This window comes from Exiguobacterium sp. s101 (genome assembly GCF_018617835.1).
Taxonomy (GTDB): domain Bacteria; phylum Bacillota; class Bacilli; order Exiguobacteriales; family Exiguobacteriaceae; genus Exiguobacterium; species Exiguobacterium marinum.
The window spans coordinates 1-56,389 of the sequence record NZ_JACSKX010000015.1; the positions used below are offsets into that span (position 1 = coordinate 1).

Here is a 56,389-nt window from a genome sequence, read left to right on the forward strand (position 1 = left end):
TTGGACTTTCAATGCCTTTGAATATTTGGTCATAAAAAACACCCCATAAAAGTTGGATTTTTCATGTCCAACTTTTATGGGGCAGTTCACGAAGGCACAATCTTTTTTAATACTCTTCGTATTCACTTGGATCTTGGTCATCGATGCGACCATCCGGTTTCGTCAACGCATTGAGCGTCTCCATCTCTTCCTCAGTCAATTCGAAGTTGAAGACGTCGAGATTCTCTTTTTGGTGCAACTCGCTAGACGAGCGGGCGAGCGGGATGACACCAAGCTGCACGTGCCAACGCAAGATGACTTGAGACACGCTCTTTCCTTTTTGTTTGGCGAGCTCGGTGATCTTCTCGTCATGAATGACCGTGCGGGCGCGACTGAGCGGGCTCCACGCTTCTGTGATGATGCCGCGTTCTTTATCGGCTTTCCGCTGTTCGACTTGCGAGAAGTACGGGTGCAACTCGATTTGGTTGATGACCGGTGTTTCTCCCGTCTCTTCAATCAAACGGTCAAGATGTTCCGGCATAAAGTTCGATACCCCAATAGAGCGGATCCATCCATTTTTCTTCGCTTGAATCAAGGCACGCCATGCCTCGACGTATTTATCCTGCTTCGGATTTGGCCAATGCAAGAGGAACAAATCCCAATAGTCGAGATTTGCTCGGTAAAGGGACTCCCGAATCATCTCGAGTGCCTGGTCATAGTCATAATATTGCGCGCGCAATTTAGATGTTAAGAAAAGCTGTTCGCGCGGAATGCCGGATTGACGAACCGCTTCACCGACCGTGCCTTCATTGTCATAACGAATTGCCGAATCGATTAGTCGATATCCGTTCCGGATGGCGCATGTGATGGCGTCGACCCCTGCCTCACCTTTCAAATAAACCGTCCCGAGTCCAATGGCTGGAATCTCATGGCTGTCATGTAACTTGATTGTTGGAATACCCATCAAATGCCTCCCCATTCAAAATCCGTTCTCTAGTCCCGTATTCCACTTTCCTGGGAAATGAAACGTTTGAATGTGAGATCAACGCCGAAATGCTTTGTAGAAACCTTCACCTAAATCAATGATACACACGATGATGATGGTGAGCAATACACTCCAGACGGCCCAGCGACTAATCGTTTCGATGTCGATATTGATTTGATCGGCAATCAACGAAATGGCATCGGATGAAATCAAATCAGGTTGCAGTAAAATGAGCGCCGTGACGACAATCCACATCACATTGAAGAGGGCGTTCCACAAGGCGAGCGGCTTCGTCCAGTGTCGAACCATCCATTTATAAATAGCGATGGCGATCCCAAAGACGGCCAAGGCGATGACAAACGGGAGGAATCGATCCAAGACAGACGGATTCAACAACGGATAGGATTTACCATTCATGACGACTCGAATCATCTGCTCGGCGTTGACGTACAATACGACCATCAAAACGGTGGCGACAAAGTCAAACAAGATGGAACCAAAAGAAATCGAGGTCGAACGTGGTTTCACTTTCTTGAGTTGTTCAGGTTTCCAACTAGAGAAGGGGACTTCACCTTCAGGCACAGTGCGTTCGATGATGAAGAACGTAAGCGTGATCCAAAATAACGTCTGGACGACAACGTTGAAGATGGCCGCCCCGATTTGAAGGAATCCTTGAATCAAGAATGGAAGCCAAGACGTGTCGTCGGTCGAGTTGTTCAGATAACCGATGATGGAGAGGATTGTGATGACCGTGACGGCAATCGGTAAGACGATTTTGATGACGTTCACGTATTGTGTGAAAAGGGCCGGGCCAATCAGGTGGAGCGGTCGGTTCGCATAGCGAGCGGCGAGAATATGAGGATCGCCGAGTTGGCGCAATGCTTCAAATAAAGCCGCTTCAGACGGGTCATTCCCAGTCATGTCATCAATGATCGATTCCAATTCGAGTGCGACGTCTTGCCGCATCGACTCAGGAATTCGAGAGGTGACTTCATCAATATACACATCACGAAGATTCATGATCATTTCCTCCTTCAATCAAACGGGTCAACGTTTTCGACATGTTCATCCATTCCACGTACAACTCATTCAAAATATCCAATCCGTCCGGGCTGAGCACATAGTACTTTCGTGGTCGACTCTCCGTTGTGTCCCAGGAGCTCGTGACGAGTCCTTGTTTTTCAAGTCGACGCAAGAGGGGGTAGAGCGTACTCTGGTCAATGTTGATGTCGGCATCAAGTAGCGCTTGAACGAGAGAATAGCCGTATTGAGGTGTCTTCAACTGGCTGAGCACCGCAATCGTCAACGTGCCGCGTCGCAACTCTGTCGCTAATGAGGCTTTTATATCGGACATTTTTTCGCCTCCTTCATTCGTTTATCTTTATACTGTATATCATACACTATAAGTTATCATACATCAATATGAATAAAAGATGTTGAATTATTTCCTTATTTTAGGATAATGAAAGGGAGGTGATGTGGATGAAGTGGTGGTGGATGCTTGGAGGTGTGGTGATCGCCAGTTTATTGACGATCAATGCGCAATGGTATGGGAATGCGGCGACGTTCGGGGTACCGATTGGCTGGATGATCACGCTATTAGTCATGACCCAATTTCGAAAGCCGACATCGATTCGATGGGCTGTGTCGTTTGGAGTGATCAGCGTAAGTATAGGAATCGTGTTATCCGTACCGAGTTATTCGGTAGCGGAAGCAGAAGAAACGTTGGGCAAAACGTACAATGACGTGACGTATATGGAAAACGTTCCGACGACCGGGGGAGAATGGAATCCATTTAAACCTCGAGTAGGATATCGGTTTAAAGCAGGAAGCGGAGAATCGATTTTATTCATCCCGGACTCGGGGAAAACGTTTGAACTGTAAAAAAAGACTCGCCCTCTAGGATGAGAGCGAGTCTTTGTGTTAGTTGCGAATCATATAGTCGAAGGCGCCGAGTGCGGCTGTCGCACCAGAACCCATCGAGATGATGATTTGTTTGTAGGCGCTGTTCGTGCAGTCTCCTGCCGCGAACACACCTGGGATGTTCGTCGCGCCATGACGGTCGACAACGATTTCCCCGAAGTTGTTGCGTTCGACCGAGTCGAGCCAGTCCGTGTTCGGGACGAGACCGATTTGGACGAAGACGCCTTCAAGTTCGACATGATGTGACTCGTTCGTCTCACGATACACATACGAGATGCCGTTCACTTTGTCCGTGCCCGTAATTTCTGTCGTCTGAGCGTTCGTGATGACAGTCACGTTCGGGAGGCTGTGGAGACGGTCTTGAAGCACTTGGTCGGCCTTGAGTTCAGGAGCGAACTCGAGGACCGTCACGTGCTTGACGATCCCGGCGAGGTCGATAGCCGCTTCAATCCCAGAGTTACCGCCACCGATGACCGCGACACGTTTCCCTTCGAAGAGAGGTCCGTCACAGTGCGGGCAGTAAGCGACCCCTTTGTTTTTGAACTCCGCCTCACCTGGGACGTTGACGTTACGCCAGCGTGCACCGGTTGAGAGGATGACGCTCTTACTCTTCAAGACAGCACCGTTCTCGAGTTCGATCTCGACGAGGTCATTTTTCTCAAGACGCTTCGCGCGTTGGAGGTTCATGACGTCGATGCCATACTCTTTGACGTGCTCTTCAAGACTTGCGACAAGCTTTGGACCTTCTGTATAAGCGGTACCGATGAAGTTCTCAATACCCATCGTGTCCATCACTTGGCCACCGAAGCGCTCTGCGATGATCCCGGTACGGATTCCTTTACGAGCCGCGTATACGGCAGCACTCGCACCCGCTGGACCGCCACCGACGACGAGGACGTCGTATGGGTCTTTATCCGAGAATGCAGAGGCGTCCGGGCCTGTACCGAGTTTCGCCAAGATCTCTTCGAGTGACATCCGACCGTTACCGAACGATTCTCCGTTCAAGAAGACCGTCGGGACAGCCATGATTTCTTTCGCTTCCACTTCATCCTTGAACGCGGCTCCATCGATCATCGTGTGAGTGATGTTCGGGTTGAGGACGCTCATGACGTTTAGCGCTTGCACGACGTCAGGACAGTTGTGGCAGCTGAGGCTGATGTATGACTCGAAGTGATACGTGCCTTCGATGTTTTGGATCTGTTTGATCGTGTCCGCATCGACTTTCGGTGCGCGCCCGCTCACTTGGAGGAGGGCGAGGACGAGTGATGTGAACTCATGTCCGAGTGGAATCCCCGCAAAGACGATTCCTGTCTCTTCAGACGGACGATTCACGCTGAAGCTCGGTGTACGCTCGAGTGTCGCGCGTTCGACCGAGATGCGTGATGACATGCTGGCGAGTTCGTTGACGAGCTCGAGCATCTCGTTTGAGACGTTGTCTTCCCCAGCGCTCACACGGAGGACGACATCGCCCTCCATGAGCTGGAGATATTGGTCGAGCTGTTGTTTAATCGCTGCTTCTAACATGTAATCGCTCCTTACAATTTACCGACGAGGTCAAGGCTTGGGCGGAGTGTTTCAGAACCCTCTTCCCATTTCGCTGGGCAGACTTCGCCTGGATTGTTGCGTACGTATTGTGCTGCTTTGACTTTGTTGACGAGCGTGCTCGCGTCACGGCCAATGCCGCCAGCGTTGATCTCGACAGTTTGGATGACACCGTCTGGGTCGATGATGAACGTACCACGGTCTGCGAGGCCGTCTTCTTCGTTCAAGACGTCGAAGTTGCGTGAGATGACGTGTGATGGGTCACCGATCATGATGTACTCGATTTTTCCGATTTTCTCAGATGTTTCGTGCCAAGCTTTATGTGTGAAGTGTGTGTCTGTAGAGACAGAGTAAACTTCTACACCGAGGTTTTTGAGTGTAGCGTACTCGTTTTGAAGGTCTTCAAGTTCAGTTGGGCAGACGAATGTAAAGTCAGCTGGGTAGAAGCAGACAACGCTCCATTTACCTTTAAGGTCGTTCTCAGTAACTTCGAGGAATTCACCTGTTTGGAATGCTTGTGCTTTGAATGGTAGTACTTCTTTGCCGATTAATGACATGGGTTATGTCCTCCTTGTTTTTTACTCTAGCGTTTCTATCTCGACTAGAATAATTATAATGTAATACTAACTTCATATAACGAGCTGGAATTGTCAAGGCGTTTGCATGCTTTGAAAGTATGAGGCTTATCAACGAATTATCTGCATTTGTCTTAATGAAAGGGAAGAAAACGATTACAATAGAATTGTTTTTTTGTTTTTATATATTTATTTTTAAAAAATAAATCATCGATAAAATAAATTTTTAGTATTAAAATGTATTTCATATTCTCGAAATAGAGACATGGATTATCAATTGCCATTGAAAACGTCCCTAATATGTTTGATTAAGGACGATCGATATTTTCAATAAGTTTAGCGATAATTTTCATCTCTAATTGTTTATTATATTGACTACGATCTTTTCCTTTATGCAAACGCATATGACAATTAGGACAAACAGCAGCTCCTAAACCAGGACGCAATATAATTTGATCAGAGTCTGAATGTAACGAATGTAACTCTAAGTATGGACCATCTTCTGTTTCAAAAGGAGATTGTGAACCACAAGCTTCACAGTGATTGTTTGCACGAGCAAAAATACTATAATAGACAGCTGCTGACTGTTCGCGAATTTGTTGCTTTCGGGTAGTTGTGCTTAACCCATTTACTTTTTGTAAATTTTGTTGTGCGATGAGATGAAGTTCATCTAATGTCTTGTATTTCATGTTCTCAAAAAAGTGACGGGCCCCTTCAAAAACTGAGTGTATAGGTTCAAATGTGAAAACGATAATTTCACGTTGTTGATAATTTTTGTCACTCCCAAATTGAATGTCATACCCAATTAGAATCATCTGATCAACAAAGCGATACATAGAGTTTCCTATTTCTTCAAATAAATACACATCTTTATTGCTTTCAATATGTCTTAAAAGAGCTTTATTACCAGAAGTGAATGTCTGATCACCGACTTGTCCTTCCCCATTGTAATAATACAACCCCTCTTTTTCATCCCATCGATTAGCATAATCAAAGCTACTATGTTTCATATCAAAAATAAAAATTATATCGTGCTTTGCTGATGGACTGATTCCCCTTTGTCGATTACCCCCGTATTGATCGTGAATTGAAGAACGTCTATACACTTTATTTTTTTCGAATAGCATAAAGCACCTCATTCCCAAAATTTTCATTTGTTTAAAGTGTATCATGCTTTTTTGCTAAAAACGAAAAAGACAGAGGTCCCCCTCTGTCTTCACCGTTACTCCGCCATCAACGCACACACCGCATTCGAATACGCCACCGGATCTTCAATCGGTAATCCTTCAATGAGGAGGGCTTGTTGATACAAGAGGTCTGTATACTGTTTCGCTTTCGCTTCATCTTCTTTATATACACGTTGGAGTGTCTGGAAGATGGCATGGTCGGCGTTCACTTCGAGCACTTTCTCCGCTTTCATACCCCCGCCGTTTGGCATCGCGTTCAAAATTTTCTCCATCTCGATTGAGACGTCGCCGGCGACCGTCAGACAGACCGGATGTGACTTGAGGCGTGTCGAGGCACGAACTTCTTTGACGCGGTCCCCGAGTTCTTGTTTCATGAAGGTGAACAAGTCTTGGTTGTCTTCGTTGAGCGACTGCGCTTCCGCGTCATCGAGACCGAGGTCACCGCTCGCAATCGATTTGAACTCTTTATCGTCATATGACTGAAGCATCTTGATCGCGAATTCGTCAATCTCTTCTGTGAAGTAGAGGATCTCGTATCCTTCTTCCTTCAAGCGCTCCGCTTGTGGCAAGAGATCGATGCGATGGATCGATTCGCCTGTCGCATAATAGATGTATTTCTGATCCTTTTTCATCCGTTCGACGTACTCTTTGAGCGAGACGAGTTTCTTCTCGTGAGAAGAATGGAAAAGAATCAAGTCTTTCAATTCGTCTTTCGCTGCGCCAAACTGGTCATACACGCCGAACTTCAATTGGCGACCGAACGATTCATAGAACTTCTCATAGTCCTCACGCTCATTTTGGAGCATCTTCTCGAGCATCCCTTTGATTTTTGACTTCACGTTTTTGGCGATCACGCGAAGCTGGCGGTCCTGTTGCAACATTTCACGGGAAATGTTGAGTGAGAGGTCTTCTGAGTCGACCATTCCTTTGACGAAGCCGAAGTAGTCCGGCAAGAGATCCGGTGACTTCTCCATGATCAACACGCCGTTCGAGTAGAGCTCGAGTCCTTTCTCAAATTCTTTCGTGTAATAGTCGAACGGGACCGTTGACGGGATATAGAGGATCGACTGATACCGGATCGTGCCGTCGACGTTCAAGTGGAGGTGCTTGAGCGGCTCATCAAAGCCGTAGCGTTTCTCATGATAGAACGCCTTGTAATCCTCATCGGTCAACTCGCTCTTACGCTTCCGCCAAATCGGTACCATGCTGTTGACGGTCTCTTCTTCCTTATAGTCCTCGTACTCTTCTGAGTCCTCTTTTTGACGATGTTTCGTCACATCGAGTTTGATTGGGTAACGGATGAAATCCGAATGTTTCTTGATGAGCGAACGGATCTCATACTCTTCAAGGAATGACGAGTACGCGTCATCTTCAGTGTCTGCTTTCAAGTGGAGCGTGATTTCTGTACCGATGTCCGCCTTGTCTGTCGACTCGATTGAATAGCCGTCTGTGCCTTCTGACTCCCATACGTAGCCTTGATCACTGTCAATCGAGCGAGTCCGTACGGTCACACGGTCAGCGACCATGAACGCAGAATAGAATCCGACTCCGAACTGGCCGATGAGGCTATGGTCTTCTTCCATCTTCGTCGCTTGCTTCATGGCGAGTGAGCCACTCTTGGCGATAATTCCAAGATTCGATTCGAGCTCTTCTTCTGTCATCCCAATCCCTGTATCGCGAATCGTGATCGTCCGCGCCTCTTTGTCGAGTTCGATTTTGACGAAGTAATCGTCTTTGTTGAACTCGATACTTTCGTCGGAGAGGGCACGGTAATACATCTTGTCGATGGCGTCACTCGCATTCGAGATGAGCTCGCGCAAGAAAATGTCCTTATGTGTATAAATTGAGTGGACCATCAACTCTAAAATTCGTTTCGATTCCGTTTGAAACTGTTTCTTTGTCATGATCGTTCTCCTTTTGATGTCTTTATTTTGGCACTCTATAATTAAGAGTGCTAACACTCTTAATTATCCTAATTTTTAGGAAGATGTCAACCGAGATTGAAGAAAAGATTGACGAGGACGTAGGTTTCGCATATAGTTGAGTACATGCGATGAGCTGGTCTATGTAAGACGGCGGACATTCCCTTGAGGAGCACGTTGTGGAGCGTGGTCCGTCGCGGTAGACTTTCGAGAGCACCTCTAGTGAGAGGTGCTCATTTTTATGTATACAATTAGCCTCCCTTCAAGCGAAGGGAGGCTTTTCTTATGCCCGAATGGATGCGAGTAACATCTCTTTCAACGCACGCAATTGTACGGCCGTCTCGATATCATCTTCTAAATAACTGATATGTGACTTCAACATGATGTTGTTTCCGAACGTCCCGAACGTATTGATGATTGTGACGACGGTCACCTTCACATCGATATCCGAGCGGAATGATCCGTCTCGTTTCCCGTCTTCAATCAAGGGTTCGAGCGTCTGCATGATTTGTCGCTGCACGTCAATATAAGTCTCGATCCCAGGAAGGGGCGTGGCGACGAACGATGCATAGCTTTCAAACGCCTCTCGGAAACGGGCGTGGTTCGCCCGTTCCAACTGCATCTCAAAAAAGTGGTTCAAGATGGCTTCGAGCCTTTCATAGGCGTTTCCCTTCTCATGCATAAATTGTTCAAATCGCTCGAGTGTCGGTTGTAGATTCTTGACTGCCGCTGCGACAATCAATTGGTCTTTCTTCGGGAAGTAGCGAAATAGCGTCGCCACCCCAATTCCTGCCGCATCCGCGATATCCTGCATTTGAACTTTCTCAAAGCCGTTCTCTAAAAATAAGCGTTCTGCCTCTTTGATAATCAGTTGAATCCGTTCTTCTTTGTTTTGTTGTCGTTTACTCAATTCCATCACCTCATTGTCTGTCCTTAGTATATCGTCTTCGAGCAGTTTCGTTGAGATTAATGTCACATCCAATTATGATTATGATAGTTAGACTATCATAATTTAAAGAATGGAGCTGGGACAATGCGTTTACAGGGGAAAGTAGCGGTCATCACAGGGGCAGGAAGCGGTATGGGAGAGTCGACGGCACGTCTATTCGCCAAAGAAGGAGCGACGGTCGTCGCGACAGATATCAATGAACAAGGTGTAAACAGCGTGGTCGAATCGATTCGTGCACAAGGCGGTGAAGCCATCGCGGTGAAGCATGACGTGACATCGCGTTCGAGCTGGGAAGATGTATTCGCAGAAGTGGAAGCGACGTGTGGCAAATTAGATATCCTCGTCAATAATGCCGGAATCGCACTTGCGAAACCGTTCTTGGAACAGACAGAAGAGGACTGGGCACGGACGTATCGCATCAACATCGATGGCGTCATGTTAGGGACACAATATGCGATTCCGCTCATGACCGAGAATGAGGGAGGATCAATCGTCAACATCTCCTCGATCTCTGCATTAACCGGTATGGCGGGTGCCGGAGCATACACGGCCTCAAAAGGTGCTGTCCGTTCTCTTACGAAAGCAGCAGCAGTCGATTACGGGAAACAAAACATTCGCGTCAACTCGGTACACCCAGGGTATATCGTGACGCCGATGAGTGCGCCACATATGGAGCACCCGGATTATAAACAGCACTTCCTGAATCAAATCGCATTGCCAAATCTCGGACAAGCGGATGAAGTGGCGGCAGCCGTTCTATTCCTCGCGTCAGACGAGGCGAATCATATTAGCGGAATCGAACTTCCGGTAGACGGTGGAGTGACAGCGAAATAAAAAACAAGCCTAGACGCGCGTCTAGGCTTATTTTAGTACCATTCTTTCGGTTCGTAATTTAATTCGCGGAACAACTGCTCCCGTTCTTTTTTCGAAAGGTCGCGCCATTGTCCAGGTGGGAGTTTCCCGAGCGTGATGTTCATGACACGCACACGTTGGAGGCGGAACACTTCGTAGCCGAGCGCCTCACACATCCGACGGATTTGGCGGTTGAGTCCTTGCGTTAGCGTGATGTTGAAGTCGAACTTTGAAAGCGGACGGACTTTACACGGTAGCGTCTTCTGTCCGAGGATTTTGACGCCAGCTTCCATCTGCTCGACGAACTCCGGTGTGATCGGCTTATCGACCGAGACGATGTATTCTTTCTCATGCTCGCCTTCTGCCCGGAGAATCTCGTTGACGATATCGCCGTCATTCGTCATGAGGATGAGACCTTCCGAGTCTTTATCAAGACGACCGATGTTGAAGATGCGGAGCGGGTGGTTGACCATGTCGACCAAGTTCCCTTTTACTTTTTTCTCTGTCGTACTCGTGATCCCGACCGGCTTATGGACGGCGATGTAGACGTTGTTTCGGGCAACCCGTGCGACAGAACCGTTGACGAGGACTTCATCGCCCGGTTTGACCTGGTCGCCGATTTTTGCTTTTTTCCCGTTGATGGTGACGCGTCCCTCTTCGACGAGACGGTCGGCTTGGCGACGGGACGCCTTGCCTGATTCACTGATGAATTTATTGATGCGCATGTGTACACGTCCTTTATTTGGCTTCGTCCTCTCACTATAACGCATTTTATAAACTCTCGAAAGCGGGAAACGAACGGGAGAGGAGGGATGACATGGAGGTACTACGACTGTTACAAGATGCGATCCGATTTCAACAGGCACTGTGCGATACAACGTTCGGGAAAGAATTGATTCCAGAGGCATCACCTGTCCTTTGGTACGGTCGACCTGGTCCGAATCAATGGCTGACAATCGGGACGAATCCGTCCCGCGGCGAGTTTTTACATCGTGACGGGACGCCGAGAATGGGGCAAGCCCAAAAGTTCTATTGGCGGGACACACTCTCGTTTGAAGATTACCTCGGAAATGAAGAGGCGCTGCAACAAACGCTCGAACGGACATCGGTCTATTTCGAGTCGGGTCGCGCGACGACGAGCTGGTTCGGGAAACCAGGTGGCGCCAAACTCGAGGCGCTCCTCAACGAGATGGGGCGGTCGTTTTATGACGACCCTAACGCTGTCATCCACGTCGATTTTTTTAAATTTGCGACGTATGAACAGATGGGGAAGATGAGGACGGGGCGCGACTGGATGGAGCATCCGACCTCAATCGAATTGTTGGAGCGGACGATTGCGTATATTAAACCGAGCCGTATCATCGTGCTCGGGCGAGACAACTGTCGTGCCTTGAAGGAGTTTTCAACAATAGGAAGTCTGTCTACGTATCCTGCCGTCACTTATGAAATCGGACGTCATGAATCAGGTATCCCGATGATTGGCCTCCATATGAAGCCGTCAGAAGTGTTCGTCGGGCTCGGGAATGGGTATGACTCAAACGGGCTACATTACGGGTCATACGCCAAGCGCGAGCATCTTTTAAAAATCGGTCAAGCGATTGAAACGATTACGGACGAGTGGTTGGTGGATGGACGCGCGTGATGCTTCCCCAAAAGTTGAATTCGTTGAAGTCGATATAGCGCACGTCTTTCGACCGGTTGTCGAGCACGGCCAACAAGACGACGTCGGGAAATCCCCGTTTTTCAAACTGTAAATAGCCGACCCCCGTGACGGAATGATTCTTATAGAAGCCGTTCGCCATATTTAATACGAACGGTCGACCCGCTTTCAGTTCCCGCTCGAACGTCGACCACTTCCATAGATAGCGGGAACTGCCTCGACCGTCATACCCGTATCGTTTCCATAATTTCGTGATGATGGTGGCGATTTGAGTCGGTGGCGTCCCTTTCTCATCTTTGAAATGGTGCCTGAAGGCAATCTCGCGCATATCCTCCTGAATCTGCGTTACATCGTCTGGAATATTAGTGAATCCGTGATTTCGATAAAAGCGGAAGATGGCGGTGATCGATGTCAACGTACAGTTGTTCTTTCCGTTCTCGAATTGTCGTTGGAGCAAGACGGGCACGCTTTCGATCTGTACAGAGCGCTTTAATGTCCAGCGTCCATGGTAACGATCGTTCACATAAGCTTCCGGGTCGATGATCCCGGCATAACCGTTGTTTGCGACCTCGAGTTGTCCTGCGAATGGGTGCTCCATCTAGATTTCCCTCCTTTTCTTTTAGTATACAAAGGACGCCCCATCTCATAAAAGAGAAAGGGCGTCGTTTTCGTTAAAACACAAGATGTGCAATTCCGACGATGATTGGAAGTGTGATGAATGTACGTAACAAGAAAATCAACACGAGATCGAAGAACGAGATTGGGAGTTTCGAACCAAGCAACAAGCCCCCGACTTCAGACATATAGATGAGCTGGGTGACGGACAACGTGGCGATGACGAAACGCGTCATTTCACTCTCGATTTCACTTCCGAGTACGGCCGGCAAGAACATGTCCGCAAAACCGACGACCATCGTCTGTGCGGCCGCTGCCGCTTCCGGCACTTGTAGGAACATTAAAATCGGCTCGAACGGCTTTCCGATAATTGTGAAGAACGGTGTATATTCGGCGATGACGACAGCGATTGTCCCGACAGCCATGACGACCGGAAGGACACCAATCCACATATCGAGTACGTTTTTAAAACCATCTTTTAATGTTTCCAAGAAACTCTTACTTGATTGTGACTTCTTCAAAGCTTGGGTCAGCGCCCATTTACCGAGCGACATGTTCGCCGGAACATCTTCTTCCGGTTGAAGCTCGGTTTCCTCATAAGCAGTATCCGCTTTTTTAGATAACGGATAAATTCGCGGCATGATGAGGGCTGCGACTAGACCTGATAAAATGATGGCACCGTAGTACGGCAGGAAGTATTGATCGAGTCTCATATACTGCAGGACGACGATTGTGAAAGTGATGGAGACGACGGAGAATGTCGTCGCAATAATGGATGCCTCTCGTTTCGTATAATAACCTTCTTCATACTGTTTTGTCGTAAGTAGAATCCCGATCGTTGCATCTCCGACCCATGACGCGAGCGAGTCGAGGGAAGCGCGTCCTGGCAAGCGGAACAACGGACGCATGATTTTCATCAGGAATGTGCCGACGAACTCGAGAAGTCCGAAGTTCAATAGGAGCGGTAACAACATACCCGCAAAAAAGAATGTCGCAAACAAGATTGGAATCAAATCAAAGAGTAGCAAGCCACCCGTAAATTCCGACGTGATCATCTCTGGTCCGACCGCGAGTAGCGTCATGACACCGGCGATGAAACCGATGATGCGCATGACGAACCAAAACGGTGTCACGCTAAACAGTGCGTTGATTGATGGTCGTTCCACTATAAAGGCAGGACGTGCCGTAAATAATAACAACGAGCCAAGGATTGAGATTCCCATCATGATGACGGCGAGTGCCGGTACGATGCCGCCAATCCAATCAATCAATAGATTGGATAAGAAGGCGATTGGAATCGTGAAACCTTCCTCAGATGAGATTGGTACGATAAAAAACATAATGCCGATGAGCGATGGAATCAAAAACTTAAAAAAGTCTCGACTCAAAAATTTCTTTCCGTCTGGTGTTGATGAACCATTCATGATGCATTCCTCATTTCCCCGAAATGTTTTTGCTGTCTATCTATCCCCATTACACATCAAGCCACGATTAAAACCTCTTTCTTTATCAGTATAAAAAATATGAGTAGGTACTATCAACCAAATGCGTGAATTTTCTAAAAATATTGAATGTTGACTAGGCAAAACATTCGTATTCTATAGAGCCATTTAGTATGATGACGGCGAGTCCAAAAAATCAAGATATTTAGAAACTTCATTATAGAGATAGGAGAATGCATGATGAGATTGAGTGTGTTAGATCAGGCGCCGGTCACGTCGGGTCATACGGGAGAACATGCGCTGAAAAGTGCGGTCGAGCTTGCACAAGTCGCAGAAGAGTTAGGATATTACCGCATGTGGATGGCGGAGCACCATGGAGGCATGTCGTTCGCTAGTTCGGCTCCTGAGGTCATCACAGCCTATCTGGCAGCCAAAACAAACAAGATTCGTCTCGGTTCAGGTGGCATCATGATGATGCACTATTCGCCACTCAAGATGGCGGAGGTGTTCAAGACGCTCAGTGCACTTGCGCCTGAGCGAATCGACTTTGGTGTCGGACGTGCACCTGGAGGTGACTCGAACGCGATTTATGCGATGTCACAGGGACAAAAGCCGATGATGGATGGGCTTTATGAAAAATTAGATACGACGCTTCAATTGATTAAAGACGAGGCACCTGAAGAACGTTGGTATAAGAATACGCCGGCTGCGCCGACAGGCATCACCCTTCCAGAGGCTTGGTTACTCGGTTCGAGTGGGAACAGTGCCATTCAAGCTGGACGGATGGGGCTTGGCTATTCGTTCGCTCAATTTTTCAATGGCCAATTGAGCGCCGAGACGCTCGATACGTATCGTCATCACTTCACACCGTCTGACTTTATGGAAAAACCGGATATCAGTGTCACGTATTTGGTGACGACGGCGGAAACGGAAGAAGAGGCTGAGTATTTGGCTCGACCTTCTGATTTGTCTCGTCTCTTCTTGATGCGAGGGCAGTTGCGACAGCTATTGAGTCCGGAAGCGGCCCATGATTATCCGCTCACGGAAGTCGATAAAATTCATATCGCCAACAACCGGGCGATTCACCTCGTGGGGACGCCGAAACAAATCGCGGAACAGTTGCGCGATGAGTCGGAACGTTACGGCTTCGATGAAGCGATGATCTGTAGTATTCAGCATAAGCAAGAGGACCGATTAAACGTCTATCGCCTATTGGCAAACGAATTGCTTTAATCCGACAGACACCTTCTCAAGACAGGGAAGGTGTTTTTTTGTACGGACGAAAAACGTTTTCCCATTTTTTCAAAGGTTTTCTCCATACTTAGCACGAAACCAACTACACTATAAGAAAAAGGAACGGGTGGAGGGATACGATGCAACGGATGAAAGGGGACCCACATTATCTGTTCGAGTTGTTCACACGTTTGTATCGAATGGTATTTCTAATGGAAGTGTCAGATGAGGGCTATCGTTACGTTCACGTGAGCAATCAGGCAAAACTTGCTTCTTCACTCCCGGATGATGTGGAAGGGCATTATTTACATGAAATGTATCAATCAGAGGTGGCCAATGAGCTGATTGAGCATTATGATTCGGTCGTTGAGACAGGCGACCCGGTCTATTTCATGTCGAAGATGAATATCGAATCCAATACGGCCCGATTTGCGTCGTCTATGCTTGTACCAATCGAGGATGAGGCGGAGACGGTTCGTTATATACTTAGCTTGACGACCGATTTATCGGAAGAGGCGGAAATTAAACTACTTCGAAGTATCGAGCACATGGACTATTTGACGGGAATGCCGAATTTGATGAAAGTGAAATTGGAGCTCGATCAATTGTTCGAGCAACAGAGTTCAGAAGAAACGAGCGTCATACGTCTGCACATCAATCGTTTCAAGATGATGATGTCACTTCAAGGGGTAGAACGATCGAATCAGTTGATTAAAGATATCACACGTCAATTGGCGAACACACTTCCAAAAGGGTCCATCATCGGTCGGGTGGACAGCGAGGACTTCATCGCGGTTCTGCCATATGTGCCGATTAAAATCGCTTATATGTATGCTGAACATTTGCTTGATGTGATTGCGAGTCATTCCTACCAAGTTGCGGAGGCAGAATTCCCATTATCGAGTTGTATCGGAATCGGAGCGGGGACGACAGACGCCGACCGTATCATTATGAACGCTTCGACTGCTTTACTCGAGGCGCGGCAGACTGGGAGTCAGACGATTCGTTTATATGAGCACGATGAGTACGTACAACGCTATATCGATGAAATCATGATTGAGACGGAACTCGTGAAAGCACTCAAACAAGACGAACTGTACATGGTGTATCAGCCGAAAGTATCGATGGATGGAGCAATTCATTTTGAGGCGCTCATTCGTTGGGAAAGTCCGGTGCTCGGTATTGTTTCTCCTGAAATGTTCATACGGGTTGCGGAGCAGTCGCTACTGATTGAGGACGTGACACAGTTTGTCCTGAATCGGGTGTGCCAAGAGGTGTCAACACATCCCGAGCAATTTGAAGGGCGCCGTGTGGCCGTGAACGTGTCGCCGAACTTGTTTCATGAGAACCATATGAATGAACTCGTTTCCATCATTGCATCGTACGGTCTTCCACCTGAACAGTTTGAGTTTGAAGTGACAGAGCACACGTTAATGCATGAACCAGTCGCTACGATCAAAATAGTCGAATCGTTAAAACAGCAAGGCTTTCGACTGATGATTGATGATTTCGGAGTCAGTTACTCCTCTTTAAATTATTTGAAGCTATTCGAAATTGATGGAATCAAGATTGATCGATCGTTCGTTGCTCAACTCGATCAAGAGAGTGGACTAAAAGAATATGAAATCGTCAAACTGATTGTGTCGCTGGCAAAAAAATTAGACCTAGAGGTGACGGCAGAAGGGGTCGAGACGGAAGAACAATATCGTATTTTACGTCAACTCGGCTGTGATGAGATTCAAGGTTATTTCTTTAGTCGCCCGATGCCGCTCGGAGACTTGGATGAAGCGCTCGATATCTTATATTCCCATCAAGCGATGTTGTCGAAAATCGAACAGCCGTCACAGTTACTTCAACCTTCTCTAGACGATCGTGAAATAAAACGCTTAAAAGCGATTCTGAGATTGGAGATTTTAAATACACCTCAAGAGGAACGTTATGACCGAATCTCACGTTTGGCCGCACAAACTTTACAGATGCCGGTCGCCTTCATCTCCATCATGACGACGGATCAACAGTGGCTCAAATCATGTGTCGGGATTGAACTCGAATCTGCGCATCTTAAACGAGAATGGACGTTATGCAATCGGGTTATCACATCCGAGCGTCCGGTCGTCATTGAAGATGTCGTGTCAGAAGCGATTGAGAGCGATAGTCCGTGGCTCGAGCGTATTGGGTTTTATGCAGGTGTACCCCTTCGTACAAAACAAGGTCATGTCATCGGTACGCTTTGTGTAGTCGACGAGCAGGCGAGAACGTTCACGGAAGCAAATCTACAAACACTTGAATCGTTTGCGCATTGGGTCATGACAGAAATTGAGCATACAGAAGTTTTAAGGCGACAAATCAATTGTCAGCAAGTTGTAGAAGCATTGTATGAAGCGACGGCATTACGCCTGCCATTTCAAGACCAATTGGAGCGGGTTCAAGAGATTCTATTGGAATGGGTCGGTTATTCACATGCGGTCATCTTCTCGATTGAGACTTTCAACCGACTCTTGGTAGAGAATGGGGTATCCCGTTTGACGTGGGGAGAAGAAGAACTTCAATCCCTCCATCAACTGACGACAGTCGGTTCACAAACGCTACAAGAAGGCGAACTTATTGTAGACGGCATCGAATTCACCACGCTCATCAGTTTTCCTCTGACACATAATCATCAAGTGTTTGGCTGGATTGTTTTATTGGCGGAGCAAGGGAATTTAAATGATCAATTTGACGAGAATACCCTTCAGGAATTGACCGACACGATACGATTGCTCGCGAGATGGATGGAGAGTGGGATTCGAAAAGAACGGAAACAACGCGAGATGGTTCATATCGCGAAACAGGATCAATTGACGAAACTATGTAACCGTCACACCCTCACGACTGATTTATACAAGCAACTGCAGCGCTCGCAACCGATTACATTACTATTAATTGATTTAGACGATTTTAAACGAATCAATGATCAATTCGGTCATTTGATCGGGGATGAAATGTTAATTGAGATGGCTCAACGATTACATGAGTTTGTACAGCGTGTTGGTGGTCAGGTGTATCGATTTTCTGATAATGCATTCATTGTGATTCAGGATGGCCCTCCCCGCAGGTTAAAAGATATAAATGAAGTTATTTCCCAGGGAATAACTGCGTCGAATGGAGAAGTGATTCATCTTACGGCGAGTGTCGGGGTCGCCATGGTGCAAAGTAGTGACACGATCGACGCGATTCTTCATCAAGTCGATTTGGCCATGCACATTGCAAAAAACAATGGGGGCAATCAATGGTTCCGGTACGATGTATATTCAGATGGTGAGGACTTTAACTGATTTAGTAGAAGAGGAGTTTATTTATTCATGCAAACTTTGATCAAGCACTCGGAACGTTTTTGGTACATGACACCTGTCGACCGTACAGACCGACCGATTCTCGGTGCCGTTGTCGGCGATACGCATACGCTGCTCATTGACGCTGGTAATTCTGTGTCGCACGCGTCATTCTTTTTAGAACAGCTAGAAAAACAAGGCCTCCGTGCGCCTTCGATGGTCGCATTGACACATTGGCATTGGGACCACATCTTTGGTTTACCGGTCCTAGAAGGGGTGGTATCGATTGCAAGTGAGGCGACAAAACAAGGAATGGAGAAGCTCGTCCCGTACGATTGGGACGATGCGTCTCTTGATGAACGGGTGGCGCAAGGGAATGAAATCGCATTTTGTGCGGAGGCGATCCGAGAAGAATACGGGGACGCACGCGACATCCAGATTGTGTTGCCGACGCTGACGTTTCAAGAATCACTGACGCTCGACCTTGGTGGGGTTCACGTTGTGTTGAAACATGTCGGGGGAGACCATGCAAAAGACGCTGTCATTTTATATTTTGTAGAAGAAAAAATCTTATTTTTGGGAGACGCGTTATACGCAAATCTATACGCTCCGACATGGCGGATGACACCGGAAGAGACACTTCGATTGTTGGATGTGTTGGAGACATTCGATGCCCAACAAATCGTTTGGTCACATGGTGAGATGGTGAGTCGTGAAGCGTTCGCAGAAGATTGCCTCGCATTAAGACGAATCGCCACCATATCAAATGATTTCCCAGGAAATATCGATGGAATCACTCGGTCATACGCTTCACTCGTCAATCGTGAAATCGATGAAGAAGAGAAAGAATTGATTACGTTTTTTGTGAACGGGACGATGGGAAGATGACACATATCATCACAAGAATTCACGAGGAGGACGAGACGTTCCAACAGTTTTTGACCACTCAATTGCGTGAGTATAACAACGTTCATTCGATTCATCATCGTGATATACGTGAAGCGAACGTGCCGCTCATTCAGTTAAAAATCGAACAAGAAGGACAGGTGATCGCCGGATTGTATGGGAGTGTGTATTGGGGATGGTTCGATTTGGATCGCCTGTGGGTTGATGCAGACTTTCATGGTCAAGGCATCGGTAGTCAAATACTTGTAGAAGGGGAGGCGTTAGCGAAGTCGCTCGGTGCGACGCGTGTAAAGTTGACGACGTTCTCGTTTCAAGCAAAAACGTTTTATGAACGATTCGGTTATACGGTCGCGGTTGTGCTACCGGACTACCCACCTGGATTGGACTACTACATGATGATGAAAGAACTATAAAAGGCGACACGAGGTCGCCTTTATTAATATACTTTATCCCCATTGAAGATTGAGTTTTTCACCATGACATAGTCTACTGTGCGCAATGCCTCGAGACTGTCACCACCCGCGTAAGAAATCGCCGATTGGAGGTCTTGCTCCATCTCGGTCAATGTATCTTGTAGTGCCCCTTTGTGTTCGACAAACATCTTTTTCCCCTCGACGTTTTTCCGCTCACCTTTTTGAAACTCGGAAGCCGAACCGAAATACTCTTTCAATTGTTTCCCGTCTTGCTCGAACGTTTCCCCCGGTGATTCATCGTGTCCGGCAAATAACGAGCCAATCATGACCATCGAAGCCCCGAAGCGAATCGATTTGGCGATGTCACCATGTGTCCTGATCCCTCCATCCGCGATAATCGGTTTTGTCGCTGCCTTGGCACACCATCGCAGTGCAGCCAATTGCCAACCCCCTGTACCAAACCCAGTCTTGATTTTCGTGATACATACTTTACCGGGTCCGATTCCGACCTTCGTCGCATCCGCTCCGGCGTGTTCTAATTCGCGAACAGCCTCTGGCGTCCCGACGTTCCCGGCGATGACGAATGAGCCGGGAAGATGGTGTTTGATGTGTTGAATCATTCGAATGACCGCATTTGAGTGTCCGTGTGCGATATCGATCGTAATGAATTCTGGCGTATGACCGGTCGATTTAAGCATCTCGATAAAGGCATACTCTTCTTTCTTCACCCCGACACTGATGGATGCATACAATCCACGCTCATGCATATCTTGGATAAACGCAAGACGCGTCTCTGGATTAAAGCGATGCATAATGTAAAAGTAACCGTTCTCAGCCAGCATCAGTGCTACTTTTTCATCGATAATCGTCTGCATGTTAGCCGGAACGACCGGTAAACGGAAAGTAAAGCCACCAAGCTCGACGGTCGAGTTACATTCTGAACGACTGTCGACAATACATTTTGCAGGAATCAATTGAATATCTTCATAATCAAATACTTTATCCATATGTCATACCCCTATTCACGAACATTAAAGTCTTAAATAACAAAAAAACTTCGCCCATTCGGTAATATAACGTGAATAGAACACAAAGTCAAAGGGTATCTAAATAAATTAACTTAAATATGAATATAATTTGATAAATACATTTAATCGTTCGGTTTTTATGTTTCACGTGAAAAAAGGACCACTCATTCGTGGTCCTTTGCGAGTACATATTGGTTTCGTCCGCCAGCTTTCGCTTCGTAGAGAGCAAGGTCGGCGCGTTTTAATAACTGTTTGGTCGACAAGCCTTTCACATAACGAGCGCCCCCGACACTTGAAGTCGTGATGAATGTATGATGGTCAATTTCCCATGGACGTTGCAATGCCTGGATGACTTTCTCTGCGACACGATGTAGAGAACAGAGGTCGTTGAAGCGAATGAGCACGGCGAATTCATCACCTCCGAGTCTAGCGATCATATCTTGTTTTCGAAGCACGGATGTCAATCGACGTGCGAGTTGGCGCAAGAGCTCATCACCCACATCATGACCGAACGTATCGTTTATTTGTTTGAAGCGGTCAACGTCAAGTGCGAGGACGGCCAATTCGCCCTGTTCGAACTCGGTTCGATCAATCTCTTCTTCGAGATAGGCGAGGAAGAAGCGGCGGTTCGGCAAATCCGTCAACGTGTCGTGATACGCCAAATGCTTCAATTGTTTCTCGAGTGCTTTTCGCTGCATGATTTCACGGCTGACCGTCAAGTAGTGAAGGAGACGTCCAGATTCATCACAGATGGCCTGTATTTTCGTTTCGAGCCATATCCAGCGCTGATCGGCGTGAAAATGACGGAATTCAAGTGTCAACGAGATGTCCTGTTGCTGTCTTTCTTTCAACTGCTCCCTGACGATATGGATGTCGTCAGGATGGATATAGTCGAGCGTATTCTTCCCTTCGTAATACCCGGCCGCAAAGCCGAGCACGGTACGGTGGGAAGGGGATGCATAACGAACGGTACCGTCCCGTTCTAACATACAAACGAGATCACTCATGTTTTCTGTGATCAATCGATATTGTAACTCGCTTTGTCTCAAGGCTTGTTCCATTTCACGTTTTTCCGTGACATCACGTAAAATCGTTAGGACGGCCGTTTCGCCCTCGTAGTCGATGAGGAGACTACTGATATCCATCTGGAGCTTGTCTCCACTCGGCGTCACGATGGCCATTTCTGTATCCTTCACAGGGCCTCCAAGTTCAAGGGATGAGAGTCGTTTACGGGTGGATAGATGATGCTCTTCTGCGATGAATGAAAAAATCGATTCACTCTCGAGGTAAGTTTCACTAATTGTGGCGAGCGCCATCGCGTTCGCGTATATAATTTTCCCGTCTTGATGGACGATGATGCCTTCTGGAATCGTTTCGATCAGTTGACGATAGCGGCGTTCACTTTCGACCATAGCACGTTCGGCGTTCTTCTCGGGCGTCAAGTCGATGATGATTGCAAATAGGCCGGTAATGTTACCACCGACCTCGATTGGAATGTTGAGGACGGACAAGTCGAGTCGTTCACCGGATTGATGTTCAGCATAAACGGAATATTTGTGTGGAATCCCAGAAAGCGTGAATTGTAATCCTTTCCGTACTCGAGACCGTTCACTCTCGGGAAGCCAATGCAGGAACGGATGGTGAAGCATGTCCTGTTCCGCATAACCCGTGATGGCCGTGACGGCCGGGTTGACTGATTTAATGTTTAGATGATGATCGAGCACAAAGATGCCATGGGGAGAATACCGTCGCAGCGACTCATGATGATCTTTCAGGATTGAGAGTTCGAGCTCACGACGTTTTCGTTCTGTCACTTCACGAACGACGGAGACGATATGTGTGCAGATTCCCTCATCATCAAAAATCGGAGTTACTTCTGACTCGAAGTAATGAAGTGGAAGCGTCAACACATCATTCGCCTCTACGGTATCCGTATAAAATGAGTCAGCAAGAAGATAGTCTTCATAGACGACACTCTTTTTTGTTCGGATTGCTTCATCGTAATACTGTGAGATGAGAGCGGCCGTCTCAGTCGGAACGAGTTCATCAATCTTCTTCCCGATATCCTCATCCGACCAGTTGATTGCACGTTTTCCGGGTTCGTTCACGAAGACGTATCGATAAGCTGAACCATCAACTTCCATAAAGAATACATAGTCTGAAATTTTATCGAACGTCCGTAGTAAAATCGATGCGTTGGATTGAAATGTATGGTCAGCTTTCATCTCGTCTCCCTCATTTCGTTCATTCTATTTTTTACACGTCATTTTTATTTTAACGTATCCACCACAGAAATGTGTGAACTTTCAAAAAAAGACAGGATGCATATACATCCTGTCAGGCAGCTTCGTTCAGTTGTTTTTGTTCGTTCCGTCCATTCATAACGTAATACAAGAAAATGGTAAAGAGAACGACGCCAGAGAGAATCAGGTATAACGTCGAGAAACCGGTCAACGGAATGAGTAGTCCGATGAAATAAGGTCCAAACCCGAGACCTGCATCGAGCGCAATAAAGAACGTGGATGTCGCCATCCCCATCCGGTGGGGTGGTGAAGCCTTAACGGCAATCGCTTGTGTACCAGATTGGATATTTCCGAAACCTAGTCCAATCAAAGCACCTGCGAGTAGAAGAATCCAGCCACTGCTTGCTTGACTGAGCACAAGAAGCCCGACGGCAAAGATGGCGATTGCTGGATACATGACGACGTTTGCTCCGCGCGCATCCATCAATTTCCCAGTGATTGGACGTGATAAGAGTACTGCAACCGAATAGACAAGGAAGAAGATACTTGCCGCCTCAATCAAGTCGAGTTCACTTGCATAAAAGTTGATATAGGACAAGACACTCGAGTAGCTTAGTGCGGCCATGCCGATGATGAGGGCAATCGGTAACGCCCTCGGTTCGACGAATGATTTCAATGAGAAGCCACGAACGACTTCAGGAGTATCGACTTCTGGTACATTCACAAAGAACGTACTCGCCAAACTGATGACCCCGATTACAAAACAAAGTCCGAAAATGACCGTAAAGCTCGTATATTGGCTAAGGAGAAGCCCGATGAATGGCCCGATGGCTGTCGCCAGAGTGGAGCTCATGCTGTAATAGCCGATGCCTTCACCTTTCCGGGTCGCAGGGATGATTTGCGCTACGATGGTCCCGGTTGCCGTACTCGATAATCCCATCCCGAGACCGTGAACGAACCGGGTGAGCAATAAGAAGCCGATGCCCCAATGGACGAAGTACAATAAAATCGTGGTGGTGAAAAAGACGAGCCCGATATAAAGCGTCTTCTTCCGACCGATCGAATCAATGAGTCGACCGATGAATAATCGTCCGGTCAACGTTCCGATGATGAAGATACCGGTGACAAGTCCTGCTTGACTCGTCGTCGCTCCGTACGACTCGACGGCATGCACTCCGATTGTGACCATCAATAAGAAAAAGATAAGCGTCAGGAAGAAGTTGATGAGCGAGATGATCAAGAAGTCTCGCGTCCACAGTTTTTGAATAGGTTGATGCATCAAACACGACGCCTCCTTTTCTTCAAAGTTGAATAGTTAATAAACATAACTAAAAGAGTATACCAAATCAAATTAAGATTGTCTGAGATGATGCACTACATGCACTGAATGACAGACATGAAAAAAACTCGACTCGGGAATCGAGTCGAGTAAAGTAACGTCGTTAGGCACGGTCCCAGAAACGGGCTGTCGCAATCCCATCGATGAACGCATCGAATCCATCGAGGTTGTGCTCGTCAAACGTGAAGACGCCAGGCTGGTCTGTCTTCACGCGACATGTGGCGAGTGCCTCTTTGTGATGCACGTGCAAGGCGAGCGGCTTATAGTGCTTATACGTGTTCTCGATAAACTCGAGGACATCATCTTCGACCGAGGTTGCGGCGCTCACTAAGAAAGCGGCATCGAAGAGGCTCGCGTCGACTGTGTCATACGTCTCTTTTACTTTCAAATCACCGAGCATATGCGCTTTTTTTCCGACGAGGCTATAGTTGACATTGTGGTCGGCGAGCGTCTGCACCCATTGTTTCACCTGATTCGCGTCCACGTCACCGGCGAGGAGGAGGGCGACACTCTTCGTGTTCGGTTTTTTAATCGTGTTGGCCATCGAGAGGGCAGGGGAGCTCTTATCTGACTGGACCTCATTATTCTCTTCTGGCACTTGTACCCCTAAATTGTCCGCGACGACTTCGGCGAGGTGACGATCGATCCGATTCAATAAATCGACGGCGTTTTCTTTCACCATGTCGGACTCACATTTTCCGAGTTCAAAACTACAGGCGTCTTGAATATGTTGCTTCTCGACATCGGTCATGCTGTTGTAGAAGAGCTTCGCCTGTGAATAGAAATCAAGGAAGCTGTCGCTACGGCCGCGAATCTTATGCCCGTCCACCTTCTCTTGATAATGCTCGAAACCACCTTGGTCGGCCGGTACGGGTTCCGGCTGGTTGTTGTTGAGCGCATTTTTGTGATAGCTCGTCTGACCTTTATGGACGGCCATTTGATGCATCCCGTCCCGCTGATTGTTGTGGAACGGACAAACTGGCATATTGATTGGAATCTGGTGGAAGTTTGGTCCACCGAGACGCGAAAGTTGCGTGTCCGTATATGAGAACAGACGACCTTGCAAGAGCGGATCGTTCGAGAAGTCGATTCCTGGAACGAGATGACCCGGGTGGAACGCGACTTGCTCAGTTTCCGCGAAGAAGTTGTCGACGTTTCGGTTCAAGGTCATCTTCCCGACGAGTTTCACCGGGATTTCTTCTTCCGGCCACAGTTTGGTCGGGTCTAGAATGTCGAAGTCGTATTTGAACTCGTCTTCTTCAGGGATGAGTTGAAGTCCGAGCTCCCATTCTGGGTAGTCGCCTTTATTGATGGCTTCATACAGGTCGACACGGTGGAAATCAGCATTTTTCCCGGCTGCTTTTTGGGCTTCGTCCCATACTTGTGAATGCACCCCGAGCTTTGGCTTCCAATGAAACTTGACGAAGTGCGCCTTCCCTTCAGCATTTACGAGACGGAACGTATGCACCCCGAACCCTTCCATCATGCGTAGACTACGCGGAATCCCCCGATCACTCATCGCCCACATGATCATATGAGCGGTCTCGTGATTTTGTCCGACGAAATCCCAGAACGTATCGTGCGCGCTTCCCCCTTGCGGCACTTCCGTATGTGGTTCAGGTTTCACGGCGTGGACGAGGTCCGGGAACTTGATTGCATCTTGGATAAAGAAGACCGGGATGTTATTCCCGACTAAATCATAATTCCCTTCGTCTGTGTAGAACTTCGTCGCAAATCCACGGACGTCCCGAACGGTGTCACTGGAACCGCGTGACCCCTGAACCGTTGAGAAACGGACGAATACGGGTGTTGTCTTCGAAGGGTCATTCAAGAAATCCGCTTTGGTGAACTCGGCAAGCGGTTCATACACCTGGAACTCCCCGTGTGCTCCGACTCCACGCGCATGAACGATGCGCTCCGGAATCCGCTCATGGTCGAAGTGAGTCATCTTCTCACGGAAATGGAAGTCCTCGATTAACGTCGGACCACGACGTCCTGCTTTCAGCGAGAATTCGTCTTCCGCCATCTTCAGACCTTGGTTTGTCGTCAAGCCAGCTTGTTGTTCGTTATCAATCGTATGTTGTTTTAACTGCTCTTCTTTCTTGTTCCCCATGTGATTGCCTCCCTTAAGTATGACTGACCGTCGTAAGTCACGATTTGACCTACTATATCGGTGTTCCCTAACCTAAAATAAAAAAATCCCTCTTTTTCAAAAAAAGAGAGATTTCACACAAAGTTAAGATTATTCATAATGCGGCCCATACATGTTGTTTCAATACGATTTGTTGTACCGCTTTAGGATCGAGTTCGTATTCCGTGGCAATGACACGCGTCACTTTCGCTTTCGCATCGGGGTCATCAAGATTCTGCTCCGTAAACTGGTCTTGCCATGACCTCCAAATCTGTATCTCTTTGTCGGTCAATTTGGTCGTCCATTCTTTTTCCCGAAGTTGCCAGCCGAATATCATGTCGTCTATTTGACCGGGTTTCACCCAATCGGCAAGCGCGTAATCACCTTCCGGAGCGAATACGGCTTCACCGAGTGGGGGTTCCGTCCCGATATACGCGGCATCATCATAAAATCGTAGCAAGGCGGCCTGAAACTGATCAGACTGTTGTACGTCATCGATGACGTCATGACTGATTGATTGAAGCTCATCCGTACTCCGTTCCCCATATACCACGACATCATATTCATATCGAGTGACGCCGTCTTCTTCAATGGGTGTACGTTCTTCAATCGTGTATATTTCCTCGGAAATAAAGGCTTGTTCAGACTTCAATTGTGTGGTGGGTGTCGACTCCTGCGGCCAGAACCAGACGGCCAAGCCGAGCGGGACGAGAAACACGGCGAGACGCCGGAGTTGATATACCCAATTTGCTTTTCTTTTTTTCTTCAACCAAAAAACACTCCTTCAATATGTAACAATCCCCGAGATGTCGGGGATTATGTTCGATCTAGACGAACGAGGTCCGCATCGGGATGCGACTGACCGCGAACGAGGGCACTTAAAATACGAGAGCCGAGCATGCTGTACACCGTCCCATTTCCCCCATATCCAAGTAAGTAAAACAAGTTCGGTTGATTCGGGTGCTCTCCGATGAACGGGAGCTGGTCCACTGATTCTCCAAATAAGGCGACCCAGGCATAATCGATTTCAAGGTCATACATCGGGAAGAGCTCAGCTATTTTTTCTTTCACCCGTTCAGCCCGATCATTCATGAGCGTCTCGTCGTGAGGCGTCTCCGCTTTGTCTTCATCGAGACCGCCAGCGATAATCCGACCATCGGGAGTCGTACGTAAATAGAGATACGGGCGTTTCGTTTCCCAAATGAGGGCACGTCCTTCCCAATCACTGAACTCAGCGATCGGATTCGTGGCGATGGCGTATGACCGATTTAAATCGATTCGATGGGAATCGAGTAGGGGGGCTGGCCCATAACCCGTCGCAAAAATAACTTTATTCGCTTTGAATGTCCCGTTTGAGGTGAAAACGACCCATCCGTCACCGTCGGACACGACCTCATCCACCGATGTTTCTTCAAAAATTGGGACGTGTCGTCTTGATAAATGGCGAATGATTTGACGGCTTAGCGTGAGCGGATTGACCTCGGCATCGCCTTTGGTGATAAGGGCCGCCGGTTTTTCGAATGGGAAGCGTTCGCGTAATGTCTCACGATCCAACCATTCCACGTCAAAACCGTACTTTGACAGCATTTCATACTCACGTTTCAATTTGGCAACATCGGTCTCATCACTCGCAAAACAAAGACTGTCCCGTCGAATATATATATCGGATGCACCGACATCTTTTGCCACCTGGTCGAGCGATTCGACCGCATCGAGACACAATTGATAAAAGCGAACAGCTGCCGCCTCTCCAATTTTTTCTGCGAGTTCATGTAACATGATGTCATTTGAATATTGAATTAACCCGGTATTTGCTGATGTGCTTCCTGTCCCGACTTTGCGCGCATCAATCACCGCAAAATCGACACCGTCCTGTTGTAGCGTATAGGCCGTCAATGTCCCGGACATGCCAGCTCCAATGACGAGCACGTCGTAGCGTTCCTTTTTTTCAGGTTGTTGCAATACGACGTTATCTGATTCAGTTGTTGGCCAATACAGTTCTCCGTTATACAGTTCCATAATTTCTCCTCCACGATTCAGCTTCTTCCTTTTTATCCCCGCTTCAGAAAAGGCAAAACCTAAAAAACCGCAGACAATGTGTCTTGTCTGCGGTTCAAGATGTCATTTCTTGATAATGATTGATGAAGGAGAGGCACCTTTCGTATACGTGATGCGTTGGACGTTCTTCGCACCATGAATCTCAGCAAGGTTTTTCCCGTCAACGATGACTTCCTTCACTGTTGCATCTTTGAAGTCGATAGTGGCACCAGCTTCTTTTGGTTTCACTTGAACGACGATGTTTTTTAAAGCGTCACCAGTCAATTCCGTGTATATACCACGAACGAAGATCCCATTTTTGAAGTTTGTACCTTTTCCGATCGTCACACCGATATAATCCTCTTGAAGGACGAGACGTGCAGCTTTATGGTTTTCCACGGTATAACGCGTCAATTCCACTTCTGGTTCCGGTGTGAAGTCGATTTGTGCAAGGACTGGATCGTGGTCACTCGCACGTCCTGACATCTCTGTGAAGTCTGCGTTGACGTGAATCATGTCGATCTTCGTAGAGTTCGCTAAGCGGTTCGACACGAGGATATGGTCGAGTACTTGCGAATTCCCTTGATACACATAAGAGTAACGGTCGACAGCCGGGACTTTCTCGACCATGTTCGTCATTAAGTCACCTTTGAAGATTTGAAGTGCATCCGAGAATTCGAAGTCGTTGAAGTCTCCAAGTGCAACAACGTTTACTTCTGGGTTCTTCGTCTTCACGTCCGACACGAAGTTGTGGACGACTTGTGCAATTTTCTTACGTTGCACTTCACTTCCGAGTACGACCGGCTGTTGTGAACCGAAGAACCCAGTATCGCCGCCTTTTGAGTTCCAGTGGTTCGCGATGACGATGACGTTCTCGCCTTGGAAGTCGAATTGAGCCGCCAACGGTTTACGTGAGCGATCGAACGCTTCGTTCGTTGGGTCGATCCGTCCCGGGTTGTGCGTCAATTTCCCGTCAGCGTATCCGACTGCCGTCGTCGCATCACCGGCAGGAATTCCGTCAGTCAATGACACGCGCTCAGGGTCGTATAAGAAGCCGACGCGGATGTTGGCATCCGGTGCGCCACCATCCTGGTTGTTCTCTGGGTCGATGTTTGCGTACTTGTATGTCTTCCCGCCGACAGCAACAATGTTGTCAATCAAGCGTTGATAACTTTGATCAGCGGCAGAACCTGCCCCTTTGTCCTGTCCGTCGTTGTCTTGTACTTCTGTCACGCCGATGATGTCAGGGCTGTTCAATTCATTGACGAACGCTTTCGCCAATTTGAGTGCCTTCTCATCTGATGTTTCTTTGATGTTGTTCGAGAAGTTTTCTAAGTTATACGATGCAATCGTTAATTGATCTTCCTCTGCCTTGATGAACGTCTTCTCACGCTGCGCATCCCCTTTGACGAATGTAGCCTTCATATCCTCAAGTGAAGCTTGAATCTTATAGTTACCGAATGAATAGCCGACGACACCGACAATTGGTCCGTTGAAACGGTCGCCTGTCGCGACATCAAAGTCACGTGCTTCTGCGTTCGGTTCGAGACGGAACTGAATGCGTTCTGGATTCGCGTCGTTCTTTTTCAATAAGATGCCGCCATTGTATGTCTCCGTTGGCGTATCTTCGAGAACAGTCACTAAATCACCGTACTCCTGCGGTCCGACCGACTTCAAATTGTTCGTTTGAACGCGCATCCCTTCAAGGCTCTCCCAGAAATCGATTGCGTCCTTCTCCGGGTTGAAGACGGCGAGATTATCACTGTCGATATACTCGGTTGGGAGATTTGAAGCGTCAATCGTGATCGGGGTAGGAAGTGTTACACCGCTCTCGAGAACTTCAACTTTTCCGTTACGCGTATCGATTTGTGTCATCTTCATATCTGTCTGTTGACGGTCGCTGTATCCTTCAATCGCGTACTCGCTCACTTTTCCGTTCACTTTAACGAGGTCACCGACTTGAATACCAGCAATTGAACGTCCGCCGTAAAGGACAATCCCTTCAGATGTGCGTGCATCATTATCGGCTTCCGTGTCAGGCGTTTGGATGAAGTAATAGGTCGTTCCACTTGACACGAACGTAGACGTGACGATTCCTTCGACACCTTCAACCGTCTGTCCGTTCATCGGAGCGGTATGGTTCGCACCTTGGATGTCGTGAATGCGAATTTTGTCTGTAATCTTGTAAGAGAATGTCGAGATGGCACTGAACGCATCTTCCGTTTTCACGACCGTCTTCAATGTCATCGAGTTTTCGATGCGGATTGGATTTTCGTAACGAAGACCATTCTCTTTCGGATCAGATCCGTCGAGCGTATAGAAAATCTCGGCGTCTGCTGTCGTTGTCGAGAGCGTGACGTCTTGTGGTCCGACGAACGTACCGGCACCTGGTTTTGCGACGGCAGGGCGAAGAACAGACGTATCGATGACTGTATCTGCTGGGTCACGAGGGATGATTTGGTACATGTTATCAAATTGCTGGACGATTCCTGTAATCGATGAATAGTTCACGTCTGTCTGCAAGTCGAGGATGCTTCGCTCGTCACGAACGATGAACTCTTTTGTCCCATCTGTTGCCGTCAAGTTCTGACCGCTACCTGTGAGCGTGACATTTTTGACGGTGACGAGTTCTGATTCGACGTTTTCGTTGATTTGTTCACCTGTCACTACTTGTGCAACAGGAAGCGTCGATTCCTGTTTGGAGACGACGACGGCACTGTTCAATTGAAGTAGTTCACGATATGAACCGACGACCCCTGTGACGACAACCTCATCCCCGACATTGACCGCAAGTGACGTTGGACGGATAGACAGACCTCCCGTCGCGTCTTGGATGGAGATCGTGTTTGCTAATTTAGCCGTGACGATTCCTTTTACCGTGACCGTCTCGTTTTCTGCTTTTGTCCGCGCGTCAGCAATTGAAATCGGTGTGATTGGTGCAGGCGGTTCAGTCGTGCCACCATCTCCGTACTCGACACCTTGGAACGTATGTAACCCGAGGTTATCGAACGTGTCTTGTGGTGTCGATATCCATTCGATAGACGGGTCGAACGTGTCGCTGCCTTCACTGTCTCCACGCGTCACCGTATCTTTACGAATGAGCGACTGATCGGCAGTCGCAACGATCGTTCCCCATTTTGTCCCCGGGTCGAAACCGAGTTGACCAAAGACATCGAGAATAGTGTCTCCTTTTTTCAAGATGATTGTGTCATCCCCATTGAAGTTCGTCACGGCGCTCACCGTGTTCGATTTTTCTTTCAACGCGTCCGATGCACTGCCGTTCACGATGACATATGTAGCTCCCGGTGCGAGTGTGCCTGTTAAATTCAATGTGTTTCCGGCAGTCGTGCCTCCGTTTGAATACAATTCAATCTTGTAAGCAGAAAGGTCAATTGTCGCGTTCGTTCCGTTAAATAACTCGATTGCCTTGTTATTACTTGATCCTTCAACATATTCTGAAATGAAGAGGTCTGAAGCGTTCAACGTTTCGGCGTGTACGTTTGCCGCGATCGGCGTCATGCTGCTGACGATGAGTCCTGCTGATAAGGCAAGGCCAGTGACTGTCTTAAATGATTGTGTTGGTTTCCCCATGTGTAAGTCTCCCTTAGATGTAATGGTCTAATCCGATTTCCCCAATTCGTGTCGTTGATTAATGGTGAATATTCGTCCCCCTTTTTCGAAAAAACGACGTGATAGCGCTTACATTACTTCTCTTGTGACAAATTTCTTGAAAAATATTCGTGTATTGTCAAAATTAACACGTTCATTTCCCAAGTTTTTAACTACATGTTAAACATAACCAAGCAGACGTCAGAACTCAATCTACTAAATACGAAGTTATGATTACATTTTGATGACAAGGTAAATGAAACCTGAAGAACTTGACGATTGCTTCGATAAAATTTACACTCTTCTAATACGAATTAATTGTATCGGTTAAGTGGGTATTAAGAGGAGGAAGAAATGAAAGAAACCGTTTATCCAGTTATTCCTGGAGCAGGCGCATTTTATTATGAAGGAAACGAGATTGGAATTTTACTTTGTCATGGCTTCAACGGGACACCTCAAAGTGTGCAAGATGTCGGGATTGAACTGATGAAACAAGGGTTTACTGTTTACGCACCACGTTTGAAAGGGCATGGGACAGACCCGGAAGATTTTCGATGTTCAACGCATCGATGCTGGTATAAGAGTGTGATCGAAGGAATTGAGCGATTGCGTGAATCTTGTCAGACTGTCATCGTTGTCGGTCAGTCAATGGGTGGAACGTTGGCACTCAAAGCAGCTCTTGGAAGAAAAGCAGACGCAGTCGTAACAATCAATGCCGCACTGTCCGTACCGGGATATGCGTGCCATGCGTCGGATACCGAGTGTCGATTCATCGACGAAGACGCGCCCGACATCTTAGCAGAAGACGTATATGAGATTGTCTATGACCGCGTGCCGACAAGAGCAATCCGAGAATTGCTTTCGCTGATTGACGAGGTGCGACCTCACGTCGAATCGGTGGATGTGCCGACATATGTGATTCATTCAGCTGTCGACAACGTGGTTCCACCTTCCGACTCCATCTGGTTGTTTGATCAGCTACAAGGAACAAAAGAATACGCCGTGCTTCCAAACTCATATCACGTCGCGACGATGGACCATGATTGGAAACACTTATCGAAGCTCATCACGGCCTTCTGTGAACAAGTGGGGGCGCATCATCAAAATGCAGTGTAAAAACTGCATTTTTTTATGGACTGATTCTTTGCAAACGCTTGCACTAGTGCTATGGTAGATGTGAATCATACCTTATTGTAGGAGGCACGGTGCCGTATGGAGACGTTGTTCAGCCAAACGAAACAAACAAAAATAAGTCGTGTATGGTGGAAAGAGGCGATTGCCTATCAAATCTATCCACGAAGTTTCAAAGATTCGAACGGGGATGGGATTGGAGACCTTCGTGGAATCATTGAAAAGCTTGATTACTTAGAAAACCTTGGGATTGATGTCATCTGGATTTGTCCGATGTATAAATCGCCGAACGATGACAACGGATACGATATTAGTGATTACCAAGATATTATGGAAGAGTTCGGGACGATGGAAGATTTCGACGCCTTGCTAAAGGCTGTACATGCGCGTGGGATGAAGCTGTTGCTCGACCTCGTCGTCAACCATACGTCGGACGAACATCCATGGTTCCTAGAGTCGAAAAGTTCGAAAGACAATCCGAAACGGGATTGGTACATTTGGCGAGATGGTAAAGAAGGTGCACCACCGAGCAACTGGGCGAGTATCTTTGGCGGCTCTGCCTGGGAATACGATACAGAGACTGATCAATATTACTTACACGTCTTCTCGAAGAAGCAACCTGATTTGAACTGGGAGAATCGTGAAGTACGAACGGCTGTTTACGATATGATCAATTGGTGGCTCGATAAAGGCGTCGACGGATTCCGTGTCGATGCAATCAGTCACATTAAAAAGATGCCGACGGGGACGATGCTTCCATCTCCGGACGGCAAACCGGTCGTCACGGCGTTCTCGATGTATTCGAATATCGATGGAATCCATGACTACCTTCAAGAGATGAAGCGGGAGACTTTCTCGAAATACGATATTATGACCGTTGGTGAAACGAACGGGATTGAACCGGAAGCAGCGGATCTTTGGATGGGACCGGAAAATGGCGCGATGAATATGGCGTTTCATTTTGACCATGTCGATATTATGCGACGGTCACGTCTTGCCCCGCTCGATGTCGTCGAGTTGAAACGAATCTTTGATAAATGGCAACAAGGTTTACTCGAAACCGGTTGGAACGCACTATACATTGAAAATCATGATATGGTGCGAGCGGTCTCGCTCGTTGGGGATGAGCAACATTACTGGCGTGAGAGTGCCACGGCTCTTGGGATGATGTATTTCTTTATGCACGGCACACCATTCATCTATCAAGGACAAGAGATTGGGATGAGGAATGTGCCCCTCCCGTCCATTCATGACTATGATGATGTCGCGACAAAAAATGAGTATTTCGAACGGATTGCGAACGGGATGAGTGAAATCGATTCGATGCAACAAGTATGGGGGACCTCACGTGACAACGTGCGAACACCGATTCAATGGGATGCGTCGCCTCATGCTGGTTTCTCGACGAAAACACCATGGATGCCGATTCATGAAGAGTATGAGACGCTTAACGTCGAGGCGCAGCAACACGATCAACACTCAATCCTATCATTCTACAAGGAGATGATTCGACTTCGCCGAGCCGAAGAGACGTTTACGTATGGTCGTTATCGTGACGTCTTGCCAGAGCACAAGCAAGCCTTCGTCTATGAACGTTCTTTTGAGAACAATCGATTTTTCGTGGTCGTCAACTTGACTGCCAACCCGGCAGAAGTGACAATTCCAGAAATAGCGGGCGCTACGCTCGTCATGACGAATGAAATTGATCCGGAGACGATTGAGACCGAGACATTTATGTTGCGACCATTCGCAGCCCGTCTATATCGTTTATGATAGAGAGGTACCTTCTGAGGAGGGTACCTCTATTGAATGTGAGGTGAGATGAGGATGCATACGATTGAATTTTCAAATGGGAACGAGGTAGCACGAGTCGTCATCATAAGCGCGAGCCGCGAACAAGTAAACTTGATGATGGATGAGCAACGTGTTGTAACCACTGTGACAACGTATCTCGATTTTGGAGAGGCGTTCGCCTCGGCCTTCTATTCCCTTCAAGGAACGGCGACGCTCCATGATATCGATGGAAATACGATCATCAACGTCATCTTTTCGCATCGAGGAGTCAGCTTGCAATTCCATCATCCGCTTCCCGAGAAGACACTACAGACCGATCAAAGTCACATGACGGAAACGATGCGACAAATCGGTATATGGGATAGACTGTGACAAATACGGGAAAAAAGCATATGATAGAGATTGACTAAATGGAAAGGGGTGTCGGGTATGGATGGAACGAAACGTGCTGACATTCGCCCAGGGCTCCATGTCCAAATCGTTTTGAAACAAGATCAACGAAGCGGAAAGCTGACGAAAGGCGTCGTTCAGGATATATTGACGAACTCGCCACGTCATCCGCACGGAATCAAAGTGCGTTTGAGCGATGGACAGGTCGGTCGTGTGAAAGTGATCGAAGCTGGAGGTGAGTAAGATGAGTGAGAAAAAATTATCTTTTCAAGAGGCGATGAAACAAAAGCTAGCAGAAAAGAAACAGAACCAGACAAAGGTTCCGACAGGTTTACATGGTACGAAACAAAAACCATTAACGAGTCAATTGACGAAAAAACCAAATAACCAGAAGAAACGTACTGGTATTTAAGACGACAGCTACTCGAAAAGAGTGGCTGTTTTTTTTGAATATTCGTTTCATGGTCATCAAAAACAATCATGATTTAATATTTCTAAACATTATTATTGTAAGCGCTTTAAATGAGTTTGTATAAGGAATCATGATTCATTGATGTGAAAAAACAGTGAAGTAACCTATAAAAAAATTGTTGATAATTTTCAGAATATTTGTATAATTCAGAACTAAGACATCATAAAAAATCTCAACTTCAGATTCACACAACAGGGAGGAACTTATTCATGGAAGCGATTCAAGGTTTGCTACAAGGAAGCGTCGACTTTTTGAACAACATCTTATGGTCGTACGTATTGATCGCCGTACTCGTTGGAGCCGGGATTTATTTCACAGTCAAAACACGATTTATGCAGTTCCGGTATTTAAAAGAAATGTTCCGTGCGGTCACGGATAAGTCGGACGTGACACTATCAAAAGATGGCAAGAGTATCACACCAATGAAATCATTTTTTATCGGTGCTGCGACTCGAATCGGTACAGGTAACCTTGCAGGGGTCACGGTAGCCGTCACACTCGGTGGACCGGGAGCGGTCTTCTGGATGTGGATTGTCGCCCTTCTCGGTGGCGCCACAGCTATAATTGAAAGTACACTGGCTCAAGTATACAAAGTGAAAGACGATGTCGCTTATCGCGGTGGCCCAGCGTACTACATCGAAAAAGGTTTGAATAACCGTGCACTAGGAATCGTATTTGCGGTTCTCATCGCCGTCACATTTGGCCTCATCTTCAACTCTGTTCAATCGAACACGATCGCTGCAGCATTCGATAACGCATTCGGTGTCGATGCAGTCATCGGTGGAGCAATCTTGGTTGTTCTTACTGGTCTCGTCATCTTCGGTGGAGTACAACGTGTCGCTAACTTCTCGGCAATCGTCGTACCGGTCATGGCCGTGTTGTACCTTGTAATCGCGCTCTACGTTGTTGTTGTCAACTTTGCTGAACTCCCAGCCGTCTTCGCGATGATCTTCCAAAGTGCATTCGGTTTAGACGAAGCAGTCGGTGGTTCAATCGGTGCTGCGATTTCTATGGGTGTTCGTCGTGGACTCTTCTCGAACGAAGCTGGTATGGGTTCTGCGCCGAACGCTGCAGCAGCAGCTGAAGTATCACACCCTGCGAAGCAAGGTTTCCTTCAATCACTCGGTGTATTCTTGGATACGTTGATTGTTTGTACAGCAACTGCAGCCATCATTCTTCTCTCAGATAGCTACGCTTCAGGGAATGGTGAAGGGATTGTCCTCCTTCAAAATGCCTTGACTGAACAAATCGGAGCACTCGCCCCGGCATTTATCGCCATCAGTGTCTTCTTGTTCGCATTCAGCTCGATTGCAGGAAGCTACTACTACGGTGAAACGAACATCGAATTCATCAAGAAGAGTAAAGGTGCAGTCCTTGGATTCCGTCTTGCGACAATGGCATTCGTCTTCATCGGAGCGGTTGCGAGCCTCGGATTCGTTTGGAGCCTCTCTGATCTCTTCATGGCAGGAATGACATTGATCAACATCACAGCCATCACATTGCTTGGTGGTGTTGCCTTCAAAGTTCTTAAAGACTACGAAGAGCAACGTGCTCAAGGTCTCAACCCACGCTTCTCAGCTCGTAAACTCGGTATCGAAAACACAGAGTGCTGGGACGTCGAAGAAGACGAGGTGGCACAAGGTTCTGTTCAAACAGCCGCTGCTGACGCTTCAAAATCATAATGCATCACGCAACAAACAGGGACCCTGCTAATTGGGGTCCCTGTCTTTTTATGCACGTTGACGGATTGGCTTGACGGCTTGTTCCATTTCAGTTTTATTTAAATACAAGTAACTTCCGGCCACGAACAACGCACCCCCGACAATGTTACCGAGTGTGGCGAAGAATAGATTGTAAAGGGCGCCACTGAAGTTGATGAGTTCTGACGGCACATAGTGAAGCGCAAGTGCGAAGACACCCATGTTCGCAATCGAGTGTTCGAACCCGGCAGCAAAAAATACGACGACTGGAATCATCGTTAGCATGATTTTTGCGACGTCATTATTTGTTTTTAGTGGCATAAAGATAGCCAGACAAACGAGAATGTTACACAAAATCCCTTTTAGGAAAATCGCAAGGGCATCTCCGCCGATTTTTTTCGCCGCGACGACAGCGAGCAAATGATCACCCGTTACCTCGCCCATACTGTGAGCTCCGATGACGAGAAGAGATAAAATGACGGCGCCAATCAAGTTGCCGATCCAACTGATTCCCCATATTTTCGCTAAGTCTAACCAGGCGACACGTCCCCGTTTTGCCCCTGTGTAGAGATACATCGTATTACTCGTAAATAGTTCTCCACCCATCCAAACGATGAAGACGAGTGCCACCGAGAAACTAGCACCGGCAATGAGCATCGTTCCGGGGACATCGATGAACATGTTTCCGACTGTGAATGAGAAGACAACTCCAATGCCAATTAAAAATCCGGCGATAATCGACCGTAACACATATTTAGAAAATGAATGCTGAAGCAACGATGATTTTTTAAATGCGGCTTCTTCCATATAATCGATGACTTGCTTTTCCATAAGAAGACCTCCTTTAGACCCTTTCAGTCTAGGAGGTCGACGTATAGTTTGCAATTGTTTTCACAAACTTTCAATAAGTTCTCACGAAACCGTTCACATCGTTGCCACGAGTTCAACTTTGATGCGATCTGGGTCTTCGAAAAACAGCGCTGTATAGTCCGGACCACCTGCATGAGGAAAGCGGTCTCCGTAAAGCTCTTGGAAGCCGTGTGACGTCAGCTGTTGACGAATATCTTCTAGTTGTGTGAGTGAGGTAGCATGAAACGCCAAATGATTGAGACCGGTCTTTTTTCGGTGATAGGACGGAGTGAGATGGTCTTCTTCCGTCTGTACGAATACGAGATATGTATCGCCGAAACGATAGCTTCGACCTTCCGGCCAAGATTGATAGAGCGTGTATCCGAGTTGGTCACATAGAAGCCATTCCCAAGCACGTACACTGTCATTTAGGTTTGATACGTACAGTTCGACATGGTGAAGCATGAGAATCATCCTTTCGATGGACGTTTGAAATCGGTCCGTTCGGTATAATTGAACTATACAACGTATGGGGAGGTAGCGTATGGATCGGACAGGGCTCGTCTCGAATATTTTGATTGCCGGAAAGACCGGCGTTGGAAAGAGTGCGTTCATTAACTATATATACGGACACGACGTCGCTGAATCGAGGGCCGGAAGTCCGGTCACCTCAGAAGGACTTCATGAGTACGAGTATTACGACTTAGAGCGGGGCATCTTGTTTCGGTTCTTTGATACATGGGGGCTTGAGGCAGACCGTTCCGAGGAGTGGCACCAAGCAATATTATCTATCGTCCATGAGCGCGAAGGGGCGCTCGATATCGCAGAGTGGTTTCATACGATTTACTATTTGCTGTCGGTACAGTCGGGACGAGTCGAGGCATACGAGCTCGAGTCGATTTTAAAACCGCTATATGCACGAGGTAGCAACGTCACTCTCATTTTAACCAACTTCAATGAAGAAGATCCGATGAGTGTACAGAAAGCCTCGGCGATGGAACAAGTGTTGCTGCGTGAACTTCCGATTGAAGAAGAGAACATCATCCGGGTGAACAGTGTCGAGAAAACGTTACTGACGGGAAAGCGCATCCCGGTGAGCGGATATGAAGAGGTGTGGAAGCGTAATCGGACGAACCTTTGGAGAGACATCGAACGAAAGCTTCCAATCAATCTAACGAATCATTTGGTGGAAGAGTTAGAGGATTGGCGAATACGCAGCATCACTTCGGCGGAAAAAATTCGCATGCTGACGCCACAAGCGATGATCAGCTGGAAAGCGCGTAACATCGAGAAAGACTTAGAAAAAACGCTCGAACAGGCTGCCCTGACAACGGAAGATGCGATGGCAGAAGGGGTACGTCATTACATCCAACTCATGCAACGGTACCCGTTAGTCGGTGAACAGGCAAATCAACTATTCAAGACAAGGCGAGTCGAACTCGGATTTGACTATTCGTTCGGAAAGACGGTGCGAAAGATGGTCCTCGGTATGGTTCCTGGAGTGCACTTCATTTACTGGGCATTCAAGCGTCGAACGGCAGAACGAGGCATTAAAAAAGCCATCGAGCAGCAATATGCATCCGTCAGACAAACGATTGAAGAAGAGATTCGACGTGGTTTTGAGCGCGAGATGCGCCAGCTGGGACAAACGCTTAACTCATAAAGGGGGAAATGAGAATGGAATCGACGAAGCGGTTTGATTTTAAGGATTATGATTTAAAGGCAGAACTTGAACGACTGCGTGGAAATGTGAAAAAACCAAATATCCTCATTGCTGGAGCGACGGGAGCGGGAAAGAGTTCGGTCGTGAACTATGTGTTTGGACGTGATTTGACGAACGTGGCTGCCGGAGAACCGGTCACAAGAGGGATTCATCAATATAAAAATGATGACATTGCGGTCACCTTGTTTGACAGCGAAGGGTATGAAATCGGAAGTGCGCGACAGCAACATTACGAGGAAGAAGTCATCGGTTTTGTGGAGAATAATAGACGAAAGGAAGCGTCTGATCGAATTCATCTCGTGTGGTATACCATCAATGCCGCAACGAAGCGCGTCACACCTCTCGATAAAACGCTCATTCGTCGCCTAAATGAATCAACGGCTGTGGCTGTCTTATTTACTCAAATTGATCAAGTAGACCTGGATGAACTGACAGCACTACGAAATGAACTGAATGGAATAGTAGTAGAGGAATCCATCTTCCAAGTGAGTATCGCCCGAGAAATCATAAACAACGAAGCGTTGCGACAACATGTAGATTGGGAGCGATTGATTGTTTGGTCGGTCGAACAGTTAGATGCATCCTTGCAGGAAGGACTCCTGATGGAAATTCAGGCAGAAAGTGAGGCGATGCTTAAGCTAAAGCGTAAAAAGGCGAATCGCATCATTTCAGGTTATGTGGCGAGCGCGGGAACAGCTGCTGCAGTACCACTTCCATTTGCAGATGCGGTGGCGTTGACACCTATCCAGGTGACAATGAGCGTTCATTTATTCCGCTATTGGGGTGTGAAAGCGAGTGACGATTTACTGAAGACACTCATCGGAAGCACAATCATTCCACAAATCGGTCGAACGTTATCGAAGACTCTTCTGTTAAATGTAATGAAATTTTTTCCTGGGGCGAATATGGCGGCCGGCGTCATTAACGCGACCGTCGCATCAGGCATCACATGGGCAATTGGTCTGGCCATCAATGAAATCGCTTATCGAAACGCAATGGATTCTTCGAAAACGATTGAGCAGTTGTTGAATCAAGAGTTCGGCTCACTGTTCGAACAGTTCTTGAAACAAAATCCGAAGACGGATAAACCGTCATAACGACTCTCATTTGTTAGACTACAAGTAAGTGTAGAGAGGGGGAGAAAGTTGAAAAAACGAATCTATATTACACGCCGATTGCCTGAAGAGGCAGTCGAAACACTTCGTGACCACTATGACGTACGCATGTGGGAACATGAGGGACAAAGTGTCCCACGTGAAGTTCTTCTAAAAGAAGCCGCCGCGGCACATGCACTTTGGACGATGCTTAGTGACACAATTGACCGTGAAGTGTTTGAAACAGCAAACAATTTAGAAGTCGTCTCAAACTTGGCTGTCGGATATAACAATATCGACTTGAACGCAGCGAAAGAGAACGGGGTCATCGTGACGAATACTCCGGACGTCTTGACGGAAACGACAGCGGACCTGACGTTTGGACTGATGATGATGACGGCCCGACGTCTCGGTGAGGCCGAACGTGATTTACGTGCTGGCGAGTGGAAGTCTTGGCTTCCGATGGGATATGTCGGGATGGATCTCTATCAAGCGAAGCTCGGCATTATCGGCATGGGACGGATTGGTGAAGCGGTCGCACGCCGGGCGAGAGGATTTGATATGGATGTGCTCTATCACAACCGGACACGTCGTCATGAGTCAGAGTCGATGTACGGCTTCACGTATGCAGAGCTCGATGATCTGTTGGAGCAATCTGACTTCGTCATCGTTCTCGCACCGCTCACGGACGAGACACGAGGTATGCTCGGTGCTAAAGAGTTTGCCAAGATGAAAGAAACATCAATTTTCATCAATGTGGCTCGTGGAGAGATCATCGATGAACAAGCATTGTATGAAGCGTTAAAGGCGAAGAAGATTTGGGGAGCAGGGTTAGATGTGTTCACTAAAGAGCCGGTCGATCTTGATCATCCATTATTGAAGCTTCCGAACGTGACAACATTGCCGCATATCGGAAGTGCCTCGATTCGGACACGTCTGGCGATGATGGCATTGAATCGAGAAGCGATTGAGAACGTGCTCGAAGGGAAAGAACCGAAGAATCGATTGACGTAAGAAAGCCTGACGCGCACGCGTCGGGCTCAGGCTGTTGACTAACATGAATCATATCGCTCGCCGTTCCGGCGCCCACGCTTTCCGCAGGCAATCCTGGAGCCGCATCGCGACTTGGGTCGCTGCTGGGTCTCCATCGGATTGCTTTCCTGCAGGAGTCGGGGCGCCATCGGGCGAGCAACGCAAACGGTCGTCATCTGGCGGTCGTTTGTCTTTTTCTGAGGCCTCGATGGCCGAAGAAAAAGCTCGGTACATACTTCGAATCGGTCCAAAAGGGGAAAAGGACGGTAAACGCCGAGCCCACCCGTCATCGACGAGAAGGTGCCCGACCATTCGACGATCAGCCAGGCCTATCGGCTTCGTCCACAGACGGTCGAGCGCTCAATTGCCGACGGGAAAGAGCTCCACGGGCTCCGTTTCACCTTCTACAGGGGGATCAAGAAGGTCCAACGCGCCAATCTGGTGGCAGCCACCGCACAAAAAATGAAGAAACTGGCCAATCTGTTAGCCAGAAAAGACTGTCTACATAGCATTTCTTCAATTTTATGGGGGCAGAACGCCTCAAGAAACTGGGAACCACAAAAAAGGACGAACCAGGTCGCAAGATGCGACCTGGTTCGTCAACAAGCTGAGCCTGACGCGCACGCGTCAGGCTTTCTTATTAAAAGCGTCGGATATTATCTGGATCTTCTACATCATTACGGTAGGCACGATCATCGAGCCCACGTAGTTTTTCTTCACGATCACGTTGCTTTGTTTCTTTATCAATTTTATCTTGCTCAGGGTCTACCGGATGACTTGGGTCGACGGTTTGAGTTTCTTGATATGGTTTTGAGTCGATTTCTAAACCATCGTCTGTGTGACTACCGAGATGTGTTGACGATGCGTCTTGATACGGTTTCGCGTCGACTGTCACACCATCTTGATGACGGCGTTCAAAGTCTTCATCCACGTAGACGAGAAGTTTTCCGGCTTCAACATCGTCATAGTGACGTTTCACCTCATCTTCACTGAGTCCCATGTTACGCAAACCAGCATGAACGTCTTCATGTCCACTCAAGAAAGCCCGAACTTTATCGAACCAGCTCGCCTGATGAGTCGACTCTGTATGAACGTCCGTATCACGTCTCAAGATTGACACGTTGTCTTCATGTTTCGTCACGACGTAAATGTGTGAGTCTTCATATCCTTTTGCCCGTAACTCTTCAATTTTTCCAAGTGCTGCGTCTTGTGTATCGTGCATACTGATGAATCGTTTCTCATTCATAATCGTTCCTCCTTATAATCGTCGGTGATCTTCTAATCCAGAATGACCGCGTACAATCGGGTCCTCTTTTGTTCCTTTTGGTTTCTTGTCATGATCATTGAATGGTTTCGCATCAAAGGCAATCCCATCTGCCTTTTCTCCTTTATCATGATCGAGTTCGCTATCTTTTTTATACATATTTGGATAACGGTCATACGAATGGCGATCGATATAGAGTAAAATCTGTCCTTCATCGATGGCATCATAGTATTGCTCTGCCTCTGCGTCATTGAGCCCCATGTTGCGCAGTTCATCACGGATTCGGTCACTGCCGTGTAAGAATGCTTTAACACGATCGAGCCAATTCACGTCTCGAACTCCGGATTCGGCGTTCACATCCGTGTGGTCACGTAGCGCGGAGATTTCGCCGTCTCGCTTGGCGACGACGTGCATATTTTTTTCAGCTTCCCCTGCAGCCTTCAACTCTTCTACTTTGTGTATGACTTCCTGTTCCGTCTGAAACAGACCAATCATTTTACGATCTGACATCGAATACCCCCTTTAAAAATTCGACAATCTCCAACAAGCGTCACAATAGGAGTAATTTCCGTTCTATCGACGATTGAAACAAAAAACGCCATCCCTTTGTAGGAATGGCGTAGATTTAGTAATAAAGCATAAGCGAATCGTCACCGAGTGAACAGCGTGTGCTCTTCCATACGAATTCAATCAATGTCCAAATTGCCATGAAGCTACTGATCGCTAATAAAATGAGCGCATACAGTGGACTTAATTGAATGACGAATGACCAACCGAGTGTGATTAAGAGCGGTTGAATCAAAAAGATGGACGTGATATAGACAACGACAATGAGGGATGCGAATGCGATGCGTCTTCCAAGCGTCTGAATATGGTGACGAAAGCGGGTCAATATGCCGAAAATGGCACCGGTCACGAGGACAGGCAGCAAGAAGGCTAAATAGTCGACCGGATATGTCGACATGGGGGCACTGAACAAGCGCCCACTAAATACATCATCGATGACGAGCAGTAAGTTGGCGTAAGCAAATGCCAAAATCATACCGAGTAACCAGCCGAAACGGTTCCAAATGGTGCGCGATGATTTGAGTGCTTCGATTTTTGTATAGGCGAGAAATGCCAGGTCACGCACTTCAATCTCTTTTAAAGAAAGGTTTGCTTCATCGAGTTGATTGACTGTCCAATCGAAGTCTCGGTTTGCTTGGGCTTTTTCATGAGGTTTTAATTCATCAGAAGCATCAATCAACACGTGGTAACGAAGACGATATTCTTCATTTGTCTCGGGTTGTTCGATGAGGAAGCGGGCGTACTCGTGAGGGTCTTGATTTAAAAGACTGTCTAACGACTGTCCGCTCTTCTCCGCATGACGGATATAGCCGGCGAGTGCAAGCAGAAGACGGTCCGCTTCCGTCTCATCTTCAACCAGTTCAATGAGGCGCTTCCGCACTTCGTTGAAAAACTGTTGAACGTTTGGGTCTTGAATCAGATTTGGTTCCAGGGAGATTCCTCTCCTTTCTTGGTTTGTCATCGTCAGGCAGGTGGTTCGTCATTGTGAGAGAGCTTCAGCGACTCGAAATCACCTTGTTCGATGCTTCGAATCAAAATCTCGCTTCCTCCCATATTCGTCGAAAGTGGAATGGAATAAACGTCACAAAGACGCATGAGCGCACTCACGTCCGGTTCATGAGGCTGTGCGGTCAGCGGGTCTCTGAAGAAGATAATCATATCCATTTCACCGCGAGCAACAGCAGCTCCGATTTCTTGGTCTCCTCCAAGCGGCCCGGAACGGAAGCAATGTACAGGTAAGCCGGTCGCTTCGGCAATTCGTTTACCCGTCGTGCCGGTCGCGAACAACTGATGCTTTTCTAGAATATGTGCATACGTTTTGATGAGAACGATTAAATCATCTTTCTTTTTGTCGTGAGCCACTAAAGCGATATTCATAGCGATTCCTCCTAAAATGACTTCTTTTGTTATTCGTATCATATATCGCGTGATTTGACACGATTTCTTTCTTACTTAAGTACCCATTTCCATTGAATCGTAAGAGCCATCTGGAAGAAATGCCTTTTTCATGAGGTTTGATAGTTTTGAAATATAGGTATGTAAGAAGTAACACTGCAATCATTTCATACAAAAAAGGAGGAAGGGTTGATGAACGATACAACGTATAACTTTGATTCGTTCATGTCATGGTTACCGGAACTTTTGCTGGCAATTGTTATTCTTGTAGTCGGGTATATTTTGGCAAAAGTTTTGGAAAATGTGACACGAAAAGTATTGAAGAAGGCACGACTCGATGAGCGGGCCGGAATTAAAAAAGATGGGGAAAAAGGAGAGAAGTGGACACCTGAACGCATTATCGCAAAAGTGGTGTTTTTCGGGGTCTTACTTCTCGCGTTCTTAATCATCTTTGAATTTATGAACGTTCCTGCAATTACCGAGCCGTTCAGTCAGATTTATGAAGGCTTCTCAGGATTGATTATCGGTGTCATTAAAGCAGGTTTGATCTTGCTAGTTGCTTGGGTCATCGCTACCCTTCTGAAAAAAGGGATTCAAATGGCAGGACATCGCTTGAATTTGAGCAAGTTGATGGAAAAGACGGGACAAGAATCGACCAGTGTCAACCAAACGAAATGGGTAGACACGGTCGCAAATATCGTCTTCTATCTCGTTCTCTTATTAGCGTTACCAGCTGTACTTGATGCACTCGGACTTCGTGGGGTCAGCGGACCATTCGAAGACTTGTTGAACAGTTTCCTCGGATTCATTCCGAAACTTGTCGCAGCGGCACTCATCTTCGCAATCGGATATGTGGTCGCAAAAATTGTACGCGACATTTTGACGAAGTTCCTAGAAGCAGCAGGGTTAAATCGATTAGCAGAGCGATTCCATCTTTCTGATTATGTAAAAGGATCGAGTCTTGCGAAAGCAATCGGTACAATCGTCTTTATCTTCATCATGATTCCTGTGACGATTTCAGCGCTTGAGGCGCTTGATATTCGTGGAATCTCTGAACCAGCGATTGCGATGCTCAATGATGTCTTGGTCATGATTCCAGACATTCTCGTTGCGATTGTGCTCGTCCTTGTTGGTGTGTTCGTCGCGAAATGGTTGAAAGGTGTCGTCGTATCGCTCCTTGAGAACCTTGGCGTCAATTCACTGGCTCAAAAAATGGGCTTCGGAGAATGTGCGACTTCGATGTCGATTGCCCAAGTGGTTGGTGTGGTCGTACAAGTCATCGTAATTTTACTCTTCGTATCAGAAGCGCTTCAAGTCGCGAATCTTGAGTTCATGGCGTCCCTTGCAACAGCCATCTTTGCTTACTTGCCGATGGTCATTGCAGCGCTCATCATCTTAGCAATCGGCTTCTGGTTGGCTAACATGGCAGAGCGCTTGGTTGGAAGTGTCCTTGTCGATAGAGCGGGACAACCGAGCGCGCTTCGCTATGTGGCGAAGTATGCGATTCTCGGACTCGTCTTCTTCATGGCCATCAGTCAGCTCGGCATTGCGCCGATGATTGTCAATACGGCCTTCCTTCTTATTCTTGGAGCCGTTGCTCTCGCTTTCGGTCTTGCATTCGGTCTTGGCGGTCGCGAAACGGCGGCACGCTACTTGAAAAAGGCCGAGCAACGTATCGATGAAACAGAAGTCTCGAAAGAAGGACTTGAGCAGGAAAAAGAGCAGATGAGTCGCGAAGCGGAAGATGCGAAACGCCAAGCAAAACAGGGTGTTGAACAGTCGAAACGTGAAGCGGAACAATCGAAGCAAGAGATGAAGCGAGATGTTTCTGAATCAAAGGATGATCATGTTGACGGACCGGAATCGAATCCGTTCCATGAAAATATCACTCCAGACCAAGACAATCGCTCTCTTGATGACAACGAGGGTCCATTACGCCCATAATTTATCTTTTAGCGGATCTCCCATGTGGAGGTCCGCTTTTGTGTTCAACTTAGAAAGAGTCCGGTCGATAGTAAAAGAAAAGAGTGTCAGTGATAGAAGAAAAAGAGTACAGAGGTGAGGGGAATGTTTGAACGATTTCAACGGACACTTATTGTAAACTATGTGATTGGCTCAGGGTTGGCCGTTTTTGGTGTAGGGGGCGTCTTTATTTTTCAGACGCTTGAATTATCAAGGCAAGAGATGTTATTACTTCTGACCATCATGTTAGGTTCAGGGGTGGTCATGATTACGTCTGAACTACTCTTATACCGTCGCCATATTCGGCCGATTCGACAGTTCTTTACGACCGAGTCCTCGACAATGGACGAATTGACATCAGCGTTTGATCAGGCGAGCCGATTTCCGATTTTGACGATACAGCGGATTCTCGGTCCTCATTTGTTTGGACTATCCATCCCGGCTATCGGCGTAACGACTGTTTGCATCTATAATGATTGGATTAATTTACCCTATCGTTTGATTGGTTTAGCCGCAATCGGTGCCGTGATGATTGCCGTGCTCCATGCGTTGATTGAATATTTTTTAACGGTTCGGTCAGTCGAGCCATTACTTGTGTATATGAAAGAGAGACACTATGAGTTGTATCGCCAACCGGTCCAAACAACATATCAGTCGTTCAGTGTGCGAACAAAATTATTGATTAGCATGCTCATTACGGGTGTCTTTCCCATCCTATTATTTATGTTGGCTTCAAGTGTACAACTTTCGACATCGACACGGATAGATACGTACTGGAACTGGGCATTCATTATTCTCATAATCATCATTGGAATTGCAGTTTTGTGCAGTTTCTTGTTGTATGACAATATCAAACGCCCCATCGGATTTTTGACATCAGGTATCGAACAAATGGAGTCGGGACAACTTCAAAAAATCGAGAATCCGTACTTAGATGAGTTCGCCCGATTGATTGGTGGATTCAATCAAATGGTAGAGACAGTAAATAAGCGGGAACAGGAAAACGCGCAACTTTTAGATAGTCTCTTCATTTTATTTGCGGCAACACTCGATGCACGTGACCCTTACACAGCAGGACATTCGGAGCGTGTAGCGATGTACTCGGTCGAGCTTGCCCATGCACTTAGTTTGTCGAGTACCCAAATCGATTTACTTAATAAGTCGGCACTTCTTCATGATATCGGGAAAATCGGGATTCGCGATGATGTATTGTTGAAGGAAGGGAAATTGACAGATGAAGAGTTTTCAAAAATTCAGGAACATCCGACAATCGGGATTCATATTTTGAGTCAAATTCATTTACCCACATCACTTCAGCCAATTTTGGCCGGCGTTCGGTCACATCATGAGCGAATCGACGGGAAAGGGTATCCGGATCGCTTAAGCGAAGAGAATATTCCGCTGTTTGGAAGAATCATGGCCATTGCCGATGCGTATGACGCGATGACGTCAGACCGCCCATATCGTTCAGGCATGCCGATTGAAAAGGCGCTCTCAATTTTAGAGAGTGGGCGTGGAACGCAATGGGACGCAGAATTTGTAGATCTGTTCGTACAGCTTCGTAGGGAAGCCATCTCGGCATAAAAAAGGAGCAGCACCTTGTGTGCCGCTCCTTTATAGTATGGTTTGAAAGGCGTATACCCCGAATACAGCACCAAAGGCGACGGCAAACGGGATTATCCAATTGCGACGGGGATCCCTCCCGTCACCCCGCCGGAAACGTGGGTGGTGGTGAAACTTTAGGTGTTGATGGTACAGAAGTAGCCATGACAGATCTCCTCAATAATCAAGATGATTTTAAAGTCATTCGGAGTGAATCGACGGTTTCCTGCTCAAATGATGAAAAAGAGGGTATACATGTATCGTTAAGGAGGTTGATTACATGAGTCGTGCTGAAGACTTTTTAGCATCTTACCACCGTATTGAAGACTACTTGAGTCGAGAAATGGGAAATGGTAAGCATTTTAGTTTTAGCAATATGGTGAATCGTCTTGCGAAACAAAATCCAATCATCGACCGCTATAAAGAAGATTTACATCAAATGAGTCAACTGCGAAATGCCATCGTCCATGAGCGGCGGGAACCTGATTTTATTATCGCAGAGCCACATGAGTCGCTCGTTGAATTGATTTTAGAAGTGGAGCAAGAGCTGCTTCATCCCCGTCTCGTCATTCCTTTATTTGCGAAATCGGTGGTGACGTTTCAGTCCGAAGATTTTTTGACGGAAGTGCTTCGAGAAATTCGTGATAAGAATTACTCACAGTTCCCTGTATATCACGCCAACGGCTCTTGGCGTGGTTTGTTGACGAAAAAAGGAGTGACAAGTTGGCTGGCCGAAACCATCGACGGAACCAACTTATCACTCAAAGGAGTTCGCGTGAAACATGTGCTTCATCACGACCCGCATATGCATCGGTATCGATTCATTCAAAAAGACACGACGGTCATCGAGGCGCAACACAGCTTCACTCAAATGAAAGAAGGTGCGCGCTACGACGCACTTCTTATTACGAAGACGGGTAGTCCGGATGAACCGCTACTCGGCATCATTCGTCCTCAAGACTTATTGAACGCTCTCCGTTGATGCGAGATGCTCGATGGCGACATCATATTGAGTCACAGTATTGCCGAGGACGATTGGTTTTACTTCCGACGTCCCGTCATCTCGTTTCTTATGGGCGTGCTTGTAGGCATTGCTGTCGCGCCAGTTCTCAAAGCTTGCCGCATCACGCCATGTGGTCATGATGACGACATGATCCATCGCCACATCGGACGTATCCGTCAACACTTGCATCCGGACAAAGCCATCCATCGCTTCGATTCCTTTTGTCGTTTCGAAGCGTGCTTTGACCGCATCGGCTTTTCCTTTTTCAACATCTAGTTTGTTCATCACAATCCACATCACACATTTCCCCCTATACGAATAAGATGACTCCATTATAACTTGAATGGGGAAATGCTTGAAAAAGGATGCTCACTCAACGTTTGCTCCACCATTCTTCAAACGTCCAGTTCTTCTGCTTCATCATCGTCGCTTCATTGACCCCGACATAACGCAAATGCCAAGGCTCGTAATTGTATCCGGTAATTTTTTCTTTTCCTTTCGGATAGCGGACAATGAATCCATATCGATGGGCGTTTTGAATCATCCACTTTCCTTCAGGCGATTGGTCAAAGGAGGCATATAACCCTAGACGCATCCGTTGACTCGTCATATCAACCGCTAGACCGGTTTGATGTTCACTGTGACCGGGACGTGCCACATATTTTGAAGCGTATGCGACTCCGCGAGTATTGACGTAATAGGCATAGAGCGATTTTTGGGTCGAGTAAGATCGGTAGGCGCTAAGGGCGTATAACGTATGACCTTGCTTTCGACCTGCGTAATACAGTTTCGCTAGCGCGTAAGCGGCTTCCGCTGTCATCAATGTACGTTCGCTTCCTTTTTGATAAACAGTTGGGACGGTTAAGGTGACAAGTTGTGGGGAACGATAAGTGGACGGGAGACCATATTTTTTGTTGACGAGTCGTAAACGGTCGGCAGAAGGCATTTTAGGTATACCGGCTCTTAAGTTGGCAGATGGAGTGAAGTATTTCGTATTTCCGATGTAGACGTTCGACCAGCTTCGGTTATAAGTGGTGTAACGAACAGGGACATTCGTTCGTAACGTCTTTAGTACGGGAGAAGATTGCATCGCCCGACCGTATAGATAGGTTGTTTTGATGGTGTAACCTGGTTGTGGGGACGATGATGCCGCTGTCACCGGCGACGTCTGAAACAGGAGCAGACAAATGATCAAAATACGCAGGGACTTCATGGCGAAACGCCTCCTCATGAATTAGATGATGTTCCTTTTCCCGTTTTCTTGATGGACTGAGCATCTTTTATCCATCTTTAGGTCGGATAAGGATACAGCTTGGGTCCGATGAAACGAGGTACCAAATCAGATACAATAAACATAACGAATGAAATCGTAGAAAGGAGTGAGCGAATGGAAGTCTTATTTGGATTACCACTGTTATTGCTCGTCCTGTTCTTTGCCTTTTTATACTTTAATATTAAAGGGCTATCGAATATGTGGAAGGACTACAATCGAACGAAATCGATGATTCCGTTAGGTTTTTTCATCATCGGAATTATCGGGATTTTCACAGGAGTTTGGACGTGGCTTGTCATCTTGATTTATTATGCCATCCGACCGAAAGACTAAACACTGTATGCAGACGCATACGGTGTTTTTGCTATACTAAGGACGAGGTGTTGAGATGGAAAAGTTAATAAAGGCATGGTTTATCGTGACGTTGATCACGTTTGGAATCTTTAAGCTCGGCGAAGTGATGACGACCCCTTATTCGGAGACACCGAGTGAAGGGAATCTGTACTGGATTGCTCTCTTGATCGGATGGCCGTTTCTTTTATTGTTCATTTGGGTCACCATCCGTTTGACGCATCGAGTCGTCGCATCCGTCCGACCGATTGGAAAGATTGGGTTAGCAATCGGAAGTTTCATCATGGCCGCCATCGCTTGGATGACGAATCACTCTCAGGCAGTGTCTCTTCGAGAAGGGATTCGTTTGTCAGCCAATGAGTCGTACGCAGAAGGATGGAATCAATTCACAAATATCATTTACATGAACCAGCTGACGTTCTTTTTTCTGACAGTCGGCTGTATGGGAGTCGGAATTCTCTTATCATTCTTCCTAAACAAAAAACAGCGAGAAGAAGCCGTGTGAGCTTCCTCTCGCTGTTTTCATAAACGCTCTTGATAAAGACGGGCGTAGCGATCAGCCGCGATGATCGCGTCTGCAACTTCTTCAGGCGTGACATCGAAACCGCTATGAATCGTTTCGCCTTCTGCCGTGGCCGCCTTCCCGACTTTCAAGATATCTTCTCGAGAGGCATCCTTTAATTTAATATCTTCGAGTGTGACCGGTAAGTCGAGCGCCATATAAAAGGCAACATATTGCTCGAATTCTTCTTGAGGACGCCCTTCGAGTGCGAGTTGTACGAGTGTTCCGAAAGCAACTTTTTCACCGTGCGTCAAATGGTGGATGTCTCCTTCTAACGCGGTGAATCCATTGTGAATAGCGTGGGCCGCAGCCAAGCCACCGCTTTCAAAGCCGAGACCGCTTAATAGTGTATTGGCTTCAACGATGGCTTCGAGCGCAGGCGTCACAACTTTTGCCTTGACGGCCTCATACGCCTGAATGCCGTACGTGAACAGAACTTCTTCACATCGTTCAGCAATCGCTTCCGCCGCAAGAGTCGGGACACCACCGGCCATCGTCTTGCCTCCAAATGTAAGGACGCTTCGCACTTCGACCCACGTAGCCAATGCATCGGCAATACCTGACGCAAGGAAACGTGGCGGCGCCTGTGCAATCAACTCGGTGTCCACTAAAACGAGATCTGGATTCTTTTTATAGAACCGATAGCTTTCGAAATTACCTTCATCTGTATAAATGACCGACAATGCGCTTGTCGGCGCATCTGTAGAGGCGATGGTCGGTACAATGACGATGCGGGCATCTAATTCATCTGCGACCGCTTTTGCCGTATCGAGCGTCTTGCCGCCACCAAGGCCGATAACGAACGCTGTACCGTTCTCTTTAGCGTCTGTGGCGATGCGAGTAATCTCATGCTTTGATGCTTCTCCGACAAAATCTGCTTTTGTCGCCTTGATATCACTCGACTGCAGAGACTGTGTCACGCGTTCGCCTACTAAATCCCACACGATATCATCCGCTATGAGTAAAGCGTTTGAACCGAAGTGAGTGACAAACTCTCCGATGCGATCGATCGTTTGTTTCCCTTGCACATACTTAGCCGGACTGATGAAAATACGTTCTGACATAGTGAAATTCATCCTTTCCTATTGGGTTTATTGTAAGTGCTTACAACGACATCATACTACAGTTTGTGAACGAATGGCCGTGAAGATTACATGAAGATTGGCAACTGACCGAGCACAAGTAACAGGATGATGATGGCGACGACAATGAGAAACCCCCAATCATTTATTCGTTTCGTCATAGCGGATGTCTCCTTCATAGGGCGAAATAGCAACTCACCTTCAGTATAGAAGGTTAAAGGAAAAAGGCAGGATGAATAAATCACCAGGTTAAAAAAAGAACTACCTTATGACATCGAAGCAGCTCACCGGGTTTAACAGATGATGAATCGGGAACATTAGAGTCGTATGTTGATTTTTTTGAAGGAGGAATTGAGTATGTCGAAACATGTACTGATTGTTACAACGTCAGCGAATCAATTATCAAATGGTCATGCAACGGGACTTTGGCTTGAAGAGTTTGCCGTTCCTTACTTATTGTTTGAAAAAGAAGGATACAAAGTGACGGTCGCAAGTATCGAAGGTAGAGACGTGCCAATCGATGCGAATAGTTTAGAGGATGGCTTGTCAGAAGATATATTAAATACGCGTGAATTGCTCAAAGATACGGCTCGCCTCGATCAAGTGGCAGACGAACCATACGATGCCGTTTATTTACCAGGAGGTCACGGGACGGTCGTTGATTTCCCAGGAAATGAAACGTTACAACGCGTTGTCCGCAACGTATACGAAAATGGCAATATTGTCGGGGCGGTTTGCCACGGACCCATTGGATTGGTCAATGTGAAGCTCAGCAACGATGAGCCGCTCGTTAAAGACAAACAAGTGACAGGATTCACTGACGCTGAAGAAAAAGAAATGCAACTTGATTCTGCTGTTCCGTTCTTACTCGAGACGGGATTACGTAATGAAGGTGGACAGTTCAAGGGAGCTGACAATTGGGCGGTGAACGTGGTTGTTGACGATCGACTCGTTACTGGTCAAAACCCTCAATCTTCTGAAGCGGTCGGGAAAGAGCTTGTCAAATTACTCGGATAATATATCAAGCAACTTCGATGATTCGAAGTTGCTTTTTTTAATATTGGACATATGTCCTATTCAAGTCATTTTTCTTTTCGTAAAGTCATACGGAGAGAAAGGGGGATGACATGGGAATTCTATTCGCTGTATTATCTGGGACATTTATCGCCCTACAAGGAATCTTCAACGCGAAATTGGGAGATGCGGTAGGGGCGTGGATGTCTGTCACGATCGTCCACTTTGTCGGACTTCTGTTAGCGCTCGCCATCTATTTTTTTAATCGAGACGCAGATTTAACTGCCTTTAAACGCGTACCTTGGTATTATAGTTTGGGTGGACTATTCGGTGTATTCGTTGTATTCGGCGAATTGACGGCGATTCAACAGTTGGGTGTGACGTGGGCAATCTGTGTATTGCTTGTGGCACAATTAGTAGGAGCCTTTATCATCGATTTGAACGGTTGGTTTGGTGTCAAACGGAAGCCGGTCAACACGGGACAGGTCATGGGACTCGTCTTGATGATCGTTGGTATCGGGATTTATACATTTGCGTAAGGAGTTCAATTTTAATGATGAATATTATGGATGCACTGACACGATTGCAGTGGAATCATCTTTTTTCGACCGAAACGCTCGAGGCATCGTCGGTGGTCACGTATGCATCTGGGACGATGCTCTGTTCAAATGATCAACAGATTGAATCCTTGTTCGTCGTACTCGAAGGACGCGTCAAAATTTATACGCTCAGTGTAGAAGGGAAGTTGCGTCTGCTACGTTTGAAGGCTGCCCCGACGCTCATTGGAGATATCGAGTATGCGAGTGGACGTAACGTCTTGCATACGGTTGAAGCGGTCGGTCCGGTGACGTGTTTGCGAATCCCGTTTGAGACACTTCGACATCATAACCGAACGGTCGAATTCACGGAACATCTGTTACAAGGTGTGTCGGAAAAGCTATTCATCGAGGCGAACGCCTCATCCAACCACCTCATGTCGACACTAGAAGAACGATTGGCCGGTTATTTGATTTCTCTTAGTGAATCCGAGAACGAACTGTTTCAAGCCGAGATGAGTCAATTGAAGCGCAAAGAAGTTGCGGAATGGCTTGGGACGAGCTATCGTCACTTGAACCGGACGCTACAAGCATTTGTCGATGAGGGATTAGTGAAACGAACGAGAAAAGAAGTCATCATTTTAAATAGTGAGCGATTGAAAGAACGTGCGAACGGCATGTTTTATGAGTGAGGAGAGGTCATATGCTATTTGGTATTATCTGTTCGGCTGTAGCTGGGGCATTTATTAGTGTACAGGCGGCGGTCAACGCGAAAATGAATACAAATTTAGGGGCCTGGGCCACCACGGTATTAGTCTTTATCGTCGGTCTGGTCGGATCCATCATCCCGTTGTTATTATTTGGAGGAAATCTTGCCGGATTACGTGAGCTATCTCCAATCTATTGGCTCGGTGGATTGCTTGGGGTCGGTGTCGTTTATTGTGTCATGCGGAGTATCCAGTTACTTGGACCAACGTTGTCGGTGTCGCTCATTCTCGTGTCACAACTCATTTGGGCGTTACTCGTCGATTTGTATGGAGCCTTCGGGATGCCTCAAATCACATTATCAGCTGGACAAATTGTAGGGCTCACCATCCTTCTTGTCGGGGTCATTCTCTTTAAACAGTCTCAGACGGCAGCCATCGCCAAACAAGCTGTCAACGAAGCCACTTCTTGAGGAGTGGCTATTTTTCTGAGCAAAACGGGTACAGGTTGGTAACGATTTTTTGTTAAAATGAAGCAGTATGGTGTGAACTACTCGCCACTTATTTGCTTCGCAAATTGAAGGGGGAGCTTCTTGGGAAGACCGTGCTCTTACCAGCCACGATTGTTTACCAAGCTCGTCGGGTGGTTCCCACCCTGAATGGTTGTCAGTCAGCCAACATCAACAGGTTGATGCTCGCGTTGATGTCTCGGTCATGATGCGCGCCACAGGCACACGTCCATTCACGGACGTCCATCGCTTTCTTCTGACCTTTCTCGCCACAAGAAGAACAGATTTGTGTCGATGCGTACCATGGGTCTGCCTTGATGAGCGTCCGTCCGTAGAAGTTTGATTTGTATTCGAGTTGACGGACGAACTCATGCCAGCTGACATCCCCGATGGACTTGGCGAGCTTGTGGTTTTGCATCATGTCCTTCGACTTCAATGTCTCCACGACGATGACTTGGTTCTCGTCAACGATCCGTCTCGACAGCTTGTGAAGGAAGTC

Annotated in this window: 54 protein-coding genes and 1 pseudogene; 26 read left to right on the forward strand and 29 right to left on the reverse strand. The window is 47.1% G+C overall.

Features of this window, described 5'->3' with window-relative positions:
- Window positions 1–106: 106 nt before the first annotated feature.
- From KNO76_RS11830 to KNO76_RS11840, 3 genes are all read right to left on the reverse strand, one after another.
- Entirely contained in the window at window positions 107–943 is an 837-nt protein-coding gene (locus KNO76_RS11830) for an aldo/keto reductase (protein ID WP_214885660.1), read from the reverse strand.
- A 78-nt stretch (window positions 944–1,021) separates the two neighbouring features.
- Window positions 1,022–1,984: an HAAS signaling domain-containing protein gene (locus tag KNO76_RS11835; RefSeq protein WP_214885662.1), complete on the reverse strand. Its 963-nt coding sequence runs from the start codon at window positions 1,982–1,984 to the stop codon at window positions 1,022–1,024.
- Window positions 1,971–2,318: a PadR family transcriptional regulator gene (locus KNO76_RS11840; RefSeq protein WP_214885663.1), complete on the reverse strand. Its 348-nt coding sequence runs from the start codon at window positions 2,316–2,318 to the stop codon at window positions 1,971–1,973. The genes KNO76_RS11835 and KNO76_RS11840 overlap by 14 nt, the downstream gene beginning before the upstream one ends.
- 128 nt (window positions 2,319–2,446) lie before the next feature.
- On the opposite strand from KNO76_RS11840, the gene KNO76_RS11845 reads away from it, so the two are divergent.
- A complete protein-coding gene (locus KNO76_RS11845; protein ID WP_214885664.1) occupies window positions 2,447–2,848 on the forward strand; it encodes a hypothetical protein in 402 nt (133 codons plus the stop codon).
- Between the two features lie 39 nt (window positions 2,849–2,887).
- Here the strand turns inward: KNO76_RS11845 and ahpF are convergent, their stop codons facing one another.
- From ahpF to KNO76_RS11870, 5 genes are all read right to left on the reverse strand, one after another.
- Window positions 2,888–4,411, reverse strand: coding sequence for an alkyl hydroperoxide reductase subunit F (gene ahpF / locus KNO76_RS11850; protein ID WP_214885665.1), 1,524 nt, complete (start codon window positions 4,409–4,411; stop codon window positions 2,888–2,890).
- Window positions 4,412–4,422: 11 nt separating this feature from the next.
- Window positions 4,423–4,986: an alkyl hydroperoxide reductase subunit C gene (ahpC, locus tag KNO76_RS11855; RefSeq protein WP_015880295.1), complete on the reverse strand. Its 564-nt coding sequence runs from the start codon at window positions 4,984–4,986 to the stop codon at window positions 4,423–4,425.
- Between the two features lie 326 nt (window positions 4,987–5,312).
- Window positions 5,313–6,131, reverse strand: a complete 819-nt coding sequence (locus tag KNO76_RS11860; RefSeq protein WP_214700820.1) for an SRA domain-containing endonuclease — start codon at window positions 6,129–6,131, stop codon at window positions 5,313–5,315.
- 95 nt (window positions 6,132–6,226) lie between these two features.
- On the reverse strand, window positions 6,227–8,095 hold the full coding sequence (htpG, locus tag KNO76_RS11865; protein ID WP_214885666.1) for a molecular chaperone HtpG: 1,869 nt from the start codon (window positions 8,093–8,095) through the stop codon (window positions 6,227–6,229).
- 301 nt (window positions 8,096–8,396) lie between these two features.
- The gene (locus tag KNO76_RS11870) at window positions 8,397–9,023 is read right to left on the reverse strand and encodes a TetR/AcrR family transcriptional regulator (protein ID WP_214885668.1); all 627 of its coding nucleotides are present in this window, start codon (window positions 9,021–9,023) and stop codon (window positions 8,397–8,399) included.
- A gap of 123 nt (window positions 9,024–9,146) precedes the next feature.
- Here KNO76_RS11870 and KNO76_RS11875 point away from each other — a divergent pair, with 123 nt between their 5' ends.
- Entirely contained in the window at window positions 9,147–9,896 is a 750-nt protein-coding gene (locus KNO76_RS11875) for an SDR family NAD(P)-dependent oxidoreductase (protein ID WP_026824673.1), read from the forward strand.
- A gap of 32 nt (window positions 9,897–9,928) precedes the next feature.
- On the opposite strand, the gene rluF is transcribed toward KNO76_RS11875, so the two are convergent.
- Window positions 9,929–10,639: a 23S rRNA pseudouridine(2604) synthase RluF gene (gene rluF / locus KNO76_RS11880; protein WP_015880301.1), complete on the reverse strand. Its 711-nt coding sequence runs from the start codon at window positions 10,637–10,639 to the stop codon at window positions 9,929–9,931.
- Between the two features lie 92 nt (window positions 10,640–10,731).
- On the opposite strand from rluF, the gene KNO76_RS11885 reads away from it, so the two are divergent.
- The gene (locus KNO76_RS11885) at window positions 10,732–11,556 is read left to right on the forward strand and encodes a hypothetical protein (RefSeq protein ID WP_214885670.1); all 825 of its coding nucleotides are present in this window, start codon (window positions 10,732–10,734) and stop codon (window positions 11,554–11,556) included.
- Here KNO76_RS11885 and KNO76_RS11890 read toward each other — a convergent pair.
- Both KNO76_RS11890 and KNO76_RS11895 read right to left on the reverse strand, forming a co-directional pair.
- On the reverse strand, window positions 11,522–12,172 hold the full coding sequence (locus KNO76_RS11890; RefSeq protein ID WP_214885677.1) for a C39 family peptidase: 651 nt from the start codon (window positions 12,170–12,172) through the stop codon (window positions 11,522–11,524). The two genes, KNO76_RS11885 and KNO76_RS11890, sit on opposite strands and share 35 nt — an antisense overlap.
- A gap of 73 nt (window positions 12,173–12,245) precedes the next feature.
- On the reverse strand, window positions 12,246–13,613 hold the full coding sequence (locus KNO76_RS11895) for a YjiH family protein (protein ID WP_214885678.1): 1,368 nt from the start codon (window positions 13,611–13,613) through the stop codon (window positions 12,246–12,248).
- Between the two features lie 258 nt (window positions 13,614–13,871).
- Here KNO76_RS11895 and KNO76_RS11900 point away from each other — a divergent pair, with 258 nt between their 5' ends.
- From KNO76_RS11900 to KNO76_RS11915, 4 genes are all read left to right on the forward strand, one after another.
- Window positions 13,872–14,864, forward strand: coding sequence for an LLM class flavin-dependent oxidoreductase (locus KNO76_RS11900; protein WP_214885681.1), 993 nt, complete (start codon window positions 13,872–13,874; stop codon window positions 14,862–14,864).
- Window positions 14,865–15,004: 140 nt separating this feature from the next.
- Entirely contained in the window at window positions 15,005–18,178 is a 3,174-nt protein-coding gene (locus KNO76_RS11905) for an EAL domain-containing protein (RefSeq protein ID WP_214885683.1), read from the forward strand.
- A gap of 27 nt (window positions 18,179–18,205) precedes the next feature.
- The gene (locus tag KNO76_RS11910) at window positions 18,206–19,063 is read left to right on the forward strand and encodes an MBL fold metallo-hydrolase (protein ID WP_214885685.1); all 858 of its coding nucleotides are present in this window, start codon (window positions 18,206–18,208) and stop codon (window positions 19,061–19,063) included.
- Entirely contained in the window at window positions 19,060–19,494 is a 435-nt protein-coding gene (locus KNO76_RS11915) for a GNAT family N-acetyltransferase (RefSeq protein ID WP_214885688.1), read from the forward strand. The genes KNO76_RS11910 and KNO76_RS11915 overlap by 4 nt, the downstream gene beginning before the upstream one ends.
- A 23-nt stretch (window positions 19,495–19,517) precedes the next feature.
- Here KNO76_RS11915 and guaC read toward each other — a convergent pair whose 3' ends face one another.
- From guaC to KNO76_RS11950, 7 genes are all read right to left on the reverse strand, one after another.
- The gene (gene guaC, locus KNO76_RS11920) at window positions 19,518–20,501 is read right to left on the reverse strand and encodes a GMP reductase (protein WP_214885694.1); all 984 of its coding nucleotides are present in this window, start codon (window positions 20,499–20,501) and stop codon (window positions 19,518–19,520) included.
- A 185-nt stretch (window positions 20,502–20,686) separates the two neighbouring features.
- Window positions 20,687–22,747: a PAS domain S-box protein gene (locus KNO76_RS11925; protein WP_214885696.1), complete on the reverse strand. Its 2,061-nt coding sequence runs from the start codon at window positions 22,745–22,747 to the stop codon at window positions 20,687–20,689.
- Between the two features lie 112 nt (window positions 22,748–22,859).
- Window positions 22,860–24,044, reverse strand: a complete 1,185-nt coding sequence (locus KNO76_RS11930) for an MFS transporter (RefSeq protein WP_214885697.1) — start codon at window positions 24,042–24,044, stop codon at window positions 22,860–22,862.
- 163 nt (window positions 24,045–24,207) lie between these two features.
- Window positions 24,208–26,217, reverse strand: a complete 2,010-nt coding sequence (locus KNO76_RS11935; RefSeq protein ID WP_214885699.1) for a catalase — start codon at window positions 26,215–26,217, stop codon at window positions 24,208–24,210.
- Window positions 26,218–26,350: 133 nt separating this feature from the next.
- Window positions 26,351–27,004, reverse strand: coding sequence for a hypothetical protein (locus tag KNO76_RS11940; protein ID WP_214885701.1), 654 nt, complete (start codon window positions 27,002–27,004; stop codon window positions 26,351–26,353).
- Window positions 27,005–27,051: 47 nt separating this feature from the next.
- Entirely contained in the window at window positions 27,052–28,254 is a 1,203-nt protein-coding gene (locus KNO76_RS11945) for an NAD(P)/FAD-dependent oxidoreductase (RefSeq protein WP_214885703.1), read from the reverse strand.
- A 102-nt stretch (window positions 28,255–28,356) separates the two neighbouring features.
- Entirely contained in the window at window positions 28,357–31,863 is a 3,507-nt protein-coding gene (locus KNO76_RS11950) for a lamin tail domain-containing protein (RefSeq protein ID WP_214885705.1), read from the reverse strand.
- A 372-nt stretch (window positions 31,864–32,235) separates the two neighbouring features.
- On the opposite strand from KNO76_RS11950, the gene KNO76_RS11955 reads away from it, so the two are divergent.
- From KNO76_RS11955 to KNO76_RS11980, 6 genes are all read left to right on the forward strand, one after another.
- Window positions 32,236–32,997, forward strand: coding sequence for an alpha/beta hydrolase (locus tag KNO76_RS11955; protein ID WP_214703586.1), 762 nt, complete (start codon window positions 32,236–32,238; stop codon window positions 32,995–32,997).
- Window positions 32,998–33,129: 132 nt separating this feature from the next.
- Window positions 33,130–34,785, forward strand: a complete 1,656-nt coding sequence (locus KNO76_RS11960; protein WP_214885714.1) for a glycoside hydrolase family 13 protein — start codon at window positions 33,130–33,132, stop codon at window positions 34,783–34,785.
- A gap of 54 nt (window positions 34,786–34,839) precedes the next feature.
- A complete protein-coding gene (locus KNO76_RS11965; protein WP_214885706.1) occupies window positions 34,840–35,178 on the forward strand; it encodes a hypothetical protein in 339 nt (112 codons plus the stop codon).
- 57 nt (window positions 35,179–35,235) lie between these two features.
- Entirely contained in the window at window positions 35,236–35,439 is a 204-nt protein-coding gene (locus tag KNO76_RS11970; protein WP_015880320.1) for a YwbE family protein, read from the forward strand.
- Between the two features lies 1 nt (window position 35,440).
- On the forward strand, window positions 35,441–35,608 hold the full coding sequence (locus tag KNO76_RS11975; RefSeq protein ID WP_015880321.1) for a hypothetical protein: 168 nt from the start codon (window positions 35,441–35,443) through the stop codon (window positions 35,606–35,608).
- 269 nt (window positions 35,609–35,877) lie between these two features.
- Window positions 35,878–37,350, forward strand: a complete 1,473-nt coding sequence (locus tag KNO76_RS11980) for an alanine/glycine:cation symporter family protein (protein ID WP_214885707.1) — start codon at window positions 35,878–35,880, stop codon at window positions 37,348–37,350.
- A 48-nt stretch (window positions 37,351–37,398) separates the two neighbouring features.
- Here the strand turns inward: KNO76_RS11980 and KNO76_RS11985 are convergent, their stop codons facing one another.
- Both KNO76_RS11985 and KNO76_RS11990 read right to left on the reverse strand, forming a co-directional pair.
- The gene (locus tag KNO76_RS11985) at window positions 37,399–38,199 is read right to left on the reverse strand and encodes a formate/nitrite transporter family protein (RefSeq protein WP_026824654.1); all 801 of its coding nucleotides are present in this window, start codon (window positions 38,197–38,199) and stop codon (window positions 37,399–37,401) included.
- 93 nt (window positions 38,200–38,292) lie between these two features.
- The gene (locus KNO76_RS11990) at window positions 38,293–38,682 is read right to left on the reverse strand and encodes a VOC family protein (protein ID WP_214703588.1); all 390 of its coding nucleotides are present in this window, start codon (window positions 38,680–38,682) and stop codon (window positions 38,293–38,295) included.
- 79 nt (window positions 38,683–38,761) lie between these two features.
- Here KNO76_RS11990 and KNO76_RS11995 point away from each other — a divergent pair, with 79 nt between their 5' ends.
- Genes KNO76_RS11995 through KNO76_RS12005 form a run of 3 tightly spaced genes read left to right on the forward strand, consistent with a single transcriptional unit; the run spans window position 38,762 to window position 42,048 of the window.
- On the forward strand, window positions 38,762–39,880 hold the full coding sequence (locus KNO76_RS11995) for a GTPase (protein ID WP_214703589.1): 1,119 nt from the start codon (window positions 38,762–38,764) through the stop codon (window positions 39,878–39,880).
- Between the two features lie 14 nt (window positions 39,881–39,894).
- Entirely contained in the window at window positions 39,895–41,037 is a 1,143-nt protein-coding gene (locus KNO76_RS12000; RefSeq protein WP_214879002.1) for a YcjF family protein, read from the forward strand.
- Between the two features lie 48 nt (window positions 41,038–41,085).
- Window positions 41,086–42,048 carry a 2-hydroxyacid dehydrogenase gene (locus tag KNO76_RS12005; RefSeq protein ID WP_214879001.1) on the forward strand — a complete coding sequence of 321 codons (963 nt, stop codon included), beginning with the start codon at window positions 41,086–41,088 and terminating at the stop codon, window positions 42,046–42,048.
- A gap of 48 nt (window positions 42,049–42,096) precedes the next feature.
- On the opposite strand, the gene KNO76_RS14115 is transcribed toward KNO76_RS12005, so the two are convergent.
- Window positions 42,097–42,300 carry a hypothetical protein gene (locus tag KNO76_RS14115; protein WP_251128000.1) on the reverse strand — a complete coding sequence of 68 codons (204 nt, stop codon included), beginning with the start codon at window positions 42,298–42,300 and terminating at the stop codon, window positions 42,097–42,099.
- A gap of 66 nt (window positions 42,301–42,366) precedes the next feature.
- Here KNO76_RS14115 and KNO76_RS14210 point away from each other — a divergent pair.
- A pseudogene (locus tag KNO76_RS14210) lies at window positions 42,367–42,480 on the forward strand (hypothetical protein); the annotation flags it as partial.
- A gap of 226 nt (window positions 42,481–42,706) precedes the next feature.
- Here KNO76_RS14210 and KNO76_RS12020 read toward each other — a convergent pair.
- The 4 genes from KNO76_RS12020 to KNO76_RS12035 form a co-directional block, all read right to left on the reverse strand.
- Window positions 42,707–43,312 (reverse strand): YflT domain-containing protein, encoded by a 606-nt coding sequence (locus KNO76_RS12020; RefSeq protein WP_026824649.1) that lies wholly within the window; start codon window positions 43,310–43,312, stop codon window positions 42,707–42,709.
- A gap of 12 nt (window positions 43,313–43,324) precedes the next feature.
- Window positions 43,325–43,840, reverse strand: coding sequence for a YflT domain-containing protein (locus KNO76_RS12025; RefSeq protein WP_026824648.1), 516 nt, complete (start codon window positions 43,838–43,840; stop codon window positions 43,325–43,327).
- 115 nt (window positions 43,841–43,955) lie between these two features.
- Entirely contained in the window at window positions 43,956–44,858 is a 903-nt protein-coding gene (locus KNO76_RS12030) for a hypothetical protein (protein ID WP_251125163.1), read from the reverse strand.
- Window positions 44,859–44,860: 2 nt separating this feature from the next.
- Complete coding sequence (locus tag KNO76_RS12035) at window positions 44,861–45,274, reverse strand: methylglyoxal synthase (RefSeq protein WP_026824646.1); 414 nt, start codon at window positions 45,272–45,274, stop codon at window positions 44,861–44,863.
- 210 nt (window positions 45,275–45,484) lie between these two features.
- Between KNO76_RS12035 and KNO76_RS12040 the strand changes: the two genes are divergently transcribed.
- The 3 genes from KNO76_RS12040 to KNO76_RS12050 all read left to right on the forward strand — a co-directional run bounded on the left by KNO76_RS12040 (window position 45,485) and on the right by KNO76_RS12050 (window position 49,838).
- Entirely contained in the window at window positions 45,485–47,236 is a 1,752-nt protein-coding gene (locus tag KNO76_RS12040) for a mechanosensitive ion channel (RefSeq protein ID WP_214885708.1), read from the forward strand.
- 123 nt (window positions 47,237–47,359) lie between these two features.
- On the forward strand, window positions 47,360–48,838 hold the full coding sequence (locus KNO76_RS12045) for an HD-GYP domain-containing protein (protein ID WP_214703592.1): 1,479 nt from the start codon (window positions 47,360–47,362) through the stop codon (window positions 48,836–48,838).
- Window positions 48,839–49,136: 298 nt separating this feature from the next.
- Complete coding sequence (locus tag KNO76_RS12050) at window positions 49,137–49,838, forward strand: CBS domain-containing protein (protein ID WP_026824643.1); 702 nt, start codon at window positions 49,137–49,139, stop codon at window positions 49,836–49,838.
- Here KNO76_RS12050 and KNO76_RS12055 read toward each other — a convergent pair.
- On the reverse strand, window positions 49,818–50,156 hold the full coding sequence (locus tag KNO76_RS12055) for an antibiotic biosynthesis monooxygenase (RefSeq protein ID WP_214700854.1): 339 nt from the start codon (window positions 50,154–50,156) through the stop codon (window positions 49,818–49,820). The genes KNO76_RS12050 and KNO76_RS12055 overlap by 21 nt on opposite strands.
- A gap of 76 nt (window positions 50,157–50,232) precedes the next feature.
- Window positions 50,233–51,072, reverse strand: a complete 840-nt coding sequence (locus KNO76_RS12060) for a M15 family metallopeptidase (RefSeq protein ID WP_214703593.1) — start codon at window positions 51,070–51,072, stop codon at window positions 50,233–50,235.
- 174 nt (window positions 51,073–51,246) lie between these two features.
- Between KNO76_RS12060 and KNO76_RS12065 the strand changes: the two genes are divergently transcribed.
- Together KNO76_RS12065 and KNO76_RS12070 are read left to right on the forward strand one after the other, a co-directional pair.
- On the forward strand, window positions 51,247–51,465 hold the full coding sequence (locus tag KNO76_RS12065) for a hypothetical protein (RefSeq protein ID WP_026824640.1): 219 nt from the start codon (window positions 51,247–51,249) through the stop codon (window positions 51,463–51,465).
- 55 nt (window positions 51,466–51,520) lie between these two features.
- A complete protein-coding gene (locus KNO76_RS12070) occupies window positions 51,521–51,988 on the forward strand; it encodes a hypothetical protein (protein ID WP_026824639.1) in 468 nt (155 codons plus the stop codon).
- 17 nt (window positions 51,989–52,005) lie between these two features.
- Here KNO76_RS12070 and KNO76_RS12075 read toward each other — a convergent pair whose 3' ends face one another.
- The gene (locus KNO76_RS12075; RefSeq protein WP_026824638.1) at window positions 52,006–53,109 is read right to left on the reverse strand and encodes a glycerol dehydrogenase; all 1,104 of its coding nucleotides are present in this window, start codon (window positions 53,107–53,109) and stop codon (window positions 52,006–52,008) included.
- A gap of 375 nt (window positions 53,110–53,484) precedes the next feature.
- On the opposite strand from KNO76_RS12075, the gene KNO76_RS12080 reads away from it, so the two are divergent.
- The 4 genes from KNO76_RS12080 (at window position 53,485) to KNO76_RS12095 (ending at window position 55,854) form a co-directional block, all read left to right on the forward strand.
- Window positions 53,485–54,144: a type 1 glutamine amidotransferase domain-containing protein gene (locus KNO76_RS12080; RefSeq protein ID WP_214885709.1), complete on the forward strand. Its 660-nt coding sequence runs from the start codon at window positions 53,485–53,487 to the stop codon at window positions 54,142–54,144.
- A 110-nt stretch (window positions 54,145–54,254) separates the two neighbouring features.
- Window positions 54,255–54,680 (forward strand): DMT family transporter, encoded by a 426-nt coding sequence (locus KNO76_RS12085; RefSeq protein WP_026824636.1) that lies wholly within the window; start codon window positions 54,255–54,257, stop codon window positions 54,678–54,680.
- A gap of 14 nt (window positions 54,681–54,694) precedes the next feature.
- Window positions 54,695–55,369, forward strand: a complete 675-nt coding sequence (locus tag KNO76_RS12090) for a Crp/Fnr family transcriptional regulator (protein WP_214885710.1) — start codon at window positions 54,695–54,697, stop codon at window positions 55,367–55,369.
- Between the two features lie 11 nt (window positions 55,370–55,380).
- On the forward strand, window positions 55,381–55,854 hold the full coding sequence (locus KNO76_RS12095) for a DMT family transporter (protein WP_026824634.1): 474 nt from the start codon (window positions 55,381–55,383) through the stop codon (window positions 55,852–55,854).
- Between the two features lie 193 nt (window positions 55,855–56,047).
- Here the strand turns inward: KNO76_RS12095 and KNO76_RS12100 are convergent.
- Window positions 56,048–56,389 (reverse strand): RNA-guided endonuclease TnpB family protein (locus KNO76_RS12100; protein WP_214885713.1); only part of this gene is annotated, 342 nt, incomplete at its 5' end.

What these genes read in the sequence shown, in the direction of transcription:
- KNO76_RS12070 (WP_026824639.1), top strand. Translation starts at nt 51,521, where the DNA reads ATGGAAAAGTTAATAAAGGCATGGTTTATCGTGACGTTGATCACGTTT.
- KNO76_RS12065 (WP_026824640.1), top strand. Translation starts at nt 51,247, where the DNA reads ATGGAAGTCTTATTTGGATTACCACTGTTATTGCTCGTCCTGTTCTTT.
- KNO76_RS11890 (WP_214885677.1), bottom strand. Translation starts at nt 12,172, where the DNA reads ATGGAGCACCCATTCGCAGGACAACTCGAGGTCGCAAACAACGGTTAT.
- KNO76_RS12060 (WP_214703593.1), bottom strand. Translation starts at nt 51,072, where the DNA reads ATGAAGTCCCTGCGTATTTTGATCATTTGTCTGCTCCTGTTTCAGACG.
- KNO76_RS11945 (WP_214885703.1), bottom strand. Translation starts at nt 28,254, where the DNA reads ATGGAACTGTATAACGGAGAACTGTATTGGCCAACAACTGAATCAGAT.
- KNO76_RS11860 (WP_214700820.1), bottom strand. Translation starts at nt 6,131, where the DNA reads ATGCTATTCGAAAAAAATAAAGTGTATAGACGTTCTTCAATTCACGAT.
- KNO76_RS12045 (WP_214703592.1), top strand. Translation starts at nt 47,360, where the DNA reads ATGTTTGAACGATTTCAACGGACACTTATTGTAAACTATGTGATTGGC.
- KNO76_RS12025 (WP_026824648.1), bottom strand. Translation starts at nt 43,840, where the DNA reads ATGTCAGATCGTAAAATGATTGGTCTGTTTCAGACGGAACAGGAAGTC.
- KNO76_RS12075 (WP_026824638.1), bottom strand. Translation starts at nt 53,109, where the DNA reads ATGTCAGAACGTATTTTCATCAGTCCGGCTAAGTATGTGCAAGGGAAA.
- KNO76_RS12095 (WP_026824634.1), top strand. Translation starts at nt 55,381, where the DNA reads ATGCTATTTGGTATTATCTGTTCGGCTGTAGCTGGGGCATTTATTAGT.
- KNO76_RS11885 (WP_214885670.1), top strand. Translation starts at nt 10,732, where the DNA reads ATGGAGGTACTACGACTGTTACAAGATGCGATCCGATTTCAACAGGCA.
- KNO76_RS12090 (WP_214885710.1), top strand. Translation starts at nt 54,695, where the DNA reads ATGATGAATATTATGGATGCACTGACACGATTGCAGTGGAATCATCTT.
- KNO76_RS11975 (WP_015880321.1), top strand. Translation starts at nt 35,441, where the DNA reads ATGAGTGAGAAAAAATTATCTTTTCAAGAGGCGATGAAACAAAAGCTA.
- KNO76_RS12020 (WP_026824649.1), bottom strand. Translation starts at nt 43,312, where the DNA reads ATGAATGAGAAACGATTCATCAGTATGCACGATACACAAGACGCAGCA.
- KNO76_RS11905 (WP_214885683.1), top strand. Translation starts at nt 15,005, where the DNA reads ATGCAACGGATGAAAGGGGACCCACATTATCTGTTCGAGTTGTTCACA.
- KNO76_RS11955 (WP_214703586.1), top strand. Translation starts at nt 32,236, where the DNA reads ATGAAAGAAACCGTTTATCCAGTTATTCCTGGAGCAGGCGCATTTTAT.
- KNO76_RS11970 (WP_015880320.1), top strand. Translation starts at nt 35,236, where the DNA reads ATGGATGGAACGAAACGTGCTGACATTCGCCCAGGGCTCCATGTCCAA.
- guaC (WP_214885694.1), bottom strand. Translation starts at nt 20,501, where the DNA reads ATGGATAAAGTATTTGATTATGAAGATATTCAATTGATTCCTGCAAAA.
- KNO76_RS11925 (WP_214885696.1), bottom strand. Translation starts at nt 22,747, where the DNA reads ATGAAAGCTGACCATACATTTCAATCCAACGCATCGATTTTACTACGG.
- KNO76_RS11990 (WP_214703588.1), bottom strand. Translation starts at nt 38,682, where the DNA reads ATGCTTCACCATGTCGAACTGTACGTATCAAACCTAAATGACAGTGTA.
- KNO76_RS11985 (WP_026824654.1), bottom strand. Translation starts at nt 38,199, where the DNA reads ATGGAAAAGCAAGTCATCGATTATATGGAAGAAGCCGCATTTAAAAAA.
- KNO76_RS11915 (WP_214885688.1), top strand. Translation starts at nt 19,060, where the DNA reads ATGACACATATCATCACAAGAATTCACGAGGAGGACGAGACGTTCCAA.
- KNO76_RS12080 (WP_214885709.1), top strand. Translation starts at nt 53,485, where the DNA reads ATGTCGAAACATGTACTGATTGTTACAACGTCAGCGAATCAATTATCA.
- KNO76_RS11900 (WP_214885681.1), top strand. Translation starts at nt 13,872, where the DNA reads ATGAGATTGAGTGTGTTAGATCAGGCGCCGGTCACGTCGGGTCATACG.
- KNO76_RS12000 (WP_214879002.1), top strand. Translation starts at nt 39,895, where the DNA reads ATGGAATCGACGAAGCGGTTTGATTTTAAGGATTATGATTTAAAGGCA.
- KNO76_RS11830 (WP_214885660.1), bottom strand. Translation starts at nt 943, where the DNA reads ATGGGTATTCCAACAATCAAGTTACATGACAGCCATGAGATTCCAGCC.
- KNO76_RS12085 (WP_026824636.1), top strand. Translation starts at nt 54,255, where the DNA reads ATGGGAATTCTATTCGCTGTATTATCTGGGACATTTATCGCCCTACAA.
- KNO76_RS11980 (WP_214885707.1), top strand. Translation starts at nt 35,878, where the DNA reads ATGGAAGCGATTCAAGGTTTGCTACAAGGAAGCGTCGACTTTTTGAAC.
- KNO76_RS11845 (WP_214885664.1), top strand. Translation starts at nt 2,447, where the DNA reads ATGAAGTGGTGGTGGATGCTTGGAGGTGTGGTGATCGCCAGTTTATTG.
- KNO76_RS12055 (WP_214700854.1), bottom strand. Translation starts at nt 50,156, where the DNA reads ATGTGGATTGTGATGAACAAACTAGATGTTGAAAAAGGAAAAGCCGAT.
- htpG (WP_214885666.1), bottom strand. Translation starts at nt 8,095, where the DNA reads ATGACAAAGAAACAGTTTCAAACGGAATCGAAACGAATTTTAGAGTTG.
- KNO76_RS11835 (WP_214885662.1), bottom strand. Translation starts at nt 1,984, where the DNA reads ATGAATCTTCGTGATGTGTATATTGATGAAGTCACCTCTCGAATTCCT.
- KNO76_RS11950 (WP_214885705.1), bottom strand. Translation starts at nt 31,863, where the DNA reads ATGGGGAAACCAACACAATCATTTAAGACAGTCACTGGCCTTGCCTTA.
- KNO76_RS12035 (WP_026824646.1), bottom strand. Translation starts at nt 45,274, where the DNA reads ATGAATATCGCTTTAGTGGCTCACGACAAAAAGAAAGATGATTTAATC.
- KNO76_RS11895 (WP_214885678.1), bottom strand. Translation starts at nt 13,613, where the DNA reads ATGAATGGTTCATCAACACCAGACGGAAAGAAATTTTTGAGTCGAGAC.
- ahpF (WP_214885665.1), bottom strand. Translation starts at nt 4,411, where the DNA reads ATGTTAGAAGCAGCGATTAAACAACAGCTCGACCAATATCTCCAGCTC.
- rluF (WP_015880301.1), bottom strand. Translation starts at nt 10,639, where the DNA reads ATGCGCATCAATAAATTCATCAGTGAATCAGGCAAGGCGTCCCGTCGC.
- KNO76_RS11965 (WP_214885706.1), top strand. Translation starts at nt 34,840, where the DNA reads ATGCATACGATTGAATTTTCAAATGGGAACGAGGTAGCACGAGTCGTC.
- KNO76_RS11840 (WP_214885663.1), bottom strand. Translation starts at nt 2,318, where the DNA reads ATGTCCGATATAAAAGCCTCATTAGCGACAGAGTTGCGACGCGGCACG.
- KNO76_RS11875 (WP_026824673.1), top strand. Translation starts at nt 9,147, where the DNA reads ATGCGTTTACAGGGGAAAGTAGCGGTCATCACAGGGGCAGGAAGCGGT.
- KNO76_RS11995 (WP_214703589.1), top strand. Translation starts at nt 38,762, where the DNA reads ATGGATCGGACAGGGCTCGTCTCGAATATTTTGATTGCCGGAAAGACC.
- KNO76_RS11910 (WP_214885685.1), top strand. Translation starts at nt 18,206, where the DNA reads ATGCAAACTTTGATCAAGCACTCGGAACGTTTTTGGTACATGACACCT.
- ahpC (WP_015880295.1), bottom strand. Translation starts at nt 4,986, where the DNA reads ATGTCATTAATCGGCAAAGAAGTACTACCATTCAAAGCACAAGCATTC.
- KNO76_RS12050 (WP_026824643.1), top strand. Translation starts at nt 49,137, where the DNA reads ATGAGTCGTGCTGAAGACTTTTTAGCATCTTACCACCGTATTGAAGAC.
- KNO76_RS12030 (WP_251125163.1), bottom strand. Translation starts at nt 44,858, where the DNA reads ATGACAAACCAAGAAAGGAGAGGAATCTCCCTGGAACCAAATCTGATT.
- KNO76_RS11935 (WP_214885699.1), bottom strand. Translation starts at nt 26,217, where the DNA reads ATGGGGAACAAGAAAGAAGAGCAGTTAAAACAACATACGATTGATAAC.
- KNO76_RS12040 (WP_214885708.1), top strand. Translation starts at nt 45,485, where the DNA reads ATGAACGATACAACGTATAACTTTGATTCGTTCATGTCATGGTTACCG.
- KNO76_RS14115 (WP_251128000.1), bottom strand. Translation starts at nt 42,300, where the DNA reads ATGTACCGAGCTTTTTCTTCGGCCATCGAGGCCTCAGAAAAAGACAAA.
- KNO76_RS11930 (WP_214885697.1), bottom strand. Translation starts at nt 24,044, where the DNA reads ATGCATCAACCTATTCAAAAACTGTGGACGCGAGACTTCTTGATCATC.